The organism is Streptomyces sp. NPDC053750 (assembly GCF_044544295.1).
GTDB lineage: Bacteria > Actinomycetota > Actinomycetes > Streptomycetales > Streptomycetaceae > Streptomyces.
Genome location: NZ_JBITXB010000002.1, coordinates 844404 through 902074 on the forward strand (window position 1 = coordinate 844404; position 57671 = coordinate 902074).

Consider the following 57671-nt stretch of genomic DNA (forward strand, 5'->3'; position numbering starts at 1 on the left):
GGGTCGTCGAACTCCTGCGGATCCTCGACGCCGACGTCCTGCTGTACGACCCCTACGTCACCCACGACGAGGCGCTCCGGCTCGGGGTCACCCCCACCGACCTGGACACCCTGGTGGCCAGGAGCGACGTGGTCACCGTCCACGCCCCCGAGACCCCCGAGACCCGCGGCATGATCGACGCCCGCCGGATCGGCCTGATGCGGCCGGGCACCCTGCTGGTCAACACGGCGCGGGGTGCCCTGGTGGACACCGAGGCGCTGACGGAACACCTGGTCCAGGGGCGGCTGGACGCGGTGCTCGACGTGACCTCCCCGGAGCCCCTGCCGAAGGGGCACCCCCTGTGGGACCTGCCGAACGTCTTCATCACCCCGCACCTGGCGGGCGCCCAGGGCAACGAGGTCGGGCGCCTCGGCGCGCTGGCCGTCGACGAGCTGGAGCGCTACGCGGACGGCCGGGCGTTCGCGCACCCGGTGCACCGGGACGACCTGGGGCGGATCGCGTGAACGCCCAGGGACCGCAGGCTCTAGGCTCTTCGTCACACGACAGTCAGCAGGGGGTGCACCGGATGCCCAGGCAGAGCACGGCCGCGGACGGGCAGCGGCGGGCCACGGTCACCGACGTGGCGCGCCTCGCCGGCGTCTCCACGGCGACCGTCTCGCGCGTACTGAACCGGAACTACCCGGTGGCGCAGGCCACCCGGGAACGGGTCGAGTCCGCGATGCGCGAGCTCGGCTACGTGGTCAACGCGCACGCCCGCGCCCTCGCCGGCGTCTCGAACCGCACGGTCGGCATCATCGTCAACGAAGTCGTCGACCCCTTCTACGCGTACATCGCCCGCGGAGTGGAGCGGGAGGCCACGCTGGGCGGCCGGCTCTGTCTGGTCTGCTGCACCCAGGGCGACCCGCAGCGCGAGCTGGCCTTCGTCGAGCTGATGCACGAGAGGCGGGCCGACGCGGTCATCGTGGTCGGCGGCAGCATCGCCGACCGGGCCTACACATCGGAACTGGCCCGCAGGGCACGGGAGCTGGACGCGGACGGATCGAAGCTCGTGCTGTGCGGCCGGCCGCCGCTCGGCGAGCACGTCCCCACCGTGTCGGTCGAGTACGACAACGAGGGCGGCGCCTTCGCCATCACCGACCACCTCCTGATGCAGGGCCACGAGCGCATCCTGTACCTGGGCGGGCCGCCCAGGCTCTCCACCACCCGCGACCGGCTGGCCGGGCACCGCCGCGCGCTCGAACTGCGCGGAGTGACGCCCGACCCGGAACTGGTCCACCCCGGAGCGTTCAGCCGCGGCTTCGGCCACCGGCGTATGGCGGAACTGCTCCGGGACGGGCCGGAGTTCACCGCGGTGTTCGCCGCCAACGACATGGTCGCCGCCGGTGCCGCCCAGGCGCTGGAGGAGGCCGGACGGAGGGTGCCGAAGGACATCTCCCTGGTGGGCTACGACGACATCCCGGTCGCGCAGGAGATGCGGCCCAAGCTGACCACGGTGCATGTGCCGCTGGAGGAGATGGGCCGCCAGGCCGTGCGCCTGGCCGTGTCCGGCGGCGACGAGGACGACTGGCGCGAACCGACGACCGGTGCGCTGCGGCTGGGCACGCACATCGTGGTACGCGAGTCCGTGGCACCCCGGACCGCGAAGAGCGGTTGACTGTGACCGATTACTGCACACCCTGTCCCTGATGGACCTCAGCAAGCCATAGAAAAAGGCAGTAACTTCCCCACCCCTCTTGCGGCCTCGTGGTAACCGCTTACATGCTGTCGCGGAGTTCCTCGCGCCCCGCACGCCTCCGTCCCGCGCCCATCCACCGCAGGGAGAGTTCCGCATGCGCACTTCGACGCCCTCCGCGTCCCCCTCGCCCGCCACGCCCGCGCCGTCCTCCGTCAGCCGCCGCGCCGTCCTCGCCTCGGCGGCGGGCGCCGGAGCCCTGGCTGCGCTCGGCGCCGCCGGACCGGCCTCGGCACGCGGCCGACGGCCCCAGGCCGCCGCCCTCGTCACCGCGCGGCCGGCCGGCGAGACCGAACGGCTCCGGCTCGGACAGGCCCTGCGGGGAAGCGAGTTCCACCCCACGGGGCTGTACGCCGAGCCCGGCTCCGCCCTCGCGCTCACGGTCCGGCCGCACGACGACCTCGTCCCCACCCTCTGGATCGGCGCCTGGGACTACTACGGGGAGATCAAGGAGCCCCGCAGGTATCCCCTGGTCGCCGGCGCCAACACGGTGACCGACCCGCACGGCGGCCCGGTCTATCTGACGCTCACCGGCGACGGCGAGCAGGCGAGCGTCCTGTTCCGCTCGGGCGCCGTACCGATGCCCGTGTTCACCCTGGGCGAGACCACGGAGGCCGTGTACCAGCAGCGCCTCGACACACTGGCCGCCAGCCCGTACGTCGAGCTCCACGCCCCGAACACCATCATGACCCTCACCCGCGAGGGCGCGCTCCTGCACCGCGACGAGGACCACACCGCGCTGCTGGAGCTGATCGAGACGATCACCGACTCGCACGCACGGATCAGCGGTCTGGACGGATCACGCCCGGTGCACCGGAGGAAGGCGGGGCCGTACCACTTCACCGAGGTCACCAAGGTGCCCACTGGTGTCGGCGCCTACGCCACACACGGCTACAACGGCTTCCCGCGCGCCTACCTGGACCGGGCCACCACCGTCACCGGACTGCGGACCCGCGGCTGGGGCTTCTACCACGAACTGGGCCACCTGCATCAGCAGTACGCCTACAAGCCGGGCGGCCTCACCGAGGTCACCGTCAACATCTACTCACTGGCCGCGCAGCGCACCCTGGGACAGCCGTCCAACCTGCTGACGGTCGACGCCACCACGGGCCTGAACCACTTCCAGTCCGCGCGGCGCAAGTTCGGCACGGCCGGACTGACCTACGAGAAGTCCTTCGGCGCGTACGAGAAACTCGTGCCCCTGCGCCAGCTGGAGCTGGCGTTCGGCGACGACTTCTGGCCCCGCCTGCACAAGCTGGTACGGGAGGAGAACCCCCAGTCCGACTACACGGAGAACGCCAAGCGCTACCGGGCCCTGGCCACCTACTCCAGCCGTATCGCGGGGTACGACCTCACCGACTTCTTCGTGCACACCTGGGCCTTCCCGATCGACGCCACCGGCAGGGCGGAGCTGGCCGCGCTGCACCTGCCGCAACCGCCCGTCGATCCCAGCACGCTCACCGACTGACCGGGACGAAAGGACCCCCTGTGCGACTCACCAGACGCTCCCTCCTGACGGCGACCGCGGCGACCGGTGCCGCCGCGCTCGTCACCCCGGCAGGCCCGGCACACGCCGCGACACCCACCGCGCCCGCGGTGGCCGACGGAGCCGGTGCCCCCGCCGAGGCCGACGTTCCCGCGCTCCTCGAGCGTGCCGAGGCCCTGCTCACCGGCGGAGACCTCGACCCCGCCGACCCCGGCCTCGCCGCGGCCGTCGCCGCGTTGGACACCACGGCCAAGACCCTGTGGGAGACCCTCGACCGCAACCCCGCACGCACCGCCCTCTGGGCCGAGCTCGCCCCGGTGGCCGACCCCGGCAACTTCGGGCAGAGCTACACCAGGCTGCGCACCATCGCCACCGCCTGGGCCACGCCCGGCACCTCGCTCACCGCGGACCCCGCGGTGGCCGACGCGCTCGTGGCCGCGCTGCGCTTCGCCCACGACGCCGCCTACAACGCGACCAGGCGCGAGACGGGCAACTGGTGGTTCTGGGAGATCGGTGCTCCTCGCGCCCTGATGGACACCGCCGTCCTGCTGCGCGACCGGCTGCCGGCCGCCGACCTCGCGGACTACCTGTCCGTCGTCGACCGGTTCTGCCCCGACGCGGACCGCCGCACCAACGCCCCCACGCTCGCAGAAACCGGCGCCAACCGCGCCGACAAGGCCGTGATCGTCGCCCTGCGCGGTCTGCTCGGCCAGGACGCCACCAAGATCGTATCGGCCCGGGACGCCCTGTCCGACGTACGGGACGCCGGGCGCAACAGCCTGTTCCGGTACGTCTCCTCGGGCGACGGCTTCTACGAGGACGGTTCGTTCGTCCAGCACGGCACGGTCGCCTACACCGGCACGTACGGCGTGGTCCTCCTCGGCGGCATCGCCCACCTCCTCTCGCTGCTGGCCGGTTCCCCGTGGGAGGTCACCGACCCCCAGGTCTCGGTGCTGTACGAGGCCGTCGAGCGGAGCTTCACGCCGGTGATCTTCGAGGGGCTGATGATGGACGCCGTGCGCGGCCGCGCCGTCTCCAGGGAGCGGGCCGGCGACCACCGCGACGGCGCGGCGGCAGTCGCGGCGATCCTGCTGCTGGCGACCGGCGCACCCGGGACGTACGCCGACCGCTGGCGGGCGCTCGCCAAGGGCTGGCTGACCCGCAACCGCACCACACCCTTCGCCACGCTCGCCGGTCTGCCTCAACTCGTCCTCGCCAAGGACGTCATGGACGACGCCGGCGTCGTCGCCCGGCAGCGGACCGGCGGCCTCCACGTCTTCGCCGACATGGACCGCGTCGTCCACCACCGCCCGCGCTGGGCGTACGCCCTCTCGCTCTCCTCGAGGCGCATCGCGGCGTACGAGGCGGGAAACGGGGAGAACCTGCACGGCTGGTACACCGGCGACGGCATGGCCCACCTCTACGACACGGACGACCTGGCGCAGTTCAACGACGCCTTCTGGCCGACCGTAGACCCGTACCGGCTGCCCGGAACGACGGTCGACACCCGGCGGCGCACCGACCTCGGCACGGGCGGCGGCACGTCCACCTACCGCCCGGCCAACACCGTCGCGGGCGGCTCGGTGCTCCACGACCGTTACGGTGCCGTCGCGATGGAACTGATCGGCGCGTCCGGCAGCACCTTGCGGGCGAAGAAGTCGTGGTTCCTGATCGACGACGCGGTGATCTCCCTCGGCGCGGACATCACCGCCACCGACGGCCGCACCGTCGAGACGGTCGTCGAGAACCGCAACCTGGGGCGCGAGGGCAGGCCACGCCTGGTGATCGACGGCGTCCGGCAACCCGACGAGCAGGGCTGGTCGGGGCGGTTCGGCCGGGCCGGATGGGCGCACGTGGACGGCGTCGGCGGCTATGTCTTCCCCGTGGCGACCGCACTGCACGCCCTGCGGGAGGAACGCACCGGTACCTGGCGGGACATCAACACCGGTGCGGACACGGCCGGTTCGGCGACCCCGGTCACCCGGCGCTATCTCACTCTCTGGATCGATCACGGGGTCTCGCCCACCGGGGCCGGGTACGCCCACGCCCTGCTGCCCGGTGCGTCCGCCACCGCCACCGCCGCCTGGGCACGCTCCCGTCCGGTGCACGTGGTCGCCAACGACGCCGCCGTCCAGGCCGTGCAGGCCCGCCGGCTCGGCCTGACCGCGGCGAACTTCTGGACCGCGGGCACGGCGGCCGGGATCAGCTCCTCGGGCCCGGCCTCGGTGCTGGTCCTGCGGCGCGGTCACCGGATCTCGGTGGCCGTGTCCGACCCCGGCCGCGCCCTGACCACGGTCGGCGTCGAGCTGCCGTTCCGCGTGCGCGCCGTGGCCGAGGCGGACGACACGGTCGGCGTCACCCCCGGCCGCAGAGGCCGTCTCACCGTCGCGGTCGGCGGGTCGCGCGGCCACACCCACCGCGCGGAACTCATCCAGTAGACCGTCCCGAGGAGAAGCACGATGTCCGTCGCACCGCATCTGCACCTGCCGCCGACCGACCGGGTCCTGTCCCCACGGACCGGATGGACCCGCGCCCACTGGGAGGCGACGGCCGACCGGATGCTGGACGCGCTCGTGCCGTACGCGACACCCGGCTTCGCCCAGTACCGGCTGCCGGGCCGCGGCAGCTGGTCGGGTGTCGTGTCGGACGGACTCGAAGGGTTCGCCCGGTCCTTCCTGCTCGCGGCCTTCCGGACCGCCGGCGCGGGCGGCGCCGTGGACCCGGCACTGACCGAGCGCTACGCGGCCGGGCTCGCGGCGGGCACGGACCGCGGCGGCAAGGAGGCCTGGCCCGCGCTGACGGACTGTTCGCAGCAGATGGTCGAGGCGGCCTCCATCGCCGTCGCCCTGCACGAGAGCCGCCCCTGGATCTGGGACCGCCTGGACGCCGGGGTGCAGGAACGGGTCGTCGACTGGTTCTCCGGCTTCGTCGGCGGGCGGACCTGGGACAACAACTGGCGACTCTTCCAGGTGGTGTCGGAGGAGTTCCTGGCCTCGGTGGGCGCCCCGCACAGCCGCCGGGACATCGAGTCCGGCCTCGACCGGATCGAGGACTGGTACCGGGGCGGCGGCTGGTACACCGACGGGGACGGCCGGAACTACGACTACTACAACGGCTGGGCACTGCACCTCTACCCGCTCCTGTGGTCACGGATCGCGAAGGACGACGGAGGCCGGACGGCGGTCCACCGGGAACGCCTGAGCAGGTTCCTCGAGGACTACCTCCACTTCTTCGGCGCGGACGGCGCGCCCGTGCACCAGGGACGCTCGCTCGCCTACCGCTTCGCCGCCCTGGCCCCGGTGTGGACCGGCGTGCTGGCCGACTGCACGCCGCTCGCCCCCGGACTGTCGCGGCGCCTGGCCTCCGGCACGTTGCGGCACTTCGTCGAGCACGGTGTCCCCGACGAACGCGGGCTGCTGCCGCTCGGCTGGTACGACACCTTCCTCCCCGTCACCCAGCCCTACTCCGGCCCGGCCTCCCCGTACTGGGCGAGCAAGGCCTTCCTCGGGCTGCTGCTGCCGGCGGACCACCCGGTCTGGACGGAGCGGGAACTGCCCCTGCCCGTCGAGGAGTCCGACACCCGCAGGACGCTCCCGGCGCCGGGCTGGCTGCTGCACGGCACCCGGCACGACGGCATCGTCAGGCTCATCAACCACGGCAGCGACCACCAGCCGCCCCCGGCCGAAGACGCCGACCCGGCCCACGGCGACGACGACCCGCACTACGCGAAGCTCGCCTACTCGACCGCCACGGCCCCGGAGACCGCCCCGCACGCGGTGGCGCGGGCCGTCGACAACCACCTGGCGCTCCTGACACCGAGCGGCGCACCGTCACGGCGCACCCGGATCCACCCCCTTCGCTGCGAGGAAGGGATCGCCGCGTCCTGGTACGCCGCACGCCTCCCGGGCGACGACCACCGGTACCGCGTGGAGACCACCAGCGTGCTGCACGGCCCGTGGGAGATCCGCGTCCACCGGATCGAAGCACCCGAAGGCGCGTCGGTGCGGGAGGGCGGGCACGCGGTGGCACACGCGGAGAGCCCCGCCGCGCTGACCGGGCCGGGCTGGGCGCTGGCCCGTACGGCCGACGGACTCAGCAGCGCCGTCATCGCGCTGCACGGCTGGGGCGACGACACGGAGGAGGGCACCGCGGAGGTGGCCCGGGACGTCCAGTCGAACGCCTTCGGGCCCCGCTCCGCGATCCCGTACCTGCGTCTCGACCGGCACCCCGGGGGGCGCAGCACGCATGTGTCCCTGGTGGCGCTGTCCCGCGACCGGATCCACCCGGGGGCGCTGCGCGAGGTGGTGTCCGTGCGGGCGGGCGCCGGGAGTCCCACGGTGTCGCTCGCGTTCCTGGACGGCACGACGATCGAGGTGTGAGGGAGCCGGCGTCGGCCGGGTCAGAGCCAGCCCGAGCGCTGCGCCTGCAGAGCCATCTGGAAGCGGTTCGCGGCGCCGAGCCGCGTCATCAGGATCTGGAGGCGCCGGAACAGCGTACGGCGGCTGATGCCCAGTTCACGGGCGACGACCTCGTCCGTCGCGCCGCCGGCCAGCAGGCGGAGCAGCCGGCGGTCGTCGGGCGGGAGCCCGGCGGGGCGAGCGGTGCGGCCGTGGAGGGGCAGGGCGTTCTGCCAGGCCTGCTCGAACAGGGCGGTGAGCGCGGACAGCAGGCCGCAGGGCTGCACCACCAGCATGGTGTTGTGCACGTCGGCCTCCTTGATCGACAACGACACCAGCGCGTACGCCTCATCGATGATCAGGAGCTTCACCGGCACCGACGGCAGCACCCTGGCCTGCTCGCCCGCCTCGATGCAGGGTTCGATGACGTCCTTCAGATGGCCGGGGTGCTCCAGCGACTCCCGCGAGTAGACGACGCGCTGCCTCACCCCGCGGGCCAGCGTCGCCAGGGCGTCGTCGGTCGCACTGGCCAGCGGCGCGTACGGAGGGGACTCGAACTGCCGGATCTGCTCGCGGGCGCTGGCCCACGCGTGGCGCATCCTCGGCCCGACGGCCTCCCCGGTGACGACCTCGACGAGATCGTCGTTGTAGGCGGCGAGCCGGCGGCGCCGGAACGACTCGAACGCGCCTCCGACGGCGATGCGCGACTCCTCGAGCTCGGCCGCCCGGTGCCGGGCGAGGATCTCCAGGCCCGCCGCGGGCGGCACCGGCGCCACCACGTCCCCGTCCCCGGCCGCGGCACTGGCCAGGCCGGCGTCCGCCAGTTCGCCGTACGCCGCGGCGAGGTCGGCCCCGCCCAGCCCGGCCGCCGCGCCGACCGCCTCCAGGGGAGCGGGGGCCAGCTCCAGCAGGGCCAGGTAGACCCGGCACGTCGTGTCGTCGAGCCCCAGCATCCGGAGGGCATCGCCGAGTTTCCCGTTCTCCATGGGGCGATTGTCCCAGCTCCCGCCGGGTCCCTGGCCGATCAGTGCCACTGGCACGCTCGGGCACCGGGAACCGTCGCCGGGCGGTACCGTCCGAATGCCGCCCCGGAACGGCGGCGGGGTACGCCCACTCGGCAGCTCCATGGAAGCCCAACGGAAGGTGCACGACGTGTCGAACCGGCGCAAGAACAGCCTCTACCCGAGCATCTCCGCCGAGCTGTCCGCCCTGATGCGGACGGGCTGGGCCGACACGGAACGACACGACCTCCAGCCCGCCGAGCAGGCCCCGCACGCGGCCCGCCGCCGCGCCGCGCTCTCCGCACGCTTCCCCGGCGAACGCCTCGTGATCCCCTCGGGCAACCTCAAGGTCCGCTCCAACGACGACACCTACCCCTTCCGGCCGTACACGGGCTACGTCCACATGACCGGCGACCAGGCCCGGGACGGCGCACTCGTCCTCGAACCCCGCGCGGACGGCGGCCACGACGCCTACTGCTACCAGCTGCCCCGCGACAGCAGGGACGACGACGAGTTCTGGACCGGAGCCCACGCCGAACTGTGGACGGGCCGGCGCCGCTCGCTCGCCGAAGCGGAGCGCGTACTCGGCCTGCCCTGCCGCGACGTCCGCACCGCCGTCGCCGACCTGGCCGCCGCCTCCGGCCCGCGGACCCGAATCGTCCGCGGGATCGACCCCGCCCTGGAGGCCGCCGTCACCACCGACGCCGAGCGGGACGCCGAACTGGAGGACGCGCTCAGCGACCTCCGACTCGTCAAGGACGCCTGGGAACTGGAAGAACTGCGCAAGGCCGTGGACTCCACGGTGCGCGGCTTCACCGACGTCGTCGGGGAGCTCTCCCGGGCGATCGCCTCGTCGGAGCGCTGGATCGAGGGCACCTTCTTCCGCAGGGCGCGCCTCGAGGGCAACGCGGTGGGCTACGGCTCGATCTGCGCCGCCGGCGAGCACGCCACGATCATGCACTGGACGGACAACGACGGTCCGGTGCGCCCGGGAGACCTGCTCCTGTTCGACGCCGGCGTGGAGACGCACTCCCTCTACACCGCCGACGTCACCCGCACACTGCCGATCAGCGGCACTTTCACGCCCCTGCAGCGCGAGATCTACGACGCGGTGTACGAGGCCCAGGAGGCCGGTATGGCTGCGGTCAAGCCTGGCTCCCCGTACCGCGCCTTCCACGAGGCGGCCCAGCGCCATCTCACCGCGCGGCTCGTCGAGTGGGGCTTCATCGAGGGCCCCGTCGACCGGGCGTACGAGCTGGGCCTGCAGCGGCGCTTCACCATGGCCGGCACCGGTCACATGCTCGGCCTGGACGTCCACGACTGTGCGCGGGCCCGCACGGAGGACTACGTCGACGGCGTGCTGGAGCCCGGCATGTGCCTGACCGTCGAGCCGGGCCTGTACTTCCAGGCCGACGACCTGACCGTGCCCGAGGAGTGGCGGGGCGTCGGCGTCCGGATCGAGGACGACCTCGTCGTCACCGACGACGGCCACCAGAACCTGTCGTCGGGCCTGCCCCGCGCCGCGGACGAGATCGAGGCGTGGATGGCCCGCCTGGCGGGCTGAGCCGTCCGGCACGCCCGGCTGCGAGGGGTCCGGCAGCGGACGTGCTGACGCGAGCACCGTGTGTCTGCGAGCATGCGTCACTGTGGAGATCAACGACTTTGTCGTCCGTCGCGCGGTCGCCTCCGACGCAGCTGCGGTGGCCGAGGTGTGGCTGCGGTCCTTTGCGGTGGCGCTTCCGGGCGTGCGCCGGGCGCATACGGACGACCAGGTCCGGTCCCGGTTCCGCGAGGTGGTCGTGCCGGACCAGGAGACGTGGGTGGCGACGATCGATGGCTCGGTGGTCGGGATGATGGTGCTGGACGGCGAAGACCTGGATCAGCTCTATCTCGATCCTGCCTGGCAGGACCGGGGCATCGGCGGCCGCCTCGTACACCTGGCGAAGCAGCGTCGCCCGGCCGGGTTGGCACTGTGGACTTTCCAGGTCAACGAGTCGGCGCGTCGCTTCTATGAGCGGCACGGCTTCATCGCTGCCGAGTCCACCGACGGGCACCGCAACGAGGAGCGCGAGCCGGATGTCCGGTACGTATGGCGCCCGGGGGAGCAAAGGCCCTGAGGATCGCCCACCCCAGCGGACGCCGAGCAGGCGGGGACGGCCCCCCGCCCTCCGAGGGCCCAGGCAGTCGAGGCCGCACATCCGATCACCACCACCGCCAACCCTGTGAACCTGTGCGGTCAGAGGAGCTGGGAGCCTGGAGGGCAGCTGCTGCCCAGCTGGAACAGCTCGCCCACCGTTCGTGCCGCACCGAAGGGACGGCCCTCAGCTGACGGAGACAGGCGCGTCCGGGTAGAGCACCGAGGCCTCCTTCGCCACGCACTCGTACACACCGGGCTGTGGCTGTTCAGAGGCATCTGTGAACCAGATCTCGCCAGAGGAGTAACGACGCCGGGCTGATCGCCGCTTCGTAGGAGGTGACGGTCTCGTCGTACCTGGTGGCGACGCCTCGGAAGCCGGGTGCCCCCACGCCTGTGAGAGAGCCGCCGGCGTGGGGGAGTGCGTGGTGCAGACAGGGGTGGTGTCCCGGCGGCGGGGGCGACGGTGAGGGTGAAGGCCGCGGCGATGTGCCGAGGACGGTTCCGGCGCGCTCACCCATGACTGTTCAGAGGGGGCGCGCCCACCGTCAGGCGCGGGCGAGTTCAGCGGCGCCGAAGGAGACGTCGAAGCGGTCGCACCAGATGCTCACACTGGTGTAACGGGACGGGTCGACGTCGGCCGGAACCCTGTAGTTCTGACTGCCCTTGTTCCCCTTGAGCTTGCCGAGACTGACGTACCGTCCGTCGTCGAACACGTGCCAGCCGGCCGTCCCTCGCTTCACCGGCGCATCGGTCAACCACACGCGCAGGTCGGGACCGTTGCTCGTGTCGAGGTTCTCGACCCGCACGACGTGGGAGCCGTCGGTGAGCCGTACCAGTCTCACTGTTCCCGAGGTCGCGTGCTCGTGGCTGATCAACCCGCCGCTGGCCAGGGTCACCGGTCCGGCCGGGGCCGACGTGGGAGGGGTGCCGCCGGTCGGCTCCCCGGCCGACGGCTGCGCGGGAGGCGCGGCCTCGGGCAGGGCCTCGTTGACGGTCTCTTCCTGCCACAGCTTCCATGGCTGGAACCAGTAGGACCCGAAACCACCCACGGCGACAGTCACGCCCAGCGCAACGATCACCCATGGTCTGACCAGCACACTTCGAAGACTTCCCATTGCGTCCCTCCCGACAGTCGTCGACCTGCACCCATTCAAGGCGAGAACCGGCCGACATGGGCCGCTCGGCAGATGACGAAACTCTTACGCTCCGGTCGGCCCTGCCGTGGCCCGGGAGCCGTCGTCCGGGCGACTGCGGCATCAACGGCTGGATCCGGTCCCACGACTCATCAGTGAACACTGAGCGGACAGCTGTATCCGAGCCACTGATCAGCCCGCCACAGGAGGCGCTCACCAGCCGGTGGCGAGCAGGTGGTTGAGGAGGAGGGCCAAGGCGGCCTGCGCTGCCAGCCAGGCGCGCGGGTTAGGGAGGAAAGCGCAGGCCGGCAGGAGCCACAGGGCGAAGGGGAGCCAGATGCGTTCGGTCTCCGCTTTGCTCATGCCGGACAGGTCGGCGACGAGCAGGCAGAGCAGCCCGGCGGCGACGAGGACGGTGAGGCGGACGTCCTCGGCGCGCACATCCGCACCGTGCCGCCGGACCAGCGTGGCTCGACGCAGGCCCGCCGCCGTTGCCAGGCCCGTGATGAGGACCGTGCAGGCGAGGTTGGCCCATACCCAGTAGCCGTACGGACGGACCCCGCCCGCGCCCTCGTAGTAGCGGGTCACCAGCAGGTGGTACGCCTCCCACCAGTCGAACCCGGCCACGGCGAACGCCAACGGCACCACCGCCACTCCCGCCGGCAGCGGCACGAACAGCAGCGGACGCTCCCGCACTTCGCGCCTGCCCAGCACCAGTACCGCTGCCCCGAGCACCGCGAAGAGCGTGAGCCCGTACGAGAGGTAGCAGGTCAGGCCGAACAGCAGCCCCGAGCCGGCCGCCCACCACAGCGAGCGCCCCGAGACGGCGAGGGCCAGCAGGGCCACGGCCCACGCGGCGACCGCCGCGAAGTAGCCGTCGGCGGACGTGCCCATCCACACCGCGGCCGGTGCCAGCACCAGGAAGGGCGCCGCTCGCCGGGCGAGCCGCTCGCCGGCCAGAGCGCGGACCGCCACCAGCACCGCCACGCACGCCGTCGCGCCGACGGTGATGCACCAGGCCCCGGCCCAGCCCCCGCCGCGCAGCCCGATCCGGTCGAGCAGCACGAAGGTCAGCGTGGCCGCCGGGGGATGACCGGCGACATGGGCGGGCCAGTTGTCGGGGGAGTGAAGGAGGATGTGCTGGGTGAAGTCGCGCAGGGTCGCCGGGATGTCGTTCCAACGGCCGATGACGGACAGGTACTCCTGATGGGTGGTGAGGCGGCCGGCGATGCCCCGGTGCCAGCCGTCGATCAGGGCCAACGACCAGGTCCAGGCCATCGCCGCACCCCACGCCGTGGGAAGCAGCGAGCGCCACGGCAGGCGGACGGCGACGGTCGGGCCGTACGCCACGGCCGCCACCGCGACCACGACGGCCGCCGGCGTGCCGGGGCCCACATGCGGGTCCCAGCGGCCCAGCAGCGGCGGCCAGCCGACGATCAGGTCGTCGTAGGCGAACCGGTATCGGCCGACCAGCACGGCGGCCGTCACGAGCAGCGCGGCGGCCGCGGCGGCGTACAGGTCGGGGGGAACGGAGCGGAGGCGGGTCACACCGGCACCGTAGGCACGAAGATCGCGCGTCGGTGGGTGCGCACGGCGGACGTCAGCGTTTCGTCATGGGTGGTGGACCGTTGCGGGTGCCGGTCGCGGCCTACGGTCGGACCATGCGCGACCTCGCCTCACGGCTTCCGTCCTCGCCGCGCTTTTGGCGCAGCCCTCTGCGCGGCCCCTGGTTCACCTCGGTACTCGGCCTCGTCCTGCTCGTCGGGACGAACGTGCTGTTCGTGACCGGGCTGCTCTCGTACGCCGCCTACAACCCGGACCTGTCTCCGGTCAACGACAAGACCCCGGGCAAGGGGCTCCTCGGCTTCTACCTCTTCGCCTGGCCGACCGAACCCTCCTGGTTGTACCGCCTCACCCAGGGCGTGCACGTGACCCTTGGGCTGACCCTGATTCCGGTGCTGCTGGCCAAGCTGTGGTCGGTGGTGCCGAGGCTGTTCACGCTGCCGCCGGCCCGTTCGCTCGCCCACGCGCTGGAGCGGGTCTCGCTGCTGCTGTTGGTGGGAGGCGCGCTGTTCCAGTTCGTGACCGGTGTCCTCAACGTCCAGTTGGACTACCTCTTTCCTGGCTCCTTCTATCCACTGCACTTCTACGGGGCCTGGGTCTTCTTCTCCGCGTTCCTCGTGCACGTCGCACTGAAGGCGCCGGCCGCGGTGCGCAACGTGCGGCGGATGCGTGCCGGGGGAGGGGAGGAGCATGACGGCCTGGTGGCGTCGCGGCCCGACGCGCCGACGGTGTCGCGACGCGGGGCGCTGTGGACGGTCGGCGGGGGATCGCTGCTGCTGTTCGCCACCAGCGCCGGCCGCAACTTCGACGGAGTGGCGCGCGCGACGGCCGTGCTCGCGCCGCACGGCGGGGCGGAACCGGGCAGCGGCCCGAACGGCTTCCAGATCAACAAGACCGCCGCGTACGCGGGCATCGACGCGGCCGAGACGCGCGAGGACACGTGGCGGCTCGTCCTCGTCGGCCGTACCGGAACGGTCCGCCTCGGCCGCGCCGACCTGCTGCGCCTGCCGCTCCACAGCGCCGCGTTGCCCATCGCCTGCGTCGAGGGCTGGTCCACCTCCGATCAGTGGTGGCGCGGGGTGCGGCTGCGGGATCTCGCCGCACTGGTGGGCTTCGACGGAGACCCGCCGGACGTGCTCGTCGAGTCCCTCCAGCGCCGCGGCGCCTTCCGCAGCGGCGCCCTGCGGGGCAACCAGGTGGCCGACGCGCGTTCCCTGCTCGCGCTGTACGTCAACGGAGAGACGCTCAGCCCGGACCACGGCTACCCTGCGCGGATCATCGTGCCCGCCGCGCCCGGCGTGCTGAACACCAAGTGGGTGGCGCGGATGACGTTCGGAGACCTGGGATGAACCTCCTCAGCAGGCTGAGGCCGCCGCGCCCTTCGATCGGCAGTCCCTTCACGATCCTGCTGTGCGCCTGTTCGTTCGCGCTCGCGGGCTACGCGGGGGTGCGGCTGCTCGCCGGCGACTGGCTCGGCGTGGCGCTGTGGTTCGTGGGGGCGGCGCTGCTGCACGACCTGGTGCTGCTGCCTCTGTACGCGGTGGCGGACCGGGCCCTGGTACGAGGGCTGGGGAGGGGCGGCCACCGTGACTGGGTGCCGTACGTGCGGGTGCCGGCCGCCTTCTCGGCGCTGCTCCTGCTGGTGTGGTTCCCGCTGATCAGCGGCCGGGTGGACGCGCGCTACCGGTCGGTCTCCGGGCTGTCGGCGGACGGGTTCCTCACCCGCTGGCTGCTGATCACGGCGGTGCTGTTCGGCGGCTCGGCGCTGCTCTTGCTGCTGCGCAGTGCCACGAAGCGGCGTTCCTCCGACGTCCACTGATCGGCCGTCCGCCAGCCGCCGGACGCCGCGTGGCGGAGCAGGGCGCGGGTGCCGACCCGCGCCCAGGGGAAGGGACTGCCGGGCGCGCGGCCGTCCGTGTCGTCGACGACCTGCACGTGGGCGCGCTCGTCCACGTCCGCCTGGGCCGTCTCCGCGATCAGCAGGCCGCCGGGTGCCAGCACGGCGGCGACGCGGGCGAGCAGGGCACCGGGGTCGCCGCCGATGCCGATGTTGCCGTCCATGAGCAGGACGGTGTCCCAGCGTCCCTCGCCGGGCAGCGGCTCGAAGACGGAACGACGCAGCGACTGGCCGCCGGTGCGGACCGTGCGGGCCACGGCGGCCTCGCTGACGTCGATGCCGAGGACGGTACGGCCCCGGGCGGCGAGCTCCGCCACCAGCCGACCGGGGCCGCAGCCCACGTCCAGCACCGCACCTTCACACCGGTCGAGCACCTCCAGGTCGACCGCGTCGGCCCGCGCGCACCACCGTTCCACGTTCAGCGGCAGCAGCCAGCCGTCGGTACGCCGAAGGAACAGCGGCCCCCGACCGGCCCGCAGCGCGGCGGCGTAGGGGTCGCAGGCCTCCCAGGACCGGGCGGCGGGAGGCGCGGACGGCCGGCCGGACGTCGCACGCGCGGCCGCCCTCACCGGCTCGTCCGCCGGCCCGCGACCGGTGCGCACTCCGCCAGCCGGGCGGCGAAGCGCCCGTGCGGGACCAGTGCGGCCACGGCCCGTGCGTCGTCGGCGGTGTCGACGTCCCGCAGCAGCGGCAGGTCACGTACCCGCAGCCCGGCCGCGAGGAGCCGCTCGCGCTGCACGGCGCCCGTCTCCGGCGTCGACATGGGTACGCCCCGCAGCAGGGCGGGTCGAGGGCGGGACAGACCGAGGGCCCAGAAACCGCCGTCCTCGGCCGGGCCGAAGCAGGCGTCGTAGTCGCAGAAGTCCACGTCGAGCAGTTCCGGCGTCACCTGCGGGGTGTCCATCCCGATCAGCAGGGCGGGCCCCGCACACCCGGCGAACGCGGCGGCGAGCCGTTCGTCGAGGCCGCCCCCGCACTGCGGTACGACGTGGAAGCCGGGCGGCAGCCAGGGGCCCGGTTCTCCGGCGAGCACCAGGATCCGGCGGCGCGCGGGTGTCGCGGCCACGGCGTGCAGGGTGTCGACGAGGGCCGCCTCGGCCAGCGCGGCCGCCTCGGCGGGGGTGAAGGGCGGGGTGAGCCGGGTCTTGACCCGGCCAGGGCGCGGTTCCTTGGCGATGACGAGGAGGGTGGTCGCGGCGCTCACCTGGTGCTCTCCTCTCGGACGTCCGGTGCCTCGGACAGCACGCGGCGCATGTCCCGTACGGCGTGCCAGGTGCCGCGCCAGGTGCCGGTCACCTTCGAGGCGCCGGTGCGCGGCATGTAGGGGACGTCGTGCTCGGTGATCCGCCAGCCCGCGTCGGCGGCGCGGACCACCATCTGGAGCGGATAGCCGCTGCGCCGGTCGGTGAGGTCGAGGCCGAGCAGTGCGTCGCGGCGGGCGGCGCGCAGCGGTCCCAGGTCGTGCAGGCGCAGGCCGGTGCGGCGGCGCAGCATCCGGGCGAGGGCGAGGTTCCCGGCGCGGGCGTGCGCGGGCCAGGCACCTCGCCCCTGCGGGCGTCTGCGGCCGAGGACGAGGTCGGTGCTGCCGGCGAGGATCTCGCCCACGAAGGGGACCAACAGGGCGGGGTCGAGGGAGGCGTCGCAGTCGCAGAAGCAGACGACGTCGGCGGTGGCGGCGGTCAGCCCGGCGTGACAGGCGGCGCCGAAGCCACGGCGCGGCTCGGTCACGACCGTGGCGCCGTGCGCGCGGGCGATGTCCGCCGAACCGTCGGTCGAGCCGTTGTCGACGACGAGCGCGCGCCAGCCGGCCGGGACATGGGCCAGGACCCAAGGCAGGGCCCGGGCCTCGTCCAGGCACGGGAGTACGACGTCGACGTTCGCAGGGGGCGAGGTGGTCACGACTTTCACCCTACGAGCACAATGCGCGCGTATCGGACTTCTGTTCCTTACGAAACGCGGACGTCGAGGCTGGGGCCGCCCTCGGCGGCGACGTCCGCGGGTGCGCAGTGCGAGGCTGGCCGCATGCAGTCCCACGAGCCCGCCTCCGCGCAGGTGTCCCCCGACCGGCCGGCCGGACGACCCCCTGCCCGTCCCGCCCGGATTCTGGTCGTCGACGACGACCCGACGGTCGCGGAAGTCGTCGCCGGGTACCTGGAACGCGCGGGTCACGTCGTCGACCGGGCGGATGACGGTCCGACCGCGCTCACCCGAGCCGGCGCGCACTGGCCGGACCTGGTGGTACTGGACCTCATGCTGCCCGGCATCGATGGTCTGGAGGTCTGCCGGCGGATACGCGGAACGGGACCCGTGCCGGTGATCATGCTGACCGCCCGTGGTGACGAGGACGACCGGATCCTGGGCCTGGAAGTAGGCGCCGACGACTACGTGACCAAGCCGTTCAGCCCGCGGGAGCTGGTGCTGAGGGTGGAGTCGGTCCTGCGCCGGACTCGGCCCGCCGCGGCGCCGAGCCCGCCGTCCGCGGGCGGCCTGACCGTCGATCCCGCCGCCCGCAGGGCCACCAAGGACGGCGTTGAACTGGCCCTGACGCTGCGCGAGTTCGACCTGCTCGCCTTCTTCCTCGGGTGCCCCGGGCAGGCCTTCACCCGGGAGGAGTTGATGCGCGCGGTGTGGGGCTGGGACTTCGGCGACCTGTCCACCGTCACCGTCCATGTACGGCGGCTGCGCGGCAAGGTCGAGGACGATCCGGCCCGGCCCCGGCTGATCCAGACCGTGTGGGGCGTGGGCTACCGCTTCGACCCCGCCGGACGGGAGACGGACTGACGTGCACGACACCCTCCTCATCGCCCTCTACGCCTTCTCCGGCGCCGCCGCCGCCGGTTTGGTCGGCGCGGGCGTGCTGCGGCTGATCCGGCGTCGCTCGCTGACGGCGTCTCTCGCCGTCGTGGCAGCCGTCGCCGTCCTCGCGATGCTCGCGGGCACCCTCGCGGTCGCCTGGGCGATGTTCCTGTCTCCGCACGACCTGTCCGTCGTCACGACGGTCGTGGCGATGGCGGCCGTCGTCTCCCTGGCCACCGCGCTGCTGCTGGGCCGCTGGGTGGTCGCCCGAAGCCGTGAACTGGCCGCGGCGGCCCGCTCGTTCGGTGACGACGGCGACTACGCGGCCCCCATCACACCGGCCACCGCGGAACTGGACGCCCTCAGCCGGGCACTGGCGGCCACCAGTGCCCGGCTCGCCGAGTCCCGCGAACGGGAACGCGCCCTGGAGAGCTCCCGACGCGAACTGGTCGCCTGGATCTCGCACGACCTGCGCACCCCGCTGGCCGGCCTGCGCGCCATGTCCGAGGCCCTGGAGGACGGCGTCGCCGCCGACCCCGCCCGCTACCTGCGGCAGATCCGCACCGAGGTGGAACGCCTCAACGACATGGTCGGCGACCTCTTCGAACTCTCCCGCATCCACGCCGGCACGCTCCCCCTCGCCCCGGCCCGGATCTCCCTCTACGACCTGGTCGGCGACGCCCTCACGGGCGCGGACCCGCTCGCCCGCGAGCACGGCGTACGGCTGGTCGGCGACGCCGTGGCCGCCGTACCGGTCGAGGTGGACGGCAAGGAGATGAGCCGGGTCCTGGGCAACCTGCTGGTCAACGCGATCCGCCGCACTCCCGCCGACGGCACGGTCGCGGTCGCCGCCGAGCGGTCGCCCGAGGGCGTGGTGGTCTCGGTGACCGACGGCTGCGGTGGGATCCCCGAGGAGGACCTGCCCCGCGTCTTCGACACCGGCTGGCGCGGCACCCACGCCCGTACACCCCCGGCCGGAGCGGGCCTGGGCCTGGCCATCGTACGAGGCATCGTCGAGGCCCACCGCGGCCGCGCCACGGTCCGCAACATCCCGGGCGGCTGCCGCTTCGAGGTGCTCCTGCCCCCGGCGGACGCCTGAGACGCCGGGCCCGCGGTCACTACCGGCGCAACTCCGCCCGCGCGAACTCCCGCATGCCCTCGGCAAACCCGACCCGTGGCCGCCACCCCGTCTCGTTCCGCAGTCGTGCGGAGTCGGCGGTGATGTGGCGGACGTCGCCCAGGCGGTACTCGCGGGTGACGACGGGCTTCGGCCCGCCGTACGCTGCCGCCAGCGTGGATGCCATCTCCCCGACCGTATGCGGCTCACCGCTGCCGGTGTTGTAGGCGGCGAGGCCACCGCCCGGCCTCTCCGCCGTCAGCGCGGCGACGTTCGCCGCGGCCACGTCCCGCACGTGCACGAAGTCCCGGCGCTGACGCCCGTCCTCGAAGACCCTCGGTGGCTCGCCGCGCGCGAGGGCGGAGCGGAAGAAGGAGGCGACACCGGCATACGGGGTGTCGCGGGGCATCCGGGGCCCGTACACGTTGTGGTAGCGCAGCGACACCGCCGTCGCGCCGGTCGTCCGTGCCCAGGCGGCAGCCAGGTGCTCCTGGGCCAGTTTGGTGCTTGCGTACACGTTGCGCGGATCGGCCGGGGCGTCCTCGCCGACCAGCCCCGGCACCAGGTCCGCGCCGCACACCGGGCACGGGGGCTCGAACCGTCCCGCCTCCAGGTCTCCCACCGCGCGCGGTCCCGGCCGCACCACCCCGTGCCGCGGACAGGCGTAGCGTCCTTCTCCGTAGACGACCATCGACCCGGCGAGCACGAGCCGCCGCACACCAGCCTCGGCCATGGCAGCGAGCAGGACGGCGGTGCCGAGGTCGTTGCGTGAAACGTACTCGGCAGCGTCGGCGAACCCGCGGCCGAGCCCGACCATCGCCGCTTGATGACACACGGCGTCCACCCCCGCCAGGGCCCGCGCCACGGCCTCGGGGTCGCGCACGTCGTCGCCGGGATCCGCCCGGACGTCGAAACAGACGGCCTCGTGCCCGCCCTCCCACAGGGCCTCGACAACGTGGGAGCCGATGAACCCGGCACCGCCGGTGACCAGTACGCGCATACGCACACGCTAGGGCCCCCGGCTCCCGGACCCGGGAGCCGCGAGCGGCCCGTCACGGGTCCGTAAGAAGATTCACCGGCGGGCGGATCCCGAAACTGCTGCCGGCGCCGCTGCGGGCCCGGCTGATCTCCCTGCGCAGCCACCTAGGTGTATTGCCCACAGAGGTTAGGAGCGGCTACCGCCGGGCCGTGCCGCTACCACCGGTTGTATGTCCAGAAGCAGGTCCCTGCCGCCGGCGGACCGGTAGACGAGGTCGTCGGCGTTGGGCAGCCGTTGCAGCGTGGTGTGCTGGTTGTAGGGCGGGAACGTCTCGATGGCCTTGTTGTACTCCTCCGGCAGGTACAGCTGTCCGGTGTACACCTCCTGCCCGTCGACGCGGACCTTGAGGTGGATGTGGATGCTGCGGGTGAAGTACCAGCCCGGATAGATGGTGTCGAAACCGGCCGTTCCGTCGATGTCCGTGCGCTGGGAGCCGCGCAGGAAGCGTGAGGGGTCGGTGGGCGGGACGTGCCCGGACTCGTTCATGGTCGGCAGTGTGTCCGGGTCGTGGGCGAGGTGCCCGGAGTAGTAGCCGAGCGCGTCGCAGTGCCACACGTCGACCTCGGCGCCCTGGACCGGTGCGCCCTGGTCGGCGTCGAGCACGGTGATCCTCAGCTGGAGCGGAACGCCGGGTCGGCCGTCGGCGATGTCCACCCGCTGCCGCCCCTCGCCGTCGGCGGACATGTAGTAGGGCCCTTCGGTCGTCTGCGGGGAGGCGCCCGTGTCGGGTTTCGCGGCCCGCATCGGCACCGGCCAGGACATCCGTCGTCGGTTGGCCGTGGGCCGCCAGGATGGCCTGCAATGCGTCGATCTGCGCGTCGGCGGTGATGACGCCGTTGTTCTCCTCGGGGAGCATCGCTGTTCCTTCTCGGTTCGCGGCCCGCGTTCAGGGCGGGCCGGTGGTCATCGCGTAAGAGTCAGAAGGCGTGCGGGCCGAAGCGACCCCAGGCGAGAACGACGGCGAGTGCCAGCAGGACGACGTTCCTGTTCCATCGTCCGAGATCCGCCGAACCCGGCGCTTCTCCTCGCAGAACCAGAAAGCTCATGCCTCACCGCAGCGCACCTCTGACCGAAACCGGCCGCCTGCGTCTGGCCCTCTGCGTGATGCGCGACGGGTGGCCGCTACGACGCGCAGCCGAACGCTTCCAGGCCTCACCCACCACTGCCAAGCGATGGGCCGACCGGTACCGCGAACAGGGCGAAGCTGGCATGCGCGACCGCTCCAGCCGTCCTCATCACAGCCCCCGCCGCCCGCCGAGCCGCACCGAGAGACGAATCATCAAGGTCAGGATCATGCGCCGCTGGTGGGGGGCCCGCCCGCATCGGATATCTGCTCGGGGTGAATCCCGCCACGGTGCATCGAGTTCTCACCCGCTATCGGCTCGCCCGTCTGACTCATCTCGACCGCGCCACGGGCCGCGTCATCAGACGCTACGAGCACCACGCTCCGGGCGAGCTCGTGCACGTCGACATCAAGAAGCTGGGCAACATCCCCGGCGGGGGCGGCCACCAGTTTATGGGCCGTCAGGCCAGCCGCAAGCACCGCTCCGGCGGAGGCTATAGCTACCTGCACAACACCGTGGACGACCACTCCAGGCCGGCCTACAGCGAGATCCTTCCCGACGAAAAGAAGCAGACCGCCGCCGCGTTCTGGACCCGCGCCCAGGACTACTTCACGCAGGCCGGGATCACCGTCCGTCGGGTCCGCACGGACAACGGATCCTGCTACCGCTCAGGCACCTGGCGCGAAACGCTGCTCGCTGCAGGGATTGCCCACAAACGCACCCGCCCCTACCGTCCCCAGACCAACGGCAAAGTGGAACGTTTCAACCGCCATCCTTCTCGACGAGTGGGCATATGCCAGGCCCTATCGCACAGAACGTGAACGGCGTGACGCCTTCGACGTGTGGCTGCTGAAGGGCCAACCGCCAGCCAGTCGTGTCCCCAACCTCACGGGGCAATACATCAGTCACACCGCAGGGCGTTGAGGTCGATCGCGGCAGCCATGGCGGCGTTGCCGGCGTCGTTGGGGTGCAGCCCGTCGCCGTCGTGGTAGGCGGGACGCAGCCGCTCGGGCTGGTCCGGGTCGCGGGTTGCGGCGTCGAAGTCCACCACGGCATCGAATGCGCCGCTGTTCCGGATGAAGTCGTTGACTGCCTGTCGTACCGTCTCGCCTTCCGGATCAACGAATACGGAGCCGCCGAACGGCGTGACGGTCGCGGCGACAATGCAGACGCCGGCACCATGGGACTGGGCGATCAACTGTCGGTAGCCCCCGATGATCTCCTCCGCCGACGCCCCGGCGCCGATGTCGTTGACGCCCTCGAACAGGAGGACGGTTTCGACGCCCGGCTTGGTGAGGACGTCGTTGGTCAGGCGGACCACGGCAGCATCACCTGCGCCGCCCGGCCGGGAGACGCCACCGAGGACGCGGTTGCCCGATATTCCTTCGTTCGCGACGCCCATCTGGCGCACCGGCGGAAGGGCGGCGAATCGATCGGCCAAGACGTCCGGCCACCGGCGGTTGGCATTGATGGTCGTGCCGACGCCGGCTGTGATGGAGTCACCGAGTGTCGCGACCGTGCCGGTCTGCTTCCGAGCATCGACGACGAGAGCATCCAGCCAGAACCATGTCGCCGTCTCCGTAAGGAACTCGGTCGCGTCTTCGTCGGCAGCGTGGTCGCCGCTCGTGGACTTGTAGCTGTGTTGCATCGAACGGTTGTGCGCGGTGAGCGGGCCGCTGTCCCCTGACACGTGGATGCTGATCGCCAGATTCCGTTGAGCGGGCACGGTTCCCGGGAGTGGATCACTCAGCACCGTCTCACCAGGAGGGATCGTGGCGGTGGTGGTGCCACCGAACTCGACTCTCCGGTTGGAACCCGGGACCAGGGCGGCTCCGTCGGCCTGCAGGCCGAGGTAGACGCTGTCGAGGTGCAGCGTTTTGGTGCCCTTGGCGTTCGACAGGCGAACCCGCAGTCCTGATCCACCGATGCTCGTGTGGACGATGTTGCGCACGGTCAGGTCCGAAAGCGTTCCCCCGGCCATGTCGTCGCCGGCGGCCCAGGTGGTCACCTGCCTGGTCGGGACCGGAGACGCGTCCATGGGACCGGCCCAGGCGGGGCCGGTGGCGAGGGTGCTGAGCAGGAGCGCGGCGGCCGCTCCGAGAGCGGAGATCACGTGTGATCGCTTCATGGCTTCCTCTGCAGTTGAGAGCACGCTCAGGCCGCAACCCTGCAGGGCGGTGACGTCACGGGCTCGTGGTGTGGTGCGGTCCGGTGGTGCGAGAGGCAAACTGAAACGAATCAATCAGCGCCCGGTCGAGTGGTCAACATCACGGGGCGGTCCCAGCGGTGAACGGTCGGCCTGCTGCGACGAATGGTCTCGCCGACGGACGACGGCGGTCGTGTCGGGGGCCCTGCTCCACATCAAGCAGGACTTCGCCTGAACTCCTTCGAGCGGGGAAGCGTGGTCAGCGTGCTGCTCGTCGGCGCGGTGACCGGCGCCGGCTCGGCCGGCCGGCTGTCCGACGGATTCGGACGGCGAAAGGCCCTGGGCGTGATCGGCGTGGTGTTCGTCACCGGTACGGCGATCGCGTGCGGGGCGAACGGCTACCCGGCGATGGCGAACCAGCTGATGATCACGCTCGGCATCCTGATCGCCGCCGTGCCCCCCCCGGTTCTGGCCTCGGCGACGGCTTCGATCAGGCAGGGAGCCTCGGTCGGGCATGCAGACCGCATGCCTGGGCGGTGGCGGCGGAGTCGACGGGAAGCGGTGCGCAGCCCGGCTGGGGGCCGAACAGAGTGGTCTGTTGCCAGGCCGGGCGGGCTGACTGCGATGACCGACCGGTGGTGCGTCACCAGTAGTGCCGACGGCCGGCGACAGCGTGTCCCATGGAGCCCATGATTCACAGAACCGCGCCGATGAGCGCGAGAATGATGCCGATCGTCCACAGGACCGATATGCCGGTGACGCATCCGACTACCAGCAGGATGATGCCGCGCCGAGAAGGAGCATGACCGCCTCCGGCGTGACGTGATGCTGCTGCGCTGACCAGGCGCACGGGGCTGGCTTCCGGCGCGGCGGCGGGGACGCGACAGTTCGCGTCCCCGCCCCGTCACTACGGTCCTACAGGCCGTGGGCGTCGAGCAGGGCCTTCAGCCAGGCGGTGACCCCCGCTTGGTCGCCCGCCTGCGCGTAGGAGAAGGCGTGGGGCCCGGTGCTGCCGATGACGAGGTCCAGCGAGTCCTCCCGGGCGATGAAGGCGGTCTCCAGCTGTCCGCTGCGGCCGGACTCCACCGGGAACCAGAGCTCGAACTCCTGCCAGTGGTTCGCCTTCGAGTTGTCCCCTCCCTTGACCACCCCGTGCTTGACCTCCGCCTCGTCCAGCCGGTAGCCGAGGTCGAGGTAGGCCCGCAGAATGCTGTCCTGGGCCGGAAGCGCGTGGACCTCGAACTCGTCGAAGTCCCCCTTGTCCACCGCGTTGTCGACCGCCAGCTCGGTGCGGACTGCGGCCCTGCCACCCTTGACGGGGCTGCCCAGGGCGTGGGTCAGCGGCATCTCCCAGGGCAGGTCGAACTCCACGTCCCAGGTGAGGGTTTCCCCCGCGTGCAGGGTGAACGCGCCGCTCCCGGGCTTCCAGGTGAGCAGCACGCCCGGGTTGCTCCACCCGGTCTCGGAGCTCTCGTTGTCCTCGAACCGCGTCACGACGTCGAGCGCGAACCGCTCGATCTGCACGTCCGCCCCACCGCCCTGCACGGTCACCTTGGCCGACAGCTTGTCGCCCGGACGCACCGAGGTGCTGCCCAGAACGGTCTCCACGCTCGGCGCGTTGACGCCCAACGAGCTGAGGAACTTGCGAAACGCCATTTCTGTTTCCCTCCCCGAACGTTCACTTCGAACGTCCTTGCGGGAACTGTAATGGATCAAACCGGCCAGGATCAGTGATTTGCGTGGCGATTCTCGGTGGCCCGAAGTGCGCGGCTGCAGGTGTTCGGCGACACGTCCGGACGCATGGGCCGACGACCGTCCGGAGTCCGCCGATCTGCTGCAAGGATCCGATGCGAGCCGGAGAAGCGACATCTGACGGCGAGCCGCACGGCAAAGTCGACGTCGTCCGCATCTGGTCGTGCTGGGCCCGGGTCTGGTCGACCTCAGTCTGTCGGTGCCGGTACGGCGCAGGCGTCGGCGACAGCCCGCGTGTCCCAGTAGAACGGACGGACCTCGGTGATCCGTCCGTCCTTGACCGTGATCGCTTGCAAAAGGGGGAAGCTGAGTTCACGGCCGGTCGCTCGAGCGCGAGCCCGGACCTGTGTGATCACGACCGCGGTCTCACCGGTGGCAAGGAACTCCTGCTCCACCATGTCGAACGACTCCCACACCTCTCTCATCATGAGGAAGAACTGCGTCATGCCGTTGTGCCCACGCCAAGTGCCGCCATAGGGCAAGGCATCTGCTTGATGCAGCTCGACATCCGGCGCGAAGAAGGGGGCGAGCAGGTCGAACGAAGCCGCGCCAGGGCCTCCCGCCGCCAGGTACTCCGCCTCAGCCGCGTACATGCCGGTGAGAATTCTTACCGACTCCGAAGTGGATGACATCGTCATGCCGCCAGCATGAGCACCACAGCAGGACTTTGCTGGCGGCAATCGGACACCGTCGTGCGGCCCAGGACCCGCAGCAGCTCGGGTCAGAACGCCTGGGCTCAGGAACGGGGTGTGGCGCGGCCCTCGGCGAAGGCCGTGGTGAAGGCGTCGTCGCCCAGGGCTGATCGCACCGTGGCTCGTATGCGGTCGACGTCCCCGTTCTCCTCGGGGGGCAGGGGTGCGCCCGCGGACTCGCGCAGCGCGGCGGCCTCCCCGAGGAGCCGTGCCGCCGCCGCGTGCTCGCCCGTCAGGGCCGCGGTGCCGGCCAGGCCCTCCAGGGCGAGCGCGATCGCTCTGGGGTCGCCGGTGTCCTGTGCGACGGCGAGGGCCTCCCGGTGGAGTTCCTCGGCCGCCGCGGCGTCCCCTCGCTGCTCCGCGGTGAAGCCGAGTTCCGCCAGCCCGAACGTAATGCCCGGCGCGTACCGCACTTCGTGTTCCCAGGCGAGAGCGACGCGCATGTGGGCCTCGGCCTCGTCGAGGCGGCCCGCGCGGCGGGCGGTGAGGGCGAGGCCGGTGAGGGCGAAGGCCTCGCCGGGACGGTAGTCGTGCTCGACGGCCAGGGCCCTGCCCAGCTCGTGGCGCCGGTCCGACTCGGCGTGGTCGCCCGTCAGCAGGGCGATCCGGCCGAGCCCGGACTGGAGCAGCGAGGCATGCAGCCAAAGGCCCAGCTCCTCGGCCAGCTGGAGGCCGTCGCGGCACAGATCGGCGGACCTGCGACGGTCGCCCTTGATCTCCGCGAGCCGGCCGAGCAGGTCGGTGGCCCTGACCTGCCCCCACCGGTCCCCGAGCTCCCCGAAGATCGCCAGGCTCTCCGCCCCGGACCGTTCGAGCGTGCCGATCTCGCCGAGTACGAGGGCCTGGCCGGCCTCGGTGGCCAACGCCGCGGCGGTGCCCCAGCGGTCGCCGAGCCGCCGGAACACCGGCAGGGCCCGCTCCACCAGTTCCCTGCTGAGGGCCAGGTCGCCGGCACCGAGCAGCACGTCGCTGATGAACCACTGCGCTCTGGCGCGTTCACCGGGGTCCGCGATGGCTTCCGAGGGAGTACGGGTCCGCGCCGCACGCTCGCCCAGCAGATCCAGGCCGCTCTGCCAGGCCTCGGCCCGCGCCCTCGTCGCGGCGGGCGCCTGCGCCCGGATGCCCAGTGCCGTCGTGAACGCGCGCCGGCCCTCACCGATCCTTCCGCGCAGGTACCAGTACCAGGCCAGCGCGTTGACCAGCCGCAGCGCGAGCTCGGCGTCGTGCCGCCGCACGGCCTCTTGGAGGGCCGCGCGCAGGTTGCCGTGCTCGGCGTCCAGCCGCTGCAGCCAGCGCCGCTGGTCGGGGCCTCGTAGCCGCGGGTCCGCACGTTCGGCCAGCCCGACGTAGAAGATCAGGTGACGGAGGCGGCCCTGCTCGGTCTCGCCGGCCTCCTCCAGACGCTCCAGGGCGTAGGCCGCGACCGATTCCAGCAGCCGGTAACGGGTCCCGCCGGCGCCACCGGTCCTGACGACCATCGAACGGTCGACGAGGCGGCCCAGCAGGTCGAGGACGTCCTCGGGCGCCACGTCACCGTCGTCCGCGCAGACCTCCTCAGCGGCGTCCAGCGCGCAGCCCTCCGTGTGCACCGCGAGCCGCCGCAGGACGAGGCGTTCGGGCTCCGACAGCAGTTCCCAGCTCCAGTCGATCATCGCGCGGAGGGTCCGCTGCCGTGCCGGTGCGCCGCGGTGTCCCGCGGAGAGCAGCCGGAACCGGTCGTCGAGCCGTTCGGCAAGGTCGTGGACGTCGAGTGCCCGCAAGCGGGTGGCCGCCAGCTCCAATGCCAGCGGAACGCCGTCCAGCCGACGGCAGATCGCCGCGACCGCACGGGCATTGGCGGTGTCGACCGCGAACCCGGGAACGGCGGCCCTCGCGCGCGCCTCGAACAGCCGGACGGCGCTGAACCCGCGCAGGGCCGCGGGCCCGATGTCGGCGGGGGAGTGGGGCGACTGCAACGGCGGCACCGGCCAGAGTGTCTCCCCGGCGAGGCCCAGGGGCTCCTGGCTGGTGGCGAGGATCCGCACCTCCGGCGCCTTCCGCAGCAGCCGCTCGCTCAACGCGGCCACTTCGTCGACCACATGCTCGCAGTTGTCCAGGACGAGCAGCGTCCGGCGGGCCCGCAGCACGCCGGCCAGCCGTTCGGCCGGATCGGCGGGTGTGCCGGAGCGCGGCATGCCCTGGGCGGTGTCGTCACGGACGTCGAGCGCGGCGGTCACGGTCTCCACGAGCCGATCGGCCCCCGGCGCCGTGGCCGTCCTGTCGAGGCCGGCCAGCTCGACGAGCCATACGCCGTCCGGATGGTCCGCGGCGACCCGCCCGGCGGTCTCCACGGCCAGCCGCGTCTTGCCGACACCGCCGGGACCGGTGAGTGTGATGAGCCGGGCCGACTTCAAAAGGGCCTGGACCTGGGCGATCGCCTCCTCCCGCCCGACCAGTTCGCTGATCTGGGCGGGGAGGTTCGTCCGCGGCGGCGTTCCGGGCGCGGTGACCAGAGCGGAGTCCTGCTCGAGGATGCGCCGGTGGAGTTCGGCGATCTCCGGCCCGGGGTCCAGGCCCAACTCCTCGCGCAGGTGGGTCCGGAGGTCGGCGTAGGTCGTCAGCGCCTCGTTCTGCCTTCCGGTGCCGTACAGGGCGCGCATGTGGGCGCAACGGAGCCGTTCGCGCAACGGATGACGTGCCACCAGGTCGCCCAGCTCGACCGCCAGCGCACCCAGCTCGCCGACCTCCAGCCGGGCCTCCGCCCGTTCCTCCAGGGCGGTGAGCCGCAGCTCCTCCAGGTGCGCGGTCGCCGGCCGGGCGAACTCGGCGTCGGCGAAGTCGGCGAAGGCCGGTCCGCGCCACAGCTCGAGCGCCTCGGTCAGCAGGTCCGCCCGGGACCGCGGGCCGGCGGCCTCGCGCGCCCGCGCCAGCAGTCCCGTGAACCGTGCCGCGTCCACGGCCCCGTTGTCCGCCCGCAGCCGATAGCCCAGGGTTTCCGCGAAGGACACCAGGTCCCGCGTGCCCGGCTCGGCCTCGTCCAGGGCGCGGCGCAGCTGCGAGACCTTGACCTGGAGCGCCCCCGACGGATTGCGCGGCGGCCCGTCGCCCCAGAGGTCGTCGATCAGCCGGTCCACCGGTACCGGCCGGCCCTCATGGGCGAGCAGGACGGCAAGCAGTGCGCGGACCTTCGCCCCGCGCACCACCACCGGGGCGCCGTCCGTGGTCCAAACCCCCAGCGGCCCGAGCACCCCGAATCGCATGTGGCCACGATATCGGGCCCGTTCCCCTTCTGGATCAATCCCCTTACCGCGCCTCGGCGCCGGCGGAAAGCGCGCGGTAAGCGCGGGGCAAGCGCCGGTCGACATGCTCGACCCACCGAGCCGCACAGCGACCTTGGAAGGGAGAGCTCGATGACCGCGCCACGACCACTGAGTGTCGCCATCATCGTCGGCAGTACCCGGGACCGCCGGTTCGGCCCCACCGTGGCCGAATGGTTCGCCGGGGAGGCCCGCCGGCGCCCCGCCCTCGGCCTCGACGTGGTCGACCTCGCCGAGAGCGCCCTGCCCTGCGTACTCGCCGCCGACGACGCGGGACCTTCCGAAGTGCCCCACCCGGTACGGAAGCTGGGCGAACGGCTGGGCCGGGCCGACGCGTTCGTGATCGTGACACCCGAGTACAACCGCAGCTTCCCGGCCTCGCTCAAGACGGCCATCGACTGGTTCGTCGACGAATGGCAGGCCAAGCCGGTCGGTTTCGTCTCCTACGGCGGGGCCTCCGGCGGCCTGCGCGCCGTCGAGCACCTCCGGCAGGTCTTCGTCGAGCTCCACGCCGTCACCGTCCGCAACACGGTCAGCTTCCACTCCTGCCGGGACAGGTTCGACGACCACGGCCGCCCGATCGACGCGGTCGGCTGCCGCGCGGCGGCCGACAGCCTGCTCGACCAGCTGGCCTGGTGGGCCCACGCCCTCCGGAACGCCCGGGCCGAACGCCCTTATGCGGCATGACCGGAGCCTTGCTCGCACCACTCGAGGAGACCGCGATGCGAACCCCTGAGAAGACGACCACCCTTGCCGGGTCGCGCTGGGCCCTCGGCCTGCTGGCCTTCTCCAGCCTGATCACCTCGCTCGACTTCACCATCGTCTACGTGGCGCTGCCCGACATCGCCCACGAGGTCGGTCTGTCCGGTCACGCCGCCCAATGGGTGGTCAGCTCCTACGCCATCCTCTTCGGCGGCTTCCTGCTCCTGGGCGGCCGCTCGGCCGACCTGCTGGGCCGCCGCCGCATGTTCGTCCTGGGTCTGGTCCTGTTCGGCGGTGCGTCGCTCCTCGGCGGCCTGGCGACCTCATCCGCGGTGCTGATCGTCGCGCGAGCGTTCCAGGGAGTCGGCGGTGCCGTCCTGTTCCCCGCCACGCTCTCGCTGGTCACCACCGGGTTCGCCGAAGGCCCCGAGCGCGTTCGGGCACTGGCCGTGTGGGCCATGGCGGGCGCCGGCGGGCTGAGTCTCGGTGCCCTGCTCGGCGGCGTGCTGACCCATGCCTTCGGCTGGGAGGCGGTGTTCCTGGTGAACGTGCCGCTCGTCGTGGCGGGCGTCGGCGGCGCCTTCGCCCTGCTCGCCCCCGACGGCCGGCGTGAACGGGGACGCGGCTTCGACGTTCCCGGCGCCGTGACCGGCACGGGCGGACTGACCCTGCTCGTCTTCGCCATCGCGCAGGGCCCCGAGGCCGGCTGGACCACAACCTCCGTCCTCGCCTCCGCCGTCGTCGCCGTGGTGCTGCTGACCGCGTTCGTCATCATCGAGGCCCGCAGCCGTCACCCGCTGATGCCACTGCGGCTGTTCACCAACCCCAACCTCCGCGCCGGCCTGCTGGTGATCCTCACGTTCGGCATCACGATGCAGAACCTGGTCTACTTCCTCACCCTGTACTTCCAGGACGTGCTCGGCTACTCGGCACTGCGGGGCGGGCTGGCCTTCCTGAGCCTCTCGGTGGTCATCGGCATCGCCAACTCCGTCGCCGAACGACTGATCATCCGAATCGGCGCCCGCACGACCCTGATCATCGCCCTGCTGCTCGGCTCCGGCGGCGGCGCGCTGATGGCCGCCGGCATGCGCACCGACGGTTCCTACTGGACGATCCTCGCCGGCCTGGCCGTCTACGGCATGGGCATGGGCATGATCTACCCGACCATGTTCGGCGCCTCCGGCACCGGTGTGGCCGACGAGGACCAGGGCGCCGCCGGGGGCATGGCCAACACCGCCCTTCAGATAGGCACCAGCGTGGGTCTGGCCGTCCTGGTCGGTGTCTCCACCTCCGGCCTCGCCGGCCTGACCGGCGATGCGTTGCGCACCGCCACCTCCGACGGTCTGCGCGACGCGGTCTACGTCGCGTCGGCGCTCACTCTCGCAGGCATCCCTGCCGCCCTGACGCTGCCTCGCCGCACCACCCTGCCCCCGACGCCCGCCGCCTCCGTCACCGATGAACCCATGCCCACCCTTCGCTGAACCGCTGAACCGCTGAACCGCTGAACCGCTGAACCGCTGAACCGCTCAACGAAACGACCACTTGCAGTCCTTCGCACGAAAGGCACCGACATGACGACAACCGAGGAAGCGACCGCCAGGACCAGCCAGGTCACCGTGCTGGGGCTCGGTGAGATGGGGGCGGCGATAGCGAGGACGTTCGTCGACCGCGGCTACCGCACAACGGTCTGGAACCGTACCGCGAGCAAGAGCACACCATTGGTGGACGCCGGTGCAACGGCGGCCCCGACGGCGGCTGACGCGGTGGCGGCGAGCCCGCTCGTCGTCGTCTGCCTGCTCGACAACAAGGCGGTCGAAGAGGTGCTGGCGTCCGTCGAATCCGAGGTCGCGGGCAAGGTGTTGGTGAACGTCACCAGTGGCTCCGCCGGCCAGGCCCGGGCCATCGAGAGCTGGGCGACTGGACGGGGCGCCGCATACATCGACGGCAAGGTCATGGGAGACCCGCCGTACGTGGGAACGCCCAACGTCATGTTCCCCTTCAGCGGTTCCCGCACCGCCTTCGACACTCACGAGCCGATGCTGCGGGAACTGGGCGGCATCGCCTACCACGGTGAGGACGCCGGCCTGGCCGCCGTGGAGTTCATGGCCCAGGTCGCGGTCGGCTACGAGTTGCTCATCGGCTATCTGCACGTGCTCCGCCTGGTTCAGGCGGAGGGGGTCGACGTGGTGGAGTTCACCGAGCGCGTCGCCGGTTCGGTGGCGATCTACCCGCCCCTGCTGACGTCGATGAGCAAGGCGATTCGGAGCGGCACCTACGCACCGGACCTCGGTCCGCTCAATGTCCAGGCCGCGCTGATGGACGACATGATCGACCACCGCGAATCCCTCGGGGTGGAAGCCGTCCGGATGCGGGAGGTCAAGCGACTGATGGACCGCCGGATCGCCGACGGTCACGGCGACCAGGGCTTCTCGAGCCTGTTCGAGCTGCTGGGCGGACCCGACCTGAACCAGGATCCGTCCTCTGAAGGACCTCGTGCAACAACCTCGTTCAGTGCGGCCACGAGGCCGACCAGCCGACCCGATTCGGCGGACTAGGGGGGCAGCTGACGGCGGGGCCGAACTGCGTGCCGGGGACGAAGCCGCCGGCCGCCTCACCAGCTGGTGGGCGTCAGCCGACCTTGGCGACCGGGTAAACCAGTGGAATGCGGCAAGCGGCGAGGGGTCAATCCGTATCGCCGCAGCGCAACCCAAGGGTGGGCGAGGGGCATCAACCTTGCGCGGTACCGCGCAAGTTGCACAGTCCATCGGTGTACCGCCGTGAGCGGGGCCGAGGTTCAACCCAGCGTGCGACGACGCGACCCGGCCCCGCCCGCAACTCTGGTGCCCGCACCAAACGGTGCCCGCCGACCACGGGCGCCGTACGGGTCACGGGCCGACAGGGGACCCAACGGGGGGACCCGGCCCGCGTCAGGAAAGGACAGCCATACCGTGAGCGCTCGCCAGCACGCCCTCCTCGCCGTAGCCTCCGCAGCCGTCGCCCTCGGCCTCGCTCTCGCCCCCACGGCCTCGGCCGCGGGCCAGCAGCAGACCGGCGAGGTCAGCGCCCAGGCCTCGTGCAACTGGCCGTATGTCTGCTTCTACAAGGGCAGCACCAAGACCGGCCAGTTCAAGGACGTCACCTCCGGCTACCAGGACCTCCGAACCAGCCGGGGGGCCACCAAGGTCGTCAACACTCGCAACGACGACGCGGTGCTGCTGCGCCGTTCCAGTGGCGGCCCGCTGTGCATCCTGCCCAACTACACCGTCGACCTGCGGCAGTGGGGCACGGTGACCGGCATCAGGATCCTGAACACCTCGACCTGCTGACCGGGGGAGCAGACGCGGCGGCCCGTCCTTGCGAAACTGGAGGACGGGCCGCCGTGACAAGCAGCGCGAACGCATCACCTCGGCCTGCCGGGCGCGCCCGGTCGGAACGCCGGCTCGATGGAACCGAAAGCAGGTCTACCAAAGCGCATTGGTGCCGCTGGTGCAGGCTCGCATTTCCCCTGTTCCGACCTTCTCCGTCCGCGCACCAAGACGGACGGCCGCGTGGCGGCCGTCGGCGCCGTCCACCTGAGCGGCTGAGGCGCCGGCTCCGACCCCGGCGGCAAGGACACCCGCACCCTTGGATTCGTCAACGGCGACAAGATCGAGGACATGATCGGCCGTGGCGTCGACCTCGGGAAACCCGGCGCCCTCGACGCCGGCTGGCATGTCCCGGGACGAGGCTGGGGCAGCCGGAACGGCCTCGGGGTACGTTGGCGGGGTGCAGGAGGTGCGAGGTGGCCCGCCCGGCGGCGACCAGCTCCAGGACCACCAGGAGGAACCAGTGTCCCACCCGCAACTGCTCACCCCTGAGGAGAAGCTCGCCGCCGCGAAGAAGCAGCTCAGCCTCCCGCGTATCGTCGTGATCTGTGGCTCCACCCGCTTCATGACCGAGATGACCGAGGCCGATCTGCGAGAGACCGAAGCCGGAAGGATCGTCGTCAAACCGGGCTGTGACATGAAGTCGCCGCACGAACTCTGGTCCGATCCTGACGAGGCCGAGGCGCTGAAGGGTCGACTCGACGATCTGCACCGGGCGAAGATCCGGCTCGCTGATGAGGTGCTCGTAGTCGGCGACTACATCGGAGACAGCACTCGAGCCGAGATCGCCTACGCCCGGTCGCTGGGCAAGCCCCTGCGGTTCACGCACCCCGAAGTCGACCCTGACGCCTGACCGCCCGCTGCCACCTCGACAACCACGGTCGGCAGCCCGCCGCATGATCGTCTCGCGGTGGCTTCGGCCACCCGCCGTTCCTTGGTGCCCGCACCCACGGCGGCAGAAGTCGGCTGTCGCCCTGACCGGGTCGCGGCGCTCGTCGGACAGGACTCGGGGCTCGGATCTCTCCTCGACACGGGTTCGATCGGTGTTCTCACCTGTCCCGCAGCGCGGGGAAGACCGTGTCGACCAGGTGCATCACGGTGCGGGTGAGTATCACGTGCAGGTCGCTGCGGCTGAGGGTCCCACGCACCAGCCATTCACGGGAGGCGGCCTTCAGCATGCTGCTGTGCGCGCGGATCATGGCCCGGAGCTTCTCCCGGCCCTCGGTCACGTCGTCCATCATGGCCGCCTCGAGGACGCGGTCGGTCGCGATCTCGTCGGCCTCCAGCATGATCTGGTCGATCTCCGGGTCGTTGCCCAGAGCTTCCAGCCCGATCGCTGACAGCCACATCTCCCGGTTGCCTTCCACGACTTCGAGCCAGCGGTCGACGCAGATCGCGACGCGCTCCTCGGCGGTGGTAGGGGGAAGCCGCTCGGAGACCGACGCCGGGACGGTCATCATCTGCCGGACGACTTCCAGGTAGAGCTGCCGCTTACCGCCGAAGTAATGACTGACCAGGGCACGGGCCACGCCGGCCTCGGCGGCGATGTCCGCGATCGACACCGTGCTGTAGCTCTTCGCTCCGAACAGTCTGCGCGCGACGCCGAGGATCTCGGCCCGCCGGGCGTCCGGCTCCATCCTGCGGCGCGGGGCCTGGCGCTGAACGGCCATGCAGGGCTGTCCTTTCGTGGTCGCGAAGCGACGACCTATGTGTACATTGACTCGATCGTCGTGGCGTGCAGTTCGTCGATGGCACGGCGGCGCAGACTCAGCTTCGGTGTCAGCTCGCCGGTCTCTGCGGTCCAGGGACCTGCCAGCACACGGTGGTTCTTCACCTGCTCGGCGCCCGAGAGCAACCCGTTCGCCTCGGTGACGGCCTGGTCGAGCGCTTCGAGAACCACCGGGTTACGGGCCAGCGCGTCGAGGTCGGACGCGTCGGCGACGCCGTGGGCCCGCGCCCACAGCGGGGTCGTCTCCTCGTCCAGTACCAGCAGTGCGGTGACGTAACGCCGGCGGTCCCCGATGGCGACGGCGTGAGCGACCAGCGGGTGCGCGCGCAGCAGGGACTCGATCCTGGTGGGGGCGATGTTCGTCCCGCCGTCGGTGATGACGAGTTCCTTCTTGCGGTCGGTGACGGTGACGAGTCCCCGCGAATCGACGGTCCCGACGTCACCGGTGGCCAGCCAGCCCTCCGCGTCGGTCCCGGGCTCGATGCGACCGTCGGCCCGGAGGTAGCCGGCGCACACGACCGGCCCCCTGACGAGGAGCTCACCGTCCTCTGACTCCTTGACCTCGACGTTGGGCCCCGGCCGTCCGACCGAGCCGAGCGCGAACGCACCGGGGGTGCTGACGGTCGCCGCCCCGGTGGTCTCGCTCAGCCCCCACACCTCGTACACCGGCAGGCCCACACCGGCCAGGAACTCCAGTACCGGGACCGGCATCGGCGCCGCGCCGCTGAAGGCCCTGGTGCACTCGTCGAACCCGATGGCGGCCCGCAGCGGACGCATCACCTGCGCGTCGAGCTGTTCCAGCGGGCCGGTCAGGTCTTCCGGAATGTCCTTGCCGTCGGAGCGGAGGCGGTGCACCTCGAGGGTGGTCCTGCGGGCTTGGTCCATGGCCGCGCCGCTGCCTTCGGGTAGCGTGTCGAGCTTCGCCCGGAGGCCGGCGGCCAGCTTCTCCCACACCCGGGGTACTCCGAAGAATGCCTGCGGGCGCACCGCTACGAGGGTGGGCAGGAGTTGCTCGGGCTCCGCACAGATCGTGACGTGGCCGGCGTTGCAGATGGGCATGTAGATCCCGAGGACCCGCTCGGCCACGTGTGCCAACGGCAGGTAGGCGACCGACCGCGGATGCTCGGGCACGGGAAAGAGCTCCTCCTGCATCAGTGACTCGTGGATCACGTTGCGGTGGGAGAGCACCACGCCCTCGGGGTCACCGGTCGTGCCGGAGGTGTAGGCGAGGGTGAGCGGCCGGTCGGTGGTGACCGCGTCGGTGAGTGCCTCGAACGCGTCGTCGTCGGGAGGGGCCGCACCGCGCACGGCCGCGTAGCCGACGAAGCGCTGATCGCCGACGGGGGCGGCCTCCCAGTCGAGGACGACGACGGCGCGCAGGCTCGGCAGTTCGTCGAGGACCGGCTGCCAGCACCGCATCTGCTCCGTGCCCTCCAGGACCAGGACGGTGGCCGCACTGTGCCGTGCCACGGCGCCGATCTGCTCGGTGCTCAGCGTCTCGTCGGTGCTGCAGGGCAAGGCGCCGACGTGCACCGCGGCCAACTCGGTGATCCAGTGCTCGGCCCGCTTGGACATCGCGATGAGCATGCGGTCGTCCTGTTCCAGGCCCAGGGCCAGGAGGCCGCGGGTGAGGGCGGCGACCTCCGCCCGCAGCTGAGACCAGGACAGGGTCGCGGCGTCAGGGCCAAGGCCGGTGGTCAGTGCCGGACGCTCGGCGTACTGCCGGGCGTTGCGGCGCAGTAACGCGGTGATCGTCAGCCCCTCGACCGACTCGTGCAACTGCTCTGCTGTGGCCACGGCGGGCTCCCTGCTTCGCGAACCGTGAGCGGATTCCTGAGCGGTCCCCACCATGAACGGCTCTTGGCGAGGAGTCAATACGGGTGCGCGAGTGACTGTGGAGCGGGAGGGCACATCCTGGTTGAGGATGCCAACTCGGCTTGAAGGCATATCTGTTCACCCTCAACGCATCTATTGGCGCAGAGCCAATAAATCCCCACGGTGCCCTCCTGGGTACCGGCTTCCGGCGTGGACCGGGGGAGTCCCGCACTACGTCGACGGCTACCCCGGCGGGCTGGACGGCTTCGCCACCCGGGCCGGGGAACTGGCGGACCGGTACGGGCAGCGCTTCGAGCGCCCCGCCCCTGCCGGCCAGGGCCGGGAAGGGCGAGGACTACGCGTCACGTGGGGGTGACCCGAGCATCGGCACCAGGAACCGCCGGGCCACCGTGCACAGCTCCGCCTCGTCGTCGAGGTCGACCACGTGGCTGGGGATGACCAGGAACGACGCGGAGACGCGGACCATCATCTCGGCGACCAGTTCGATGTCCACGTCGCTGGCGACATGACCGGCGAGCTGCTCCTGCCGCAGCCGTGACGCGACGAACCGCTGTACGACGGACAGGGTGCGGCCGCCGTCACCGGTCATCGACGGTACGACGGCGTCCGGTTCGACGGCCATGAGGCCACCGATGAGACGGTTGCCGCGGATGGCCCGCAGGGAACTCACGAAGCCCAGGACGACCCGGTCGGCGACGGTCTCGGCGCCCTGGATGTCCACGATGAAGCGGTCGAAGTATCGCCGGAACTCACGCCGCACGACCTGCGCCACCAACTGGTCCTTGGTGGCGAACCGGCGGTAGACGGTGATCCGCGAGACGCCGGCGAGCTGAGCCACGTCCATCATGGTCGAGCGCTTGATGCCCACACGGCAGAACTGCTCGTAGGCGGCGTCGAGCAGCCGTGTGGTGACCCCGTCGTCCCGCTCCGCTCCTCCGACGGCCTCGGCGAACGCGCTCTCCAGCGCGGACGGGGCGTCCGGCGACCTCATGAGTGCCAACAGGTCAGGTTCCACGATTGCCTTCCCGATTCTGTGAAGCCTCTGGCGTTCACGGCGCGTATGTGCTCCCCTGATGAAACAACGAAGCACTGCTTGTTTCATCGTATCAATCTGCGTGGTGGTCCCACAGAACTCGAGGAGGAGTTCGAAGCGATGGATGAACTCAGCAGGCGCAGGATGCTGTTGGGGGGCGGCGCCCTGGGGGCCTTCGGAGTGCTGAGCCTCGCGTCGCCGGCCCGTGCGCGGACCCTGTGGACGTGGTCGCCGAGCGGTTCGGTGGCCGGCAGGGGAGCGGGCCTGGACCCGGAATGGGTGTGGGACGAGGAGGTCGACCGACTGGTCGCCGCCGTGATCGACCGCGGCGACGTGCCCAGGGTCAACGAGGCGCTGCGGACATGGACGCGCAATGACCAGCCGCTGCCGCCCGGACTGCCCGGGGACCTGCGCGACTTCATGGAGAGGGCGCGGCAGTTGCCGTCCTGGTCGGACCGGGCCAAGCTCGAGACGGCGGCCGAGTTCAACAAGTCGCGGGGTCTCTACCTCAACCTGCTCAACGGGGTGGGCGGCGGAATGCTGAGCACCGCCATCCCCCGGGAGGCGCGCTCGGTCTACTACTCCAAGGGTGGCGCCGACATGGAGGACCGGGTCGCCAAGACGAGCCTGCTCGGGTTCGCCGTCGGTGATCTGAACGCCTTCCGGCCCGACGGCGACGTCATCGTGCAGGCGGTGAAGACCCGGCTGGTGCACGCGGCGGTGCGGCACCTGCTGCCGCAGTCTCCCGACTGGACCCGCACCAGCGGCGGCCAGACCATCCCCATCAGCCAGCAGGACATGCTGGTGACCTGGCACAGCCTCCCCACCTACGCCATGCGGAAGATGCTCGAGTGGAAGGTGCCCATCACGACGGCGGAATCGGCTGCCTACCTGCACGTGTGGCAGGTCACCGCGCACATGCTCGGCATCCGGGACGAGTACATTCCCGCCAGTTGGGACGCGGCCGAGGCGCAGTCCGAGCAGGTCCTCGATCCGATCCTCGCCCCGACCCGCGAGGGCATCGAGCTGACCGACATCCTGCTGCGGCAACTCGCCGAGCAGACCAGCCCCGGTGGGATCGACCGTCCCCTTGTCAACGCGCTCGCCCGGTACCTCGTCGGTGACCAGGTCGCCGACTGGGACGGCATCCCCCGAGAGCCGTTCTGGGAGAGGGCGATAGCGACTGCCTGGCCGAAGCTGGTCGCCTTCCGGGAGAAGCTGATCCCGCTGCCGCTGGTCCCGCCCCTGGCCTGGACGATCGACGAGGCCGCTCGCCAGTACATCCTGTTCTACCTCACCAAGGGACGGGGCGCGCACATCGAGATCCCCGAGACCAACCGCCCCACCTGAGGCCGTGTCCGGCCCGGGCCCCTGCCGCGGGCGGAAACACGACGGCCCGTCCCGGCTGCGCCCCGCAGCGGGGAAGCGCGTCACGGTCCCTGCGAACCACAGTGCGTACCACCAGGACTCGAGGAGGAGTTCGAAACGATGGACGATCTCAGCAGGCGCAAGATGCTGATCATGGGAGGGGCGCTCGGAGCGCTCGGAGCGGTGGGAGCCGCCTCGCCGGCCCAGGCGCGGTCCCCGTGGACGTGGGCGCCCAGCGGCTCGGTCGCCGGCAAGGGCGCGGGCGTCGACCCCGACTGGGTCTGGGACGAGGAGGCCGACCCCGTCCTCGCCGCCGTGATCGACCGCGGCGACGTGCCCAGAGTGAACGAGGCATTGCGGAAGTGGACGCGCAACGACCAGCCGCTGCCGTCCGGACTGCCCGCGGACCTGCGTGACTTCATGGAGAAGGCGCGGCAGCTGCCGTCCTGGACCGACCCGCGCAAGCTCGCCGCCGCGGCTCAGTTCACCAAGAAGAAGGGGATCTACACCGGCGCCCTGTACGGGCTCGGCAGCGGTCTGATGAGCACGGCCATCCCGCGGGAGGCCCGCGCCGTCTACTACTCCAAGGGCGGTGCGGACATGAAGGACCGCATCGCGAAGACCGCCCGGCTGGGCTACGACGTCGGGGACCTGGACGCCTACCAGCCGCAGGGCGGAATGATCGTCACCGCGGTGAAGACCCGGCTGGTGCACGCGGCGGTGCGGCACCTGCTGCCGCAGTCTCCCGGCTGGACCCGCACCAGCGGCGGTCAGACGATCCCCATCAGCCAGGCCGACATCATGGTCACCTGGCACAGTCTCTCCACGTTTGTCATGAGCAAGCTAAAGACCTGGCGAGTGCCGGTCAGCTCCGTGGAATCGGACGGGTTCCTGCACGTGTGGCAGGTCACCGCGCACATGCTCGGCGTCCTCGACGAGTACATCCCCTCGTCCTGGGACGAGGCCAACGCCCAGTCCCGGCAGGTGCTGGACCCGATCCTGGCCTCCACACCCGAGGGGATCGAGCTGACCGACGTGCTCCTCGACATCGTCGCCGAACTCGACGCCGGTCTCACCCGGCCCCTGATCAACGCCTTCTCCCGGTACACGCTGGGCGACCGGACCGGAGACCTGATCGGGCTGGACCGGGAGCCGTTCTGGCAGCCGCTGATCAGCGCCGCCTGGCCGCTGCTCGTGGCCTTCCGTGAGGGGCTCATCCCGCTGCCCCTGGTCCCGGAGGCGGCCTGGACCGTGGAGGAGGCGCTCCGCAAGTTCGTCCTGCTCTTCCTCTCCGAAGGGCGGCCCATCCACCTCGAGATCCCCGACACCAACCGGCCCTCCTGAGCGCGGCCGCCGCCACCGGTGCGCGGGGTGTGCCGCGACGGCGTACCCCGCGCACCACCGCTGGGGCACTCGCCCCGCCGCCACCGGCCGTGCCGCCCGGCCGACGCCTGAACCCGACGACCACGAACCCGGGGTTGAGACGATGACGACACCGCCCAGTACCCGCACGAGCCGGTCGCACCGCACTCGGGGCGCCGGCGATGCACAGCCGCCGACGCGATCCGTGGGAGGCCGCCGGTGACGGGCGCCGACCACTCACCACGACGGGACCGCCTGCCCCAGCCCTTCGCCAGACGGCGCTTCCTCGGTTACGTGCTGGCCGCGCCCACGCTGACGACCGCGGCCCAACTGGTCCCCGCCCCACGGGCCGGGGCGGCCGACGCTCCCGCACTTTCGGCCCCTTCCCCGCAGATCCCCTCACCCGAGATCACGGAACTGATCGACCTCAACGACGTGATGACGGTGGCCGCCCTGCCGACGTCCGGTCTGATCACGGTCGAGGTGAACACGGACGGCACCATCTCCTTCGCGCTGCCGCGGACCGAGGTGGGGCAGGGCATCACCACGTCGACGGCCATGCTGATCGCGGAGGAACTGGGCGTACCACTCAAGCAGGTGCACATCACCTTGGCCGATGCGCGACCGGAACTCCTGTTCAACCAGCTCACCGGCGGATCCAACACCACCTTCTCGACCTACACCCCGATCCGGGTCGCCGCCGCCGTCGCCAAGAACCGGCTGCTGGAGGCGGCGGCCGCGGACTGGGGCACCACCGCGGCCGCGTTGTCCCTGGAGGCCGGAGTCGTCAAGGGCCCCGGGAACCGGAGCGCCGACATCGGCAGCCTGTCCCGCAAGGCCGCCGGTCCGCGGACCGAGCAGGTCGCCGTGAGGCTCAAACCCCGCGACATGTTCACCGTCATCGGCAAGCCGCACGGCCGCGTCGACGCCCTGGCCGCCGTCACCGGACGCAAGACCTTGACTCTGGACCTGGACGTCCCGGACGCCCTGCCGACCATGGTGTGCCGGCCCCCGACCATCAACGGCAAGGTTGCGTCGGTGTCCAACCTGGACCAGGTCCGCGCCCTGCCCGGCGTCACCGACGTCGTCGTGATCTCGACCGGGGTCGCGGTGCGCGCGGCCACCTTCGGCCGCTGCATCGACGCCGTACGGGCCCTGCGGGTGACCTGGAAGCCGGGCACCGCCGAGGGGAAGTCCGACGCGTCCGTGCTCAAGGCCCTGGAGGCCGCCGAACTGCCGCTCGGCCTGCCGCCGCTGACCCCGAGCGTGGAGGAGAAGTTCACCTTCCACTTCCGCAGCAACAGCGCACTGGAACCGAACGCGGCGATCGCCGACGTCCGCTCCGACCGTGCCGAGATCTGGTCGAGTCTGAAGGCGCCGATCGTCGCGAAGGAGGCGATCGCCGCCAGACTCGGACTCCCGCTGGGCGCGGTGAAGGTACACGTCACCGAGGGCGGCGGTTCCTTCGGGCGCAAGCTCTTCTTCGACGCCGCTCTGGAGGCGGTCGAGGTCTCGCAGAAGATCCGCAAGCCGGTGAAGCTCATGTGGCACCGCGCCGACGACTCGCGCCAGGGGCGGACCCACCCCATGGCCACCTCCCGCGTGCGCATCGCCTACCTCGGCGACACCGTGCTCAGCTACAAGCAACGGCACACCAGCGTCTCCACCGACCTCGGGCACGGCCTCGGCGAGATCTTCACCGCCCTGGCCGCGAAACTCCCGGTGGGCGACATCGGGTTCTCGGAGACCTTCTTCCAGCTCTCGCAGTCGATGCCCTACGACTTCGGCGCCAACAGCCGGCTCCTCAGCGAAACCGACAAGAGCTTCAACACCGGCAGCATGCGCAACGTCTATTCCCCCGACGTCACCTGCGCCCGCGAACTCCTCGTCGACCGCCTCGCCGGCCGGATGGGCAAGGACCCCTACCGGTTCCGGCGCGACTTCCTGCGGGACGACGCCGCACGCGCCGTACTGGACAAGGCCGCCGAGACCGGGAACTGGGGCAGGGCCATGCCGGCCGGTACGGCTCAGGGCATCGCCTTCCACTCCGAGTACCACTCCGCCGCCGCCGTGCTGGTGGAGATCGACTGCCGGCCCGAGACGGTCCGACGCCCCGTCCGCGACGGTGTCGCCGGCCCCCGGGTCACCAAGGCGGTCATCGCCGTCGACGTCGGGCTGGCCGTCAACCCCCGCGGCCTGGAGGCGCAGATGATGGGCTGCCTCATGGACGGGATCGCCCTGACCCTGACCTCCAGCCTGCACCTGCGCGACGGCCACTTCCTCGAGGCCAGTTGGGACAACTACTTCTACACCCGGCAGTGGAACACACCCCCCGAACTGAAGATCATCGTCATGCAGGCCACCGGCGACAGGCCGGGCGGCGCCGGTGAACTCGGCGTGGCACCTTCCATGGCCGCCGTCGCCTGCGCATACGGCCGCGCCACCGGAACCATGCCGACGGCCTTCCCCATCAACCACGGCACGCTCTCCTTCGCGCCGAAACCCACCGTCCCGCCCGTCCCGGCATCACCGATCGACGGCCTCGACCATGTCCGCTGACACAGTGGGGAGTTCCCGTGCCCGAGCACACATTCCGCCTCAACGGCGAGCAGGTCACCGTCGAGGCCGCGGACGACGAACGGCTGCTGTGGGTCCTGCGGGACATCCTCGGCGTCACCGGACCGAAGTACGGCTGCGGGATCAACGTCTGCAAGGCCTGTACGAGTCACCTCAACGGCAAGGCGGCCAACCCGTGCGCCATACCCGTGAGAGACCTGCGGCCCTCCGACGAGGTCACCACCATCGAAGGGCTGCCGGCCACGGTCGGAGCGGACCTGCACCCCATGCAGGAAGCCTGGCTGGACCAGGACGTGGCCCAGTGCGGCTACTGCCAGCCCGGCCAGATCATGGCCGCCGTCGCTCTCGTCCGGCGCGTCGGGGAAGAGGGCCGTTCGATCACCGAGGCCGACCTGGACGGCATCCGCAACATCTGCCGTTGCGGCACCTACCCCCGCATCCGCGAAGCGATCCGAGCCGGCGCCCGCAACATGTGACCAGAGACAGTGAGGGAGGGGACCTCGTGTCCGCTCGTCGATCAACGATCGTGCTCGCCACCGTGGCCGCCGTGCTGGTGGCCGCGGCCGCAGTCGTGCGCTTCGTCGTCGCCCCCGGCGCGACGAAACTGCCCGACGACACCGACCAGAAGGTCCACTACACGGGCCGGGCCACCCTGCTGGACGCCGAAGCCCTGAAGTCCGGGGACACCGCGCACGCGCTCCGTTCCGGCATCCCCGTGACCGTGGAGCGGCACGTACGAGCCGTCTCCACCCACGGCGACACGGCCGTCCTGAAAGACACGCTGACCGTACGGGCGGGCGAGCAGTCCATGCCCAGCTCGAAGACCTACGCCGTGGACAGGGAGACCAGGGAGGGCACGGCGCCACCGTCCTCGACGCCCGTCGAGCCCTCGCGGGGCGCGCTGAGTTCCGCCTTCCCGCCGGACGCGGCCCAGGACGACTCCTACACCTACTACGACTCCACGACCCGCTCGATCGTGCCCGTCCGCTACACGGGATCCGCGCAGCGCGAGGGCCGGGCCGTGAACGTCTACAAGATCACGACCTCCGCGCCCGTCAAGGACCCGGAGACGCTCCGAACGCTGCCGGGCGCCCTGCCGAAGCAGCTCATCACCGGCCTGCATCCCGTCCTGGACCCCGCCGCCCGGGCCCGGTTCACGCCCGCGGCGCTGGCCGCGCTGCCGGACCCCGTCCCCCTCACCTACCTCGGCCGGTCGACGCTGGTCGCCTACATCGACCAGCAGACCGGCATCGCCATCGACCAGACGGTCGACAGGACCATCGTGGCGACCGCCGATGTCGGCGGTGAACCGACGCCGTTGCTGCCGGTGTCCGCCCTGACATTCGAGGTGACGCCCGAGAGCTCGAAGGAACTGGCGGAGAAGGCCTCCTCGGCCGGACTGCTGCTGACCGTGATCACCGTCGCCGCCCCGCTCACCCTGCTGGCCGTCGCAGCCGTCCTCCTCGCGTTCGCCGTCCTCCACGCCCGCCGCCGGCCCACGGCCCCCACGGCCGCGCCGGAGGGGACGCGAAACGCCTCGGCCACCGGTTCGGGCTGAGCGTCACCGCCGCCGGCCGCTGCACCGCCACCCTCCAGCACGCCGGCCGGCTGGCGGTCCCAGAGCGGGTACGCGGCTGTCCTGAACAGGTGCTGCTTGAGCTGGACAGGGTGCTCCCGAAGTCAGGCAAAGGGCCGCGAGGCCGCCTACGTCGACTGGTTTCTGCGTGTCGGCACGCTCGGCGACGGGGTGCGCCCCGCCCTCCGGGACACCTTCGTCCGCGCCTACACCGGCCGCCAGGCGCTGAGCAGCGCGTTCTCGTACTACCGGGCGCTGCCCGAGAGCGCGGTACAGATCGAGCAGGCGGTCGCCACTGCCCGCCTGACGGTGCCGACGATGGCGCTGGGCGCCCGGCCCGTCGGTGCCGCGCTGGAACGCCAGCTCCGCCCGGTCACCGACCATCTCACATCGAAGACTGCGGCCACATCATCCCGCTGCACCGCCCACGCGCCCTGCTCACACTGCTGCGTCCATTCCTGGCCGGTGAGAACGCGAAAGCAGCGTGACCGGGGCAGGGGCCGACATTCGATACCCGCCCTGCTGCAGTCGCCTGTTACGGCACCGCGCGCGGCTTCATCCGCCTCCTGATCGAGGTCATCGACTTCGGCGCGGTCGACGGCTTTCCCGTCACCGACGAGTTGAGCGCCCGGCCCCCGCTCCAGTACGAGCCCATCGACTCCTCGGCCGCTGTGCCTTCATCCGGCCGCCGGTGCCGGGCCTGCGGCAGCTGCGCGGTCCGGACGGAGACGACGAGACGGGCGACGGAGAGGACGGACAGTCGCGGGTCACCGGGCAACCGTGGACTGCCCAGTGGACATGGCCCGTTGGGGATGCGGGAGCAGGCGATGATGTACGGCGGAGGCGATGGTGCGCGGCAGCTTCCGCGTCCTGTCGACCACACTCCCGACACGACCGCCGTGGGTGAGGCCGCGGATGGAGCAGCGGCCCTGGAACTCGCCCGCCGTGAACGGCCGCGCGGTTCCTCCTGGCGGGGCGGCTTGCCGGCCCAGTGCCAGCCGGGCCACCCGCGGCCAGTCGGCCGCCGGCCCCTGCGTCCTCGGCCCACGGGAGCGGCGGCGCGGCACGCGGACCCGCAGGGCTCCGGGGGCGCTGCGGCACACCACGGGACAGGGCAGAACGACGTGCTCCCCGTCGATGCCGACCGGCATCGTGGCGGTGTCGGTCTCGACGGTGACCTCACCGGCGCTGAGCCGGACGAGGCCGCCGGAGCGCGGTCGGCTCGCCAGACGCGCCGCCTGGGCGGTGCTGCCGACCCGCACGCACGCCACACCCAGGAGCCCCGAGTCCAGCCTCTCCCTGCGCCCCGGGTGCGCCATGTCGATGGCGCGTCCGTAGGGGTTGTTGCTGACGAGCAGGGCCTGAAGATTGGTCACCCGCCGCCCGTTGGCCGTCATCCGCAAAGCGGGTGCGTCCTCGCCGGTGAGCAGTCCGGGCAGGGTCTGCCACACCGTACGGGCTTTCGCGCCCCGGTAAGCGGGGTCGTTGACGACGGACGCGTACGTGCCGAACGAGGCGTTGTTGACGAACACGCGGTCCGCGGCGTATCCGAGGTCGACGCGGATCTCCGTACCGCCGGTCAGGGCTTCCAGGGCCGCCACCGGGTCGTCACGGTCGAGACCGAGGTCGAGGGCGAAGTGGTTGCGGGTGCCGGCCGGGATCACCGCGAACGGCACGTCGTGGCGGGCGGCGACGTCGGCGACCAGCGCCTGGGTGCCGTCGCCGCCCGCCACCCCCAGCAGGTCCGCCCCGTCGGCGACGGCCTGCCGGGCCAGCGCGGTGACGTCCTGGCCGGGATCGAGCACGTGCACGCGGCAGCCCGCGGCCCGCGCCTTGTCCGCCAGGCGGAACCGGTCCACCTTGCCGCCGCCGGATCGGCGGTTCATGAGTACCCAGGGACAGTGGGGTGCCGGGGCGACCTGTTCGCAGGAGGACGGAGGAGGAGCGAGGGCCCGGCGTGCCGTGACGACGGCCAGTGCCAGGAGGCCCAGCGACACCAGGGCGGGGCCCAGCAGGCCGGCCGTGGCGTAGAGCGCGAGGACGGTGACCGGCGCGGCCACCGACAGAAATGCTCCGACGACCCGGACGACACCGGTATGTGCCAGGACCCACCACACGCCGACGGCTGCCAGAGTGAGTCCCGCGATGCCGGCCAGGACCCACAGCACGCTGCGAAGACCGGCGGCGATGAGTGGCGCCAGGACGCCGCCCAGCAGGAGCAGCACGGCGACGCGGGCGTGCGCAGCGCTGTGGTCGCCCCGCCCGCCCGCCGCTTGCGGGGCTCTCGGCGTGTCACCTCGTGACCCCACCTGTCGGCCCTTCTTCTCTTCCCCGCCCCTGTCGTTAGCGGCGTTCCCCGGACAGGTCGTACAGATTGCCGCCGCTCTCCACCACGCACAGGGCCCAGATGATGAAGCCCGAGATGGTGATCATGACGACGGACCACACCGGGTAGTACGGCATGGAGAGGAAGTTGGCGATGATCACCAGTCCGGCGATGGCGACGCCGGTGACACGTGCCCATGCCGCTGTCTTGAGCAGCCCGGTGCTGACGGCCATGGCGAGTGCGCCCAGAACGAGGTGGATCCAGCCCCAGGTGGTGAGGTCGAACTCGAAGACGTAGTTGGGCGTGGTGACGAAGACGTCGTCCTCGGCGATGGCCATGATGCCCCGGAAGAGGCTGAGCAGACCGGCGAGGAAGAGCATCACGGCTGCGAAGGCGGTCAGACCGGTCGCCCATTCCTGCCTCGCGGTGGGTGCCGGGCGGGTGTGTGTCGCGGTCATATCGGACCTCGTTTCACGGGATTCGGATGCTTCAGCGGGCGGAGGCGCCGGTGCCCGCCGTGTCGGCGCGTTCTGCCGGGCCGTGACCGGACAGGACCAGTTCCTTGGCCCTGCGGAACTCCTCGTCCGTGATGGCGCCCCGGTCCCGGATTTCGGAGAGCCGGGCCAGTTCGTCGACGCTGCTGGAACCGCCGGCCGCGGTCTTCCTGATGTAGGCGTTGAACTCCTCCTGCTGCGCGCGGGCCTGAGCCGTCTCGCGTCGGCCCATGTTCTTGCCGCGTGCGATCACGTAGACGAACACGCCCAGGAAGGGCAGGAGGATGCAGAACACCAGCCAGCCGGCCTTCGCCCAGCCGTTCAGTCCGTCGTCCCGGAAGATGTCGGTGATGATGCGGAAGAGCAGGATGAACCACATGATCCACAGGAAGATCATCAGCATGGTCCAGAAGGCCCCCAGCAGCGGGTAGTCGTACGCCAGGTAGGTCGGTGCGCTCATGTCCGTCCTCCGTTCCGGGCGTGGCCCGGCCGTCGTTCCGTACCGACGTCAGGGTGGTCACGAAGCTCACCGTCTGGCATCACCCGGCACGGGTGAGTGTGGGCGCCGCGGCCGGTGCCCTGCCCGCAACCGCGGCGCTCGTTCATGAGGCTGCTCGGTGCGTTGACGGACGGGCCGGTCCGGAGGCTGCCGCCAGGATCGCCAGGACGATCAGGGCGGCCGAGGTGATCCCGAGGACGAGCACCACAGTGGCGACCGTGGGGTGATTCCAGAGCAGGAGAGCCAGTGCTCCCGCCGCGATGACGGTGCCGGTCACCCACGTCCGGTGCTTCGCCAGCAGACGTCCCATGGACCCGGTGTCCACACCGCCCCGGCACAGGGCCCGGCCGGTGGCGTCCGTCGCGCGCGCGGCCGTCCCCCGGACGGCACGGGCGGCACGTCCGGGCCCGTACAGGTACGCGGCCAGCACGGCGATCACCGCGACGACGAGCAGCGTGCGGGTGCTGTCGCGCAGGAAACGGACGAACGTGTCGAAGACGGCCGCCGCCGCGTCGGGCGGCAGCGCCGCGGGCGGCACGGAGTCGAGATAGACCCGCCGGAGCACCGCCAGCGCGACGAGGAGCAGTGCCATCATCACGCCGACGCCGGTCGCGGTGGCCATCAGCATCACCCGGTGGGCCGGGGCGGTCCACACCGCGAGCGCGGCGAGGACCACGGTCAGGACGGGCAGCCAGAGGCCGACGATGTCCACCACCCGCATCGCGTCCTGGGCCTTGCCCAGTTGCTCCGTCTCGAACAGGACGATCGTCCGGTCGATGTCCGGAATCGCGGCGGCCTTGTCGAAACCCGCGTCGACGAGCCGTTCGCGCGCCTGGTCGACGACTTGGCCCACGTCCAGCCGCACGGTGCCGTCCTCCGCACGCAGAGCCCCTCGTCCGTCACCGGTGAGCATCTGCACCACCGCGGCGTGCGCCCGCCGATTGGCCTCCTCCCACGCCTGCTGGAAGGCGTCGCTGGTGATCACGCCGCTGACGGCGCGCTCGGCGGCGGACCGTACGGCCTCTCGCAGCGGGGCATCAAGGGACTCGGCACCGTCCACGACTCGGGGTGGCGCCCCGGCGTCACGGAGGGTGTCGGCGAGCGAGTCCGTCACCGCCTTCACGTCCACCTGTGCCACCACGCGGTCGGTGAGCCGGGCGGTCAGGGCGTCCTGCACGGCCGGCTCGGATGCCAGCGGCGCAACGGTCGCCACATACCGGTCGGTGTCGGTGACGGTGTCCTGCACCCAGGCCGCGATGACGGCCAGGGGAGCGAACAACAGGGTCAGCAGAAGGAGGACCGAGGAGCCTGCCACGCGGGCCCGCCGGTGGCGTACCGACGCCTGCCGGCGCAGACGCTCGTACTCCGCTCGCTCACCGGCGGAGAGGGCGGGGGAGCGGTCCGCAGGTCTACCAGAGCCATGCGGACCGGAGGGGGTGGTCGGGGCCATCGTTGCTCCTTCCGCGGATCCGCGGTCAGGCCGTGGCAGTGGGCGTGCCCGACCCCGGGGGCCGCGCCCCGCGGAGCGCGGACCGCCAGCCGAGAGCGACTACCGCCTCGGCCAGACCGAGCAGTACCAGCCACAGGCCGAGAAGCCGGGTCAGGGCACGGGCCGATTCGGCGGGCAGCGCGAGGACGACGATCCCCGCGACGACAACGAGTACCGCCACCCCCATGACGAGGCCGCGGTGCGGCAGGTTCTCGGTGACCAGGGCGGCGTAGAAGGTGAGGATGCCGGACACCAGCCAGACCATGCCGACGATCAGCGAGAGCGCGGCGACGGTCTGCAGCGGGTTGCGCAGGCACAGCACTCCGGCCAGCAGGTACAGCACGGCCAGCAGCAGCCCGGTCAGCCTGTCGTGTCCCTCGCGCGCGAAGACGGCCACGAACCGGAACACACCGGTCAGCAGCAGGTACAGGCCGATGAGGACGGCCAGGACATGCAGGGTCGCCTCCGGCCAGACCAGGACCAGGATGCCCGGCACCAGCGTGGCGAGGGCCGATGCCATGAGCCAGGTCCAGGAACCGCCGAGTCTCGCGAGGACGTGTGCAGGATCGCTCATCGCTCCGGGGACCGTGCTGCCGAACTCTCCCCGGCCGGTGGGATCCGCCGAATCACGCGGCACGGGCATCGCGCCTCCTCCTGGATCGGCCGGACGCCGCCGGACCGCCCGACGGAACGGTCGGTGAGCGCCGGAGTACATCCATGTGTCCGTACCAGGGTCGGGCTCGGCACCGAGGGCCGGGGTCACCCGTCAGGGGTGATCCCGGCCTGCCGTCGGGGCGGTGAGGTGGGATTCGGGAACGGTCGGCCCACTGGGGCCGGACGAGACGAAGAGACGTGAGATGAGCGATACGACCTCGGACGGCAGGGGCCGAGCTTCTTCCGGACCGGCCCCACGCTCCCCCTGGACGAGCGGCTCACGGCCGGCACGTCGCTGCTGCTGGGGTGCGGCCTGGGCGATCGAGGGCCTGGCCGCCAGGAGGAAGGCCCGTGAACGGGCCTCACGTTCTCGCCATGGCAGGTTTCGAGGTGGGGCGACGGCGTGCCGCCCCGATCGACCTGCTGGAGAGCCGGTCCGGCGAGCGTGTCCCGGCACTGGTACCGATCCGCTGCGGCCGCATGCTGGAGTCGCCCCTCTGTGCGGGTCCTGCCTGGCGCGGGCCCACGCCCGCTCGGGCGGACCCCCAGAACGGGGCGGGCCCCAGAACGAACGCGACCCCGAAGCCCTGCGCGCCGCCCGACGCTCCCGCCGGATCACGGCCGCCCCTGTGTGCGGCCGACCAGAGCGCAACGAGCGGGCCGGCGCACACCGTCTGCCGGCGTCACTCGGGAAGCTGCCGCATCTCCAGGACGCGCAGGCCCAGCGACTGGCAGCGGGTCAGCAGCCCGTACAGGTGGGCCTCGTCGATCACCGTGCCGAACAGCACGGTCTGGCCGGACATCACGACGTGTTCCAGTTCCGGGAACGCGTTGACCAGCGTCTCCGACAGGCGTCCCTCGACTCGGAACTCGTAGCGCACAAGTGGTCCTTCCACCGGACGGGCTCGGAACACCGCCCGGGCTCCGGGGCGGACGGTGCTCTCTGTGACGATCGTGCGCCTCGTCGCCTCCGGGCGGCCTCACCCGGTAAAGGTGACTCCGACCGCAGTGCCAGTCGTTTCCGGCGTCAGTGCGTCAGTGCGTCAGTGCGTCAGTGCGATCTTGACGACCACGATCACCATACCGAGCAGCACGTTGACCGTCGCGGTGGTGGCCACCAGCCGTCGTGAGGCACCCGCGCGGTGTGCCGCGGCGACGGACCAGCCCACCTGCCCGGCGACAGCGACGGACAGCGCCAGCCACAGGGCGGCCGGTACGTCCAACCCCAGCAGTGGACTGACAGCGATGGCCGCTGCCGGCGGTACGGCGGCCTTGACGATCGGCCACTCGTCACGGCACACGTGCAGTATTACCCGACGGTCCGGAGGATGCCGGGCGAGGCGCTCGCCGAACAGCTCGGCGTGGACGTGGGCGATCCAGAACACCAGACCGGTGAGCAACAGCAGGAGGACCAGCTCGGCGCGAGGAAAGGAGCCGAGCGAGCCGGCGCCGATGACGACGGAGGCCGCGAGCATGGAGCCGTAGACGCCCCCGGTGTAGTCCGCGTGTGCCCGGTGCTCGGCCCGGCGCTCCCGCGGGTCCGTGACCCGCCCGACCCTGCTCGCATCTTTGGACACCGGGTTCTCCCTCCGAACTCAGCCCGTCGGTCCCGTCGTCCTCGCCGCAGTGGTGCCGGGGGCGGGTTCGGGCAGACGGCCTGCCCGTGCGGTCGGCAGGTGCGTGGTGACCAGGAAACTGGCAAGCGCGACGCCTCCTGTGGCGAGGATCGCCGCTTTCAGCCCGTCCAGCTGGGCGGAGGCGTAGGACTCGGCGACGGCGTCGATCTCGGCCGGTGGCAGTCCGGCCCGCTCGGCCGCGGAACGCACCTGCTCGGTGGAGACGAAGGTGACGCCCGCTTCCAGACGGACCCCGACCTGTTCGCGGGCGGCCGGGGACAGCCGCGGGTCGTCCGCGACCTGGGTGGTGAAGGCGCCCGCCAGCGCGCCGATCAGGATCGAACCGATGAGCGCGGTGCCGAGCGCCGAGCCGAGGTTCTGGGCCGTGAACTGAAGCCCACCGGCCTCGCTGCGCTCGTCCTCGCCGACACCGGACTGGACGATGTTGCCGAGCTGCGAGGCGAGCAGACCGACGCCGACGCCCAGCACGGCCATCGCCCCGGCGAACTGCGCGTCGTCGATGACCGGGTCGATGGTGGCCAGCAGCCACACGACGGCCGCCGCCAGAATCGTCAGGGCCAGCCGCACCACCCTCCGCGGCCCCACCTTGCGCCCCAGCGAGGACCCGCACAGGGAGGTCACCAGCATGGTGGCCGACACCGGCAGCAGGCGCAGCCCCGTCTCGAAGGCGTCGAAGCCCTGCACCACCTGCAGATACAGCGGGATGGCAAAGAACAGACCGAGGAGGATGAGGTTCTGGCTCAGCAGCGTCGTCAGGCCGGCCCGGAGCACCGGCCTGCCCAGCAGAGACAGGTGCACGAGGGGATCGGCTCCCCGGTCCTCCCGGCGCCGCTCCCAGAACCGGAACAGGGCCAGCACCGCCAACCCGGCACCGACGACGAACAGGGTCGGGGAGAAACCGAGGACGGTGAAGGGAGGGTTGCGGGGCTCCAGCCAGCCCCAGGTGCTGCTCTGCAGCACCCCGAGCACGCCCAGCCCCAGCCCGGCGGCGGAAAGCACCGCGCCCACTCCGTCCAGCCGGGGCCGAGGTCCGGTCGGGGTGGGCGTCGCGATCACCCGCCGGCACAGCAGCACGGCCACGACCACCAGGACCTCGCCCGCGAAGACCAGCCGCCAGGTGAGGTACGTGGTCATCCAGCCGCCGAGCAGCGGGCCGACCGCGATCCCGGCTCCGGCGAGGCCGCCGATGACCGCGTAGGCGACGGCGCGGTCCCGTCCGCGGTACGACTCCGCGACCAGGGCGGCCATGGCCGGCAGCACCATGGCCGCCCCGAGCCCCTCGATGACGGACCATCCCAGCGTAAGCACCCACAGGGTGGGCGCCACGGCGGTCACGGCCGACCCGACACCGTAGACGGCCAGCCCCGTGAGGAACATGCGCCGTCTCCCCAGGATGTCCCCGAATCTGCCCCCGATGAGCATGAAAGCGGCCATGACCAGGGCGTACAAGGTGATGACGGCCTGGATGGCGGTGACCTCCGTGTCAAAGTCCTCGACCAACTGGCTGATCGACACGTTCATGACGGAGGTGTCCAGAACCATCAGGAACTGGGCCGTCCCGAGGACCACGAGGGCCCGCCAGTGCTTCACGTCGTCCCACCTCGCCCTGTCGACCCGGTACACCAGGGCGGAGACGCTCCGGCAGCGAAGCGGCCACGCACCGTCGCTCCCGATACCGCGTTCCGGCGTACGCTCCTCCCATCGGACCCGAGTGCGGCGCCGATCGCCTCACCCCCTGCGGGGGAGGTCCGCTCCTCCCCGGGCACGAAACGCTCACCGCGAGCGGGGTCGGACGGCGCGGGCTCCCAGGTGCCCTGTCACAGCTGGCCGAGGTCGCGCGCGCGGTGCACCGCGTCGCTGCGGCGGTTCACCGCCAGCTTCCGGTACGCGCTCTTGAGGTGGGTCTTGACCGTGTTCACCGACACGTACAGATCGGCCGCGATCTCCTCGGTGGTCATCATGCGTGCCAGCCGCCGCAGTACGTCACGCTCGCGTCCGCTCAGCTCCACCGGCACCGGGGGAGCGGACTCGGGTACGGGCCCCAGTGGCTCGCCGTGACCTCGTGGCCGGCCGGACAGGAGCCAGTCCTCGGCGAGTTCGTGCAGCGAGGCCGTGGCCAGCAGCGGTCTGATCCAGTCGCCCGCCTGGAGGAAAGGGCGTCGCAGACGCTCGCGCCGGGCGTCGAGAAGAGCACGTGCGAGGAGCCTGCGTGCGGTGGCGGTGTCTCCCGATTCCTGGGCCGCCCGGGCCTGCACCAGCGCTGCCCCCACGCTCACCGCGGAGCCCGTGCGTCCCTCGGCACGAACGGCACCGAGCAGTTCGGCTGCCGCATGGGGACGCCCCGCGGCGACCTGGATCGCCGCCGCTTCCACGGCGCACACCGGTTGGTCGCCGGAGACGCCGCCGAGAAGCCGCACGGCTTCGTCCGGCCGGCCGTCGGCGAGGCAGGCGGCAGAGCGGACGACTGCCGCATGGCTCTCGGCCCACGGGGACGCCACGGCTGCGGACACGGCCGGCTCCGCCGCCTCGGCGGCGGCGTGCGTGGCACCCTCGTCGAGGAGAAGGCGTGACGCGGCAAGGGCTCGCCCCGCCGTCGGCACCGGGTCGTGCTCCCGCTCCGGGAGCCGGGCCGTCTCGTCGAGCAGGACCCGGGCCCGGTCCAGTTCCTGCCGGTCCACGGCCACCGCGGCCAGTACCAGCCGGCCGAGGCCCGCGCCGGGAGGCCGGGGCAGACCCGCCCGCTCCGCCTCGGACACGGCGGCCAGAGCCCTGCGTTCTGCCCGGCCGAGCCAGCCGTTCAGGTAGTCGATCAGCGCCAGGTGCCCCATCGACTCCGTACGGGGCAGGATGGTGGCGGACCCGCCCCGGGCACCGGCAACACGGGTCAGCACGGCACGCGCGTCGTCGAAGCGTCCGTCCCACAGACGGGCCGATCCCACATGTGTCATCAGCAGGGCGGTCAGTTCCGGGTGCTCGTCCAGCAGGTGGTCCGGCAGGTCCTGGCGCAGTTCCCCGGCCGTCGCGGCGGCCTGCTCGGCCCTGGTGGGGCATCCGGTGAGCCGGCCGGCCAGCGCCTCCAACAACGCGCAGCTCAGCCGGGTCGCCGCCAGGCCCGGGGAGTCCTCGGCGTCGGACAGCTTCTCCTCAGCCCGCCGCAGCTGGTTCAGACCGTGATCGAGGTCGCGTCGGGCCAGTGCGTCGGCCGCCCGTACGAGGTCGCTCGCCGGGCTTCCGGCTTCGGGCCCCATGCCCGCGAAGAGCTGGCCCAGAGCGTCCGAGCGCAGGCCCGTGAAGAGCTCGCCGATCGCGAGGTTGTCGACGAGCGCGCCGGCGGCCAGATCGAAGTCGCCGCCCGCGGCGCCATGGGCGAGCGTCTCCGGGAGGAAGCCGGAACGGCGCAGCCATCGCGCGGCCCGCAGGTGCAGCTCCGGTTCCACACCGGGCATGCGTTCGCGCAGGTGGGCCCGGAGTATCTCCCGGAAGAGCGGGTGCAGCCGGTACCAGGAGTGCCCCAGCCTCTCGATGAACGCGTTCTCCCGGTGCAGCCCGGCCAGGAGGGGTCCGGCGTCGGTTCGCAGCGTCAGGGCGTCGGCCAGCTCCGGGCAGAAGCGGTCCAGGACGCTGACCCGCAGCAGCAGGTCCTGCGTCTCCTCCGTCCTCCCCTTCAGGACCTCGGCCAGCAGGAAGTCCGCGACCGTACTGTGGCCCGCCTCGAACTCCTTCAGGTACTGCTCGGGGTCGGTGCTCTCCCGGGCCGCCAGTGCGGACAGCCGCAGCCCGGCGGCCCATCCCCGAGTCCGGTCCACCAGAGCGGACGCGGCGTGCTCGGGAAGGTGCAGTCCGTGCAGTCGCAGCAGCGCGCCGGCTTCCTCCGGGGTGAAGGACAGTTCGGCGCCGCGGATCTCGGTCAGCTCGTCGGCGGCACGGTAGCGGTGCAGCGGGAGCAGCGGCTCGGTCCGGGTCACGAGGACGAGACGCAGCCCTTGCCCGGCGTGGTGCAGGACGAACTCCAACTGCTCCGCGACCACGGCGGAGGTCATCCGGTCGTACTCGTCGAGAACGAGGACCACGGGACGGTCGAGGGCGTTCAGTTCGGCGGCGAGCGAGGCCAGCAACCCGCGTCCCACGCCGCTCGAGTCCGCAGGGCCCCCGGCGGTGCCGGCCGCCGGCGCCCCGCACACGCGCAGGGACTCGAAGACGTAGGCCCAGAAGACCCCAGGTCGGTGATCTCCGGCCTCGACGGTCAGCCAGGCGACCGGCAGCCGCAGCCCCGCGGCCCAGTCGGCCGTCAGGAGTGTCTTGCCGGCGCCGGCTGAACCGTTGACCACCGTCAGCGGTGTGCGCAGTGCCTCGTTCAGGTGCACGACGAGCCGCTGGCGCCGCAGGAACGTGGCGGGCCGCGAGGGAAGGGCGAACCGTGTGCGCAGGTACGGATCGCCCAGCGGGTCGGTGCCCGCACCGGCCGGTTGCCGGGCCCTGCCGTCGGCCGTGACCACGGACCTCAGCCCCGCAGCCCTGCACCGTCGGCGTACTCGGGCGTGAAGGGGCGGAGTACGCCCCGGCCCGGCTGGACGACGCCGTAACTGCTCTCGGGTACCTCGTTCCAAGCGCCGGGCAGGTCCCCCAGGGGCTCCGACACGACGAGACGGGTCTCGTCGGACAGCTCACGCAGGAACGACACGTCGGGGTGGAGTGCGCGCAGGGCGTCCACCTCGGTGCTGACGTACAGCGATCGCGAGCGGCCCTCGGTGGAGTATCGGAAGGCCCATATGCGCTCGCCGTCACTCACCGCGACGGTCATCTGCAGCGGGTGCCGGATGCCGTGCGCCTCCGCGGTCGTCTCGACCAGGCCCGCCATACGCGCAACCGCACCGGGCGGGTCGTCCGTCAGACCGAAGGTGAGGGCGAGGAAGAACATGACCTCGGAGTCGGTGGAGCCCTCGATATCGGCGTACAGGGCCGGATCGACGACCAGGGCGAGATCACGCCGGAGGCGACGGAACTCGTTGATGACTCCGTTGTGCATCCACAACCAACGACCGCTCCGGAAGGGGTGGCAGTTGCTCTGCTGCACGGCCGTTCCGGTCGAGGCCCTGATGTGCCCGAAGAAGAGCTTCGAGCGGGTGTGGTGGGCGACCTCCCGCAGATTGCGGTTGTTCCAGGCCGGGCCGACATCCCGCAGGACCGCCGGATCGGCCGTTTCCTGTGGGTACCAGCCGATACCGAAGCCATCGCCGTTGGTCGTCTCCACGCCCATGCGGGAGTGCAGGCTCTGGTCGATCAGGGAGTGCTCCGGCTGGAACAGAACCTGGCTGAGGAGGACGGGTGTACCCGAGTAGGCGATCCAGCGGCACATCGTGATGCCCCTTCCGGCGGCGGCGACGGCGCCACTGCGGAGGCCGGCCGTCGGATGCCCCGCGGCCCCGGCGTGTGGCAGGCGTCGTCCCACTGCTGGTACCAGTATCGCTTCCGGCGACCATCCGGGCATGCGGACAGAGGGGATCCGTGGGCCCGTCCCCCGGTAGGCCGGCGCCGGGAGCTCGGCTCTACCGGGCCGGTCATTCCAAAGGGCAGTCGACGACGCCTTCACCGAAGCCGGGGCACCGAAGCGACCGAAGACGGAGTCGCCCTGCCCAAGGTCCGTCAGCAGTCCAGGGAGAACCATGGGCCCCAGGCGTGCGTTCCCGACGCCCGTCCAGCCGTCCGCGACCTGCTGACGGAATGCACGTGCTCATGCGCCGGCACGGCCTTCCGGGCCTCAGCGCACGCAACACCG

Annotated in this window: 49 protein-coding genes and 3 pseudogenes (1 of these 52 only partly in view); 23 read left to right on the forward strand and 29 right to left on the reverse strand. The window is 71.6% G+C overall.

The window, feature by feature from the left end; genetic code table 11:
- The 5 genes from ACIGO6_RS09210 to ACIGO6_RS09230 all read left to right on the forward strand — a co-directional run.
- Window positions 1–503, forward strand: partial view of a hydroxyacid dehydrogenase gene (locus ACIGO6_RS09210; RefSeq protein WP_399873417.1) — the 3' portion only. The gene continues 484 nt to the left of window position 1, outside the view; only the last 503 of its 987 coding nucleotides appear in the window; the start codon falls outside the window, past its left edge; it ends in the stop codon at window positions 501–503.
- A 62-nt stretch (window positions 504–565) separates the two neighbouring features.
- Entirely contained in the window at window positions 566–1654 is a 1089-nt protein-coding gene (locus ACIGO6_RS09215; protein ID WP_399873420.1) for a LacI family DNA-binding transcriptional regulator, read from the forward strand.
- A 175-nt stretch (window positions 1655–1829) separates the two neighbouring features.
- A complete protein-coding gene (locus ACIGO6_RS09220) occupies window positions 1830–3200 on the forward strand; it encodes a M60 family metallopeptidase (protein ID WP_399873422.1) in 1371 nt (456 codons plus the stop codon).
- 20 nt (window positions 3201–3220) lie between these two features.
- On the forward strand, window positions 3221–5656 hold the full coding sequence (locus tag ACIGO6_RS09225; RefSeq protein WP_399873425.1) for a polysaccharide lyase 8 family protein: 2436 nt from the start codon (window positions 3221–3223) through the stop codon (window positions 5654–5656).
- 21 nt (window positions 5657–5677) lie between these two features.
- Window positions 5678–7597, forward strand: coding sequence for a DUF2264 domain-containing protein (locus ACIGO6_RS09230; protein ID WP_399873426.1), 1920 nt, complete (start codon window positions 5678–5680; stop codon window positions 7595–7597).
- A gap of 20 nt (window positions 7598–7617) precedes the next feature.
- Here ACIGO6_RS09230 and ACIGO6_RS09235 read toward each other — a convergent pair whose 3' ends face one another.
- Window positions 7618–8601 (reverse strand): LuxR family transcriptional regulator, encoded by a 984-nt coding sequence (locus ACIGO6_RS09235; RefSeq protein WP_399873429.1) that lies wholly within the window; start codon window positions 8599–8601, stop codon window positions 7618–7620.
- Between the two features lie 166 nt (window positions 8602–8767).
- Here ACIGO6_RS09235 and ACIGO6_RS09240 point away from each other — a divergent pair, with 166 nt between their 5' ends.
- On the forward strand, window positions 8768–10180 hold the full coding sequence (locus ACIGO6_RS09240; protein ID WP_399873431.1) for an aminopeptidase P family protein: 1413 nt from the start codon (window positions 8768–8770) through the stop codon (window positions 10178–10180).
- An 82-nt stretch (window positions 10181–10262) separates the two neighbouring features.
- Window positions 10263–10733: a GNAT family N-acetyltransferase gene (locus ACIGO6_RS09245; protein ID WP_399873432.1), complete on the forward strand. Its 471-nt coding sequence runs from the start codon at window positions 10263–10265 to the stop codon at window positions 10731–10733.
- Window positions 10734–11298: 565 nt separating this feature from the next.
- Here ACIGO6_RS09245 and ACIGO6_RS09250 read toward each other — a convergent pair.
- Window positions 11299–11868 (reverse strand): DM13 domain-containing protein, encoded by a 570-nt coding sequence (locus ACIGO6_RS09250; protein ID WP_399873435.1) that lies wholly within the window; start codon window positions 11866–11868, stop codon window positions 11299–11301.
- 231 nt (window positions 11869–12099) lie between these two features.
- The gene (locus ACIGO6_RS09255) at window positions 12100–13434 is read right to left on the reverse strand and encodes a hypothetical protein (protein ID WP_399873438.1); all 1335 of its coding nucleotides are present in this window, start codon (window positions 13432–13434) and stop codon (window positions 12100–12102) included.
- A 113-nt stretch (window positions 13435–13547) separates the two neighbouring features.
- Between ACIGO6_RS09255 and ACIGO6_RS09260 the strand changes: the two genes are divergently transcribed.
- Window positions 13548–14798: a molybdopterin-dependent oxidoreductase gene (locus ACIGO6_RS09260; protein ID WP_399873440.1), complete on the forward strand. Its 1251-nt coding sequence runs from the start codon at window positions 13548–13550 to the stop codon at window positions 14796–14798.
- 331 nt (window positions 14799–15129) lie between these two features.
- On the opposite strand, the gene ACIGO6_RS09265 is transcribed toward ACIGO6_RS09260, so the two are convergent.
- Genes ACIGO6_RS09265 through ACIGO6_RS09275 form a run of 3 tightly spaced genes read right to left on the reverse strand, consistent with a single transcriptional unit; the run spans window position 15130 to window position 17254 of the window.
- Complete coding sequence (locus ACIGO6_RS09265; RefSeq protein WP_399873443.1) at window positions 15130–15948, reverse strand: class I SAM-dependent methyltransferase; 819 nt, start codon at window positions 15946–15948, stop codon at window positions 15130–15132.
- Window positions 15912–16550, reverse strand: coding sequence for a DUF2064 domain-containing protein (locus ACIGO6_RS09270; RefSeq protein WP_399873446.1), 639 nt, complete (start codon window positions 16548–16550; stop codon window positions 15912–15914). The genes ACIGO6_RS09265 and ACIGO6_RS09270 overlap by 37 nt, the downstream gene beginning before the upstream one ends.
- Entirely contained in the window at window positions 16547–17254 is a 708-nt protein-coding gene (locus ACIGO6_RS09275) for a glycosyltransferase family 2 protein (RefSeq protein ID WP_399873448.1), read from the reverse strand. The genes ACIGO6_RS09270 and ACIGO6_RS09275 overlap by 4 nt, the downstream gene beginning before the upstream one ends.
- A gap of 114 nt (window positions 17255–17368) precedes the next feature.
- On the opposite strand from ACIGO6_RS09275, the gene ACIGO6_RS09280 reads away from it, so the two are divergent.
- Both ACIGO6_RS09280 and ACIGO6_RS09285 read left to right on the forward strand, forming a co-directional pair.
- Window positions 17369–18127 (forward strand): response regulator transcription factor, encoded by a 759-nt coding sequence (locus ACIGO6_RS09280; protein WP_399873451.1) that lies wholly within the window; start codon window positions 17369–17371, stop codon window positions 18125–18127.
- A 1-nt stretch (window position 18128) separates the two neighbouring features.
- Window positions 18129–19241, forward strand: coding sequence for a sensor histidine kinase (locus ACIGO6_RS09285; RefSeq protein ID WP_399873453.1), 1113 nt, complete (start codon window positions 18129–18131; stop codon window positions 19239–19241).
- 19 nt (window positions 19242–19260) lie between these two features.
- Here the strand turns inward: ACIGO6_RS09285 and ACIGO6_RS09290 are convergent, their stop codons facing one another.
- From ACIGO6_RS09290 to ACIGO6_RS09300, 3 genes are all read right to left on the reverse strand, one after another.
- Window positions 19261–20259, reverse strand: coding sequence for an NAD-dependent epimerase/dehydratase family protein (locus ACIGO6_RS09290; protein WP_399873455.1), 999 nt, complete (start codon window positions 20257–20259; stop codon window positions 19261–19263).
- Window positions 20260–20424: 165 nt separating this feature from the next.
- A complete protein-coding gene (locus ACIGO6_RS09295; RefSeq protein ID WP_399873457.1) occupies window positions 20425–21060 on the reverse strand; it encodes a hypothetical protein in 636 nt (211 codons plus the stop codon).
- 155 nt (window positions 21061–21215) lie between these two features.
- A complete protein-coding gene (locus ACIGO6_RS09300; protein ID WP_399873459.1) occupies window positions 21216–21344 on the reverse strand; it encodes a hypothetical protein in 129 nt (42 codons plus the stop codon).
- Here ACIGO6_RS09300 and ACIGO6_RS09305 point away from each other — a divergent pair.
- Window positions 21343–22286: pseudogene (locus tag ACIGO6_RS09305) on the forward strand (IS481 family transposase). The gene ACIGO6_RS09300 and the pseudogene ACIGO6_RS09305 sit on opposite strands and share 2 nt — an antisense overlap.
- Here ACIGO6_RS09305 and ACIGO6_RS09310 read toward each other — a convergent pair.
- Window positions 22264–23370, reverse strand: a complete 1107-nt coding sequence (locus tag ACIGO6_RS09310) for an SGNH/GDSL hydrolase family protein (RefSeq protein WP_399873462.1) — start codon at window positions 23368–23370, stop codon at window positions 22264–22266. The pseudogene ACIGO6_RS09305 and the gene ACIGO6_RS09310 overlap by 23 nt on opposite strands.
- 331 nt (window positions 23371–23701) lie before the next feature.
- Between ACIGO6_RS09310 and ACIGO6_RS09315 the strand changes: the two are divergent.
- Window positions 23702–23920, forward strand: a pseudogene (locus tag ACIGO6_RS09315) (MFS transporter); the annotation flags it as partial.
- Between the two features lie 231 nt (window positions 23921–24151).
- On the opposite strand, the gene ACIGO6_RS09320 reads toward ACIGO6_RS09315, so the two are convergent.
- The 5 genes from ACIGO6_RS09320 to ACIGO6_RS09340 all read right to left on the reverse strand — a co-directional run bounded on the left by ACIGO6_RS09320 (window position 24152) and on the right by ACIGO6_RS09340 (window position 29191).
- Window positions 24152–24199: a hypothetical protein gene (locus ACIGO6_RS09320; RefSeq protein ID WP_399873639.1), complete on the reverse strand. Its 48-nt coding sequence runs from the start codon at window positions 24197–24199 to the stop codon at window positions 24152–24154.
- A gap of 3 nt (window positions 24200–24202) precedes the next feature.
- Window positions 24203–24358 (reverse strand): hypothetical protein, encoded by a 156-nt coding sequence (locus tag ACIGO6_RS09325; RefSeq protein ID WP_399873655.1) that lies wholly within the window; start codon window positions 24356–24358, stop codon window positions 24203–24205.
- A 65-nt stretch (window positions 24359–24423) separates the two neighbouring features.
- Window positions 24424–25164: a sporulation protein gene (locus tag ACIGO6_RS09330; protein ID WP_399873463.1), complete on the reverse strand. Its 741-nt coding sequence runs from the start codon at window positions 25162–25164 to the stop codon at window positions 24424–24426.
- Window positions 25165–25448: 284 nt separating this feature from the next.
- Entirely contained in the window at window positions 25449–25898 is a 450-nt protein-coding gene (locus ACIGO6_RS09335) for a nuclear transport factor 2 family protein (protein WP_399873466.1), read from the reverse strand.
- Window positions 25899–25996: 98 nt separating this feature from the next.
- Window positions 25997–29191, reverse strand: a complete 3195-nt coding sequence (locus tag ACIGO6_RS09340) for a BTAD domain-containing putative transcriptional regulator (protein WP_399873469.1) — start codon at window positions 29189–29191, stop codon at window positions 25997–25999.
- A gap of 150 nt (window positions 29192–29341) precedes the next feature.
- Between ACIGO6_RS09340 and ACIGO6_RS09345 the strand changes: the two genes are divergently transcribed.
- The 5 genes from ACIGO6_RS09345 to ACIGO6_RS09365 all read left to right on the forward strand — a co-directional run bounded on the left by ACIGO6_RS09345 (window position 29342) and on the right by ACIGO6_RS09365 (window position 34168).
- On the forward strand, window positions 29342–29935 hold the full coding sequence (locus ACIGO6_RS09345; protein ID WP_399873472.1) for an NADPH-dependent FMN reductase: 594 nt from the start codon (window positions 29342–29344) through the stop codon (window positions 29933–29935).
- Between the two features lie 35 nt (window positions 29936–29970).
- Window positions 29971–31431 (forward strand): MFS transporter, encoded by a 1461-nt coding sequence (locus ACIGO6_RS09350; protein WP_399873474.1) that lies wholly within the window; start codon window positions 29971–29973, stop codon window positions 31429–31431.
- A gap of 90 nt (window positions 31432–31521) precedes the next feature.
- Window positions 31522–32505 (forward strand): NAD(P)-dependent oxidoreductase, encoded by a 984-nt coding sequence (locus ACIGO6_RS09355; RefSeq protein ID WP_399873476.1) that lies wholly within the window; start codon window positions 31522–31524, stop codon window positions 32503–32505.
- A gap of 393 nt (window positions 32506–32898) precedes the next feature.
- Complete coding sequence (locus ACIGO6_RS09360) at window positions 32899–33276, forward strand: hypothetical protein (RefSeq protein ID WP_399873479.1); 378 nt, start codon at window positions 32899–32901, stop codon at window positions 33274–33276.
- 502 nt (window positions 33277–33778) lie between these two features.
- Window positions 33779–34168 carry a hypothetical protein gene (locus ACIGO6_RS09365; protein ID WP_399873641.1) on the forward strand — a complete coding sequence of 130 codons (390 nt, stop codon included), beginning with the start codon at window positions 33779–33781 and terminating at the stop codon, window positions 34166–34168.
- 196 nt (window positions 34169–34364) lie between these two features.
- On the opposite strand, the gene ACIGO6_RS09370 is transcribed toward ACIGO6_RS09365, so the two are convergent.
- From ACIGO6_RS09370 to ACIGO6_RS09380, 3 genes are all read right to left on the reverse strand, one after another.
- Entirely contained in the window at window positions 34365–34985 is a 621-nt protein-coding gene (locus tag ACIGO6_RS09370) for a TetR/AcrR family transcriptional regulator (RefSeq protein WP_399873482.1), read from the reverse strand.
- A gap of 35 nt (window positions 34986–35020) precedes the next feature.
- Complete coding sequence (locus tag ACIGO6_RS09375) at window positions 35021–36841, reverse strand: AMP-dependent synthetase/ligase (protein WP_399873484.1); 1821 nt, start codon at window positions 36839–36841, stop codon at window positions 35021–35023.
- Between the two features lie 373 nt (window positions 36842–37214).
- A complete protein-coding gene (locus ACIGO6_RS09380) occupies window positions 37215–37871 on the reverse strand; it encodes a TetR/AcrR family transcriptional regulator (protein WP_399873642.1) in 657 nt (218 codons plus the stop codon).
- A gap of 162 nt (window positions 37872–38033) precedes the next feature.
- On the opposite strand from ACIGO6_RS09380, the gene ACIGO6_RS09385 reads away from it, so the two are divergent.
- The 6 genes and pseudogenes from ACIGO6_RS09385 to ACIGO6_RS09410 all read left to right on the forward strand — a co-directional run.
- Complete coding sequence (locus ACIGO6_RS09385; protein ID WP_399873486.1) at window positions 38034–39263, forward strand: oxygenase MpaB family protein; 1230 nt, start codon at window positions 38034–38036, stop codon at window positions 39261–39263.
- Between the two features lie 138 nt (window positions 39264–39401).
- A complete protein-coding gene (locus ACIGO6_RS09390) occupies window positions 39402–40625 on the forward strand; it encodes an oxygenase MpaB family protein (RefSeq protein ID WP_399873488.1) in 1224 nt (407 codons plus the stop codon).
- A 237-nt stretch (window positions 40626–40862) separates the two neighbouring features.
- Window positions 40863–43202: a molybdopterin cofactor-binding domain-containing protein gene (locus ACIGO6_RS09395; protein ID WP_399873491.1), complete on the forward strand. Its 2340-nt coding sequence runs from the start codon at window positions 40863–40865 to the stop codon at window positions 43200–43202.
- A 17-nt stretch (window positions 43203–43219) separates the two neighbouring features.
- Complete coding sequence (locus tag ACIGO6_RS09400; RefSeq protein WP_399873493.1) at window positions 43220–43696, forward strand: (2Fe-2S)-binding protein; 477 nt, start codon at window positions 43220–43222, stop codon at window positions 43694–43696.
- A 26-nt stretch (window positions 43697–43722) separates the two neighbouring features.
- Window positions 43723–44778, forward strand: a complete 1056-nt coding sequence (locus tag ACIGO6_RS09405) for a porin PorA family protein (RefSeq protein ID WP_399873496.1) — start codon at window positions 43723–43725, stop codon at window positions 44776–44778.
- A gap of 132 nt (window positions 44779–44910) precedes the next feature.
- A pseudogene (locus tag ACIGO6_RS09410) lies at window positions 44911–45284 on the forward strand (alpha/beta fold hydrolase); the annotation flags it as partial.
- Between the two features lie 47 nt (window positions 45285–45331).
- Here ACIGO6_RS09410 and ACIGO6_RS09415 read toward each other — a convergent pair.
- The 11 genes from ACIGO6_RS09415 to ACIGO6_RS09465 form a co-directional block, all read right to left on the reverse strand.
- Complete coding sequence (locus ACIGO6_RS09415; RefSeq protein WP_399873499.1) at window positions 45332–45574, reverse strand: hypothetical protein; 243 nt, start codon at window positions 45572–45574, stop codon at window positions 45332–45334.
- Window positions 45564–47105, reverse strand: coding sequence for a diacylglycerol/lipid kinase family protein (locus tag ACIGO6_RS09420; protein ID WP_399873501.1), 1542 nt, complete (start codon window positions 47103–47105; stop codon window positions 45564–45566). Before ACIGO6_RS09420 ends, ACIGO6_RS09415 begins: the two co-directional genes overlap by 11 nt.
- Before the next feature lie 34 nt (window positions 47106–47139).
- Complete coding sequence (locus ACIGO6_RS09425) at window positions 47140–47580, reverse strand: hypothetical protein (protein ID WP_399873502.1); 441 nt, start codon at window positions 47578–47580, stop codon at window positions 47140–47142.
- A 31-nt stretch (window positions 47581–47611) separates the two neighbouring features.
- On the reverse strand, window positions 47612–48076 hold the full coding sequence (locus ACIGO6_RS09430; RefSeq protein WP_399873504.1) for an SHOCT domain-containing protein: 465 nt from the start codon (window positions 48074–48076) through the stop codon (window positions 47612–47614).
- Window positions 48077–48218: 142 nt separating this feature from the next.
- Entirely contained in the window at window positions 48219–49565 is a 1347-nt protein-coding gene (locus ACIGO6_RS09435) for a hypothetical protein (protein WP_399873506.1), read from the reverse strand.
- A gap of 25 nt (window positions 49566–49590) precedes the next feature.
- A complete protein-coding gene (locus tag ACIGO6_RS09440; protein ID WP_399873508.1) occupies window positions 49591–50247 on the reverse strand; it encodes an HdeD family acid-resistance protein in 657 nt (218 codons plus the stop codon).
- A 694-nt stretch (window positions 50248–50941) separates the two neighbouring features.
- Entirely contained in the window at window positions 50942–51139 is a 198-nt protein-coding gene (locus ACIGO6_RS09445; protein ID WP_399873510.1) for a hypothetical protein, read from the reverse strand.
- 162 nt (window positions 51140–51301) lie between these two features.
- On the reverse strand, window positions 51302–51835 hold the full coding sequence (locus ACIGO6_RS09450; protein WP_399873512.1) for a hypothetical protein: 534 nt from the start codon (window positions 51833–51835) through the stop codon (window positions 51302–51304).
- Between the two features lie 18 nt (window positions 51836–51853).
- Complete coding sequence (locus tag ACIGO6_RS09455) at window positions 51854–53485, reverse strand: MFS transporter (protein ID WP_399873515.1); 1632 nt, start codon at window positions 53483–53485, stop codon at window positions 51854–51856.
- 227 nt (window positions 53486–53712) lie between these two features.
- Complete coding sequence (locus ACIGO6_RS09460) at window positions 53713–56391, reverse strand: LuxR C-terminal-related transcriptional regulator (RefSeq protein ID WP_399873516.1); 2679 nt, start codon at window positions 56389–56391, stop codon at window positions 53713–53715.
- Window positions 56392–56396: 5 nt separating this feature from the next.
- Window positions 56397–57251, reverse strand: coding sequence for a class II glutamine amidotransferase (locus ACIGO6_RS09465; protein WP_399873519.1), 855 nt, complete (start codon window positions 57249–57251; stop codon window positions 56397–56399).
- Between the last annotated feature and the right edge of the window lie 420 nt (window positions 57252–57671).

Bases quoted from the DNA above. Each gene is read 5' to 3' on its own strand.
- ACIGO6_RS09425 (WP_399873502.1), bottom strand. From the start codon at position 47,580: ATGACCGCGACACACACCCGCCCGGCACCCACCGCGAGGCAGGAATGG.
- ACIGO6_RS09390 (WP_399873488.1), top strand. From the start codon at position 39,402: ATGGACGATCTCAGCAGGCGCAAGATGCTGATCATGGGAGGGGCGCTC.
- ACIGO6_RS09220 (WP_399873422.1), top strand. From the start codon at position 1,830: ATGCGCACTTCGACGCCCTCCGCGTCCCCCTCGCCCGCCACGCCCGCG.
- ACIGO6_RS09295 (WP_399873457.1), bottom strand. From the start codon at position 21,060: ATGTCCTGGCCGGTGCCGATGCGGGCCGCGAAACCCGACACGGGCGCC.
- ACIGO6_RS09335 (WP_399873466.1), bottom strand. From the start codon at position 25,898: ATGACGATGTCATCCACTTCGGAGTCGGTAAGAATTCTCACCGGCATG.
- ACIGO6_RS09230 (WP_399873426.1), top strand. From the start codon at position 5,678: ATGTCCGTCGCACCGCATCTGCACCTGCCGCCGACCGACCGGGTCCTG.
- ACIGO6_RS09300 (WP_399873459.1), bottom strand. From the start codon at position 21,344: ATGAGCTTTCTGGTTCTGCGAGGAGAAGCGCCGGGTTCGGCGGATCTC.
- ACIGO6_RS09440 (WP_399873508.1), bottom strand. From the start codon at position 50,247: ATGCCCGTGCCGCGTGATTCGGCGGATCCCACCGGCCGGGGAGAGTTC.
- ACIGO6_RS09465 (WP_399873519.1), bottom strand. From the start codon at position 57,251: ATGTGCCGCTGGATCGCCTACTCGGGTACACCCGTCCTCCTCAGCCAG.
- ACIGO6_RS09340 (WP_399873469.1), bottom strand. From the start codon at position 29,191: ATGCGATTCGGGGTGCTCGGGCCGCTGGGGGTTTGGACCACGGACGGC.
- ACIGO6_RS09380 (WP_399873642.1), bottom strand. From the start codon at position 37,871: ATGAGGTCGCCGGACGCCCCGTCCGCGCTGGAGAGCGCGTTCGCCGAG.
- ACIGO6_RS09370 (WP_399873482.1), bottom strand. From the start codon at position 34,985: ATGGCCGTTCAGCGCCAGGCCCCGCGCCGCAGGATGGAGCCGGACGCC.
- ACIGO6_RS09280 (WP_399873451.1), top strand. From the start codon at position 17,369: ATGCAGTCCCACGAGCCCGCCTCCGCGCAGGTGTCCCCCGACCGGCCG.
- ACIGO6_RS09290 (WP_399873455.1), bottom strand. From the start codon at position 20,259: ATGCGCGTACTGGTCACCGGCGGTGCCGGGTTCATCGGCTCCCACGTT.
- ACIGO6_RS09385 (WP_399873486.1), top strand. From the start codon at position 38,034: ATGGATGAACTCAGCAGGCGCAGGATGCTGTTGGGGGGCGGCGCCCTG.
- ACIGO6_RS09345 (WP_399873472.1), top strand. From the start codon at position 29,342: ATGACCGCGCCACGACCACTGAGTGTCGCCATCATCGTCGGCAGTACC.
- ACIGO6_RS09260 (WP_399873440.1), top strand. From the start codon at position 13,548: ATGCGCGACCTCGCCTCACGGCTTCCGTCCTCGCCGCGCTTTTGGCGC.
- ACIGO6_RS09355 (WP_399873476.1), top strand. From the start codon at position 31,522: ATGACGACAACCGAGGAAGCGACCGCCAGGACCAGCCAGGTCACCGTG.
- ACIGO6_RS09430 (WP_399873504.1), bottom strand. From the start codon at position 48,076: ATGAGCGCACCGACCTACCTGGCGTACGACTACCCGCTGCTGGGGGCC.
- ACIGO6_RS09215 (WP_399873420.1), top strand. From the start codon at position 566: ATGCCCAGGCAGAGCACGGCCGCGGACGGGCAGCGGCGGGCCACGGTC.
- ACIGO6_RS09250 (WP_399873435.1), bottom strand. From the start codon at position 11,868: ATGGGAAGTCTTCGAAGTGTGCTGGTCAGACCATGGGTGATCGTTGCG.
- ACIGO6_RS09330 (WP_399873463.1), bottom strand. From the start codon at position 25,164: ATGGCGTTTCGCAAGTTCCTCAGCTCGTTGGGCGTCAACGCGCCGAGC.
- ACIGO6_RS09235 (WP_399873429.1), bottom strand. From the start codon at position 8,601: ATGGAGAACGGGAAACTCGGCGATGCCCTCCGGATGCTGGGGCTCGAC.
- ACIGO6_RS09435 (WP_399873506.1), bottom strand. From the start codon at position 49,565: ATGGCCCCGACCACCCCCTCCGGTCCGCATGGCTCTGGTAGACCTGCG.
- ACIGO6_RS09350 (WP_399873474.1), top strand. From the start codon at position 29,971: ATGCGAACCCCTGAGAAGACGACCACCCTTGCCGGGTCGCGCTGGGCC.